Raw genomic sequence first — 55,741 nt, 5'->3', positions numbered from 1 at the left:
AAATGGGAGGTCACTTCAGCGGCCGGATAGTAACGTTTGTATTCACGCTGCAGGTAAACACCATGGATTTCCAGCGCTTTCACCGACTGGGCCAGTTCCGGTGTGACCCGCCGCTTAAGATAGGCAAACTCACGTGACGGATTCGCCTTGATCCTGTCCTGGATAAGGCTGAGCGGAATATCGAGTTTCTCTGCCAGTTGTCCCAGTTTGGGATGATTGGCAGGCACATCCTGCGGGTTGAGCCAGACCGAATTGACCGGTGTACTGATCGCCAGCGGTTCACCCTGGCGATCCAGCAGCATGCCGCGATGTGCCGCTACCGGCACCTGACGCAGATGACGCGCATCCCCCTCATTACGTAAAAACTCGGGGTTCAGGATCTGTAAATCAGCCAGCCGCCAGCACAACACGGCGACAAACAACACGAACAGAATCCGTACCAGTTCCAGACGCCAGCGTCCGACTTGATTGTGACTGACCCGAGCTGCGTTCATCGTTTGATCACCACGGTCATATCGGCCTTGGGCACGATCATGTCCAGACGGCTGCGAACCTGCTGTTCGACACGACTGGGACTACCCCAGGTACTCTCTTCCAGCAGCAGACGGCCCCACTCTTCGTTAAGCAGATCGCGCTGTTTTTCCAGTTGCTGTAATTGAATAAATTCATTGCGGTTAAGATGTTTGGCATAAATCACCGACACCGCTGAGATGATGACCAGCAAAGCCAGCAATAGCAGGGGCCAGTTAATATCGAATTGTTCCAGGTATTGCTTCAGCTTCATGCCAGCTTCTCCGCCACACGCAAAACAGCGCTGCGTGCTCTGGGGTTGGCAGCCAGTTCCTTATCACCGGCTTTAATAGCCTTGCCAATCAGCTTGAGGCGCGGGTTGAGTTGATCCACGGTGACCGGAAAGTGCGACGGCAAATCATCGCCGCGGGCCTGGTCGCGGAAATAACGTTTAACAATGCGGTCTTCCAGTGAGTGGAAGCTGATGACGACCAGTCTGCCGCCTACCGCCAATACATCCAGCGCCTGTTCCAGCGCGGCTTTGAGTTCGTCCAACTCATTATTAATATAGATACGTATCGCCTGGAAGGTGCGGGTCGCGGGATGCTTATGTTTTTCCCTTGACGGACTGGCCTTGTCCACCAGATCGGCCAGTTGCTTGGTGGTGGTAATCGGGTTCTCGTCGCGGGTTTCAACAATCGCGCGGGCAATACGTTTGCCATAGCGCTCTTCGCCCAGGGTTTTCAATACATGGGCGATATCTTGCATTTCTGCTGTGGCCAGCCATTCAGCGGCACTGATCCCGCTTTCAGGGTTCATGCGCATATCCAGCGGGCCATCCCTGAGAAAGCTGAAACCACGCTCGGCATCATCCAGTTGTGGAGAAGACACACCGATATCCATCAGAATGCCATCAATATTATTTTGCCAGAGACGCGCATGCACAGTTTTGGCAAGCTCGGAAAAGGCGCAATGTTCAATGGCGAAACGGGGATCTTCAGCAGCCAGTTGACGGCCGATCGCAACGGCCTGGGGATCCTGATCCAATCCCAGCAGGCGACCTTTATCTGAGAGTTGCGCCAGAATGGCACGGCTGTGTCCGCCACGACCAAAGGTGGCATCGAGGTAATGACCGTCAGCTTTCAGAGACAGGGCGGCGAGGGTCTCGTCTAGCAAGACTGGCAGATGTTGCGAATGGCTCTCTGTCATAATTCCGCCCTATATCGACAGGCTTTCTAATTCAGCCGGTAAAATCTCATCAAAATCTTCTTCCAGACAGTCATCCATGAGTTCGTTCCAAGTCTGCTCATTCCAGAGTTCAAACTTGTTGCCTTGCCCAATCATCACCATGCTTTTGTCGAGACCGGCAAACTCGCGCAGTTTGGCCGGCAGCAAAATCCGCCCGTTACCATCCATTTCGCATTCGGTGGCATAACCAAGCAGCATTCTTTTGAGGCGACGGACTTGAGGATTCAGGCTGGGAAGTGCAGTGAGCTTTTCTTCCACTTGCTCCCATTCAGGCAGCGGATACAACTGCAGACAGTGGTCTGAGTGATCAATGGTGATGACCAGGCGGCCTTCACAACAGACGTCAAGATGCTTGCGGAACTTGGCTGGTATCGCCATCCGCCCTTTGGCATCCAGATTGAATGTTGCCACGCCTCGAAACACTTGCCATCCTCAAAAAAACTGATCCACAAAGATCCACTTTTCCCCACTTAGCGACACTATAGGATTGCAAATGCATGAAGTCAAGCATCTGGATCAACAAATTCCTCTTTTTATGACAATGACTTAGCGACTTTTGGTGAAAGTGGGAGAAAAGTTTCGAGAGGGATATTCAAGGACATCTTCTTTATCAAAAAAGTGGCATAGAAAGTTAAAGTAAATTCTAGAAGGGTTATGGCTGAATAAAATCTTTTTGCTGGCTGACACCGGGGATTAACTAACTCAGATCGTTCAATTTAGCGTTTTTTCGTGTTCAACAGGACGGCGATTATACGTAATTTTCCAGTATTGTATGCCCCGCCATAACTTATCCCTGGCGCGACATAAAGCTGATTTAACCTATTGATATCAGTTCCTTAGCCACATTTTTTGTCAAATTCGCTGGTAAATCCCTAAAAAAGGCCTATACTGATTTCCTAAGAGCAAAATAAATTTTGCAGCGTGTCACCAACGATGGTGCACCGTTGATGCAAGGAGAGTGCTATGTGCCGACTACTGCATCTGTTTAGTCTCGCTCTTGTTCTGACGCCAGCCCCGCTACTGGCGCTGGAGTTTAATATGCCGTCTGGGGTGACAGACACCAGTCAGTCGGTATTCAACCTGCACATGACCATTTTCTATATTTGCCTCGCCATCGCGGTGGTGGTGTTCGGTGTCATGTTCTGGTCCATTTTCCATCACCGACGATCCCGAGGCGCAAAGGCAGCCCAGTTTCATGGCAGCGTGGTGGTTGAAATCATCTGGACCATCATTCCGTTTCTGATTCTGGTCGCGATTGCCATCCCCGCCACCACCACGCTCAGTGATATGTATGATGCCTCGGAGTCGGATGTTGATATCCAGGTCACTGGCCACCAGTGGAAGTGGCATTACAAATACATTGGTGAAGACGTCGATTTTTTCAGCATCCTGAACACCTCGCGGGAAGAAATCGAAAACCGCAAGAAGAAAAATCCCAACTACCTGCTGGAAGTCGATAACGCCCTGGTCGTGCCGACCAATAAGAAAATACGTTTTCTGTTCACCTCCAATGACGTGATCCATGCCTGGTGGGTGCCCGATCTGGCGATCAAAAAAGACGCGATTCCCGGCTTTATCAACGAATCATGGACCCGCATCAAAGAGCCGGGGCTGTACCGCGGTCAGTGTGCAGAGCTGTGCGGCAAACATCATGCCTTCATGCCCATTGAAGTCAAAGCGGTGCCGGAAGCCTCATACCTGGCCTGGCTGGAAGACCAGAAAGCCGCCAAGCTGGCTGAAGCTGCCTCGGCTGAACAGGACTGGAGTATGGATCAGTTGATGACTGCCGGTGCCACCGTTTATGAGAAAAACTGTGCGGTCTGTCACCAGGCAGATGGTTCCGGTGTCGCTGGTGCTTTCCCGGCACTGAACGGCAGTGCCATTGTGCAGGGCGACAAAGCCGGTCATCTCGATATCGTGGTGAATGGCAAGCTTGCCAAGGGTATGCCCGCCTTCGGTGAACAGTTATCCGCCGTTGATATCGCCGCCGTCATTACCTATGAGCGCAACAGTTGGGACAACCAGACCGGTGATCATGTATCACCGGCCGAAGTCCAGACTCTGATGGATAAACAGTGAGGTCTTTATGAGCGCACATGCCGAGACTGCCCACCACGGACCGGCCAGCGGGATCAGCCGCTGGATTCTGACCACTAACCATAAAGATATCGGCACCATGTATCTGGTGTTCAGCCTGCTGATGTTATTTGTCGGCGGGAGCATGGCCTTTGTTATCCGCGCCGAGTTGTTCCAGCCCGGCTTGCAGATGGTGATGCCCGAGTTCTTTAACCAGATGACCACCATGCATGGCCTGATTATGGTGTTCGGCGCAGTGATGCCGGCCTTTGTTGGCCTGGCCAACTGGCAGATACCACTGATGATCGGCGCCCCGGATATGGCCCTGCCCCGGCTCAATAACCTGAGCTTCTGGATCCTGCCGTTTGCCTTTGCCATGTTGCTGTCGACTTTGCTGATGCCGGGCGGTGCCCCCGATTTCGGCTGGACCTTTTACGCGCCGTTGTCGACCACCTATGCCCCACCCAGTGTGACCTTCTTTATCTTTGCCATTCATATGATGGGGATCTCTTCGATCCTGGGCGCGATTAATGTGGTGGTCACTATCTTCAATATGCGGGCACCGGGCATGAAACTGATGGATATGCCATTGTTTGTCTGGACCTGGCTAATCACCGCCTTCCTGCTGATCGCGGTGATGCCGGTACTGGCAGCTGTGGTCACCATGATGCTGATGGATGTGCATTTCGGCACCAGTTTCTTTAATGCTGCCGGTGGTGGCGACCCGGTCCTGTTCCAGCATGTGTTCTGGTTCTTTGCCCATCCCGAGGTTTACATCATGGTGTTGCCGGCCTTTGGCGTGATTTCCCAAATCGTGCCCACCTTCGCCCGCAAACCGCTGTTCGGCTACCACTCCATGGTGTATGCCACCGCGGCGATTGCGGTGATGTCTTTCATCGTCTGGGCTCACCATATGTTCACCGTGGGCATGCCATTGGCCGGCGAGTTGTTCTTTATGTATACGACCATGCTGATCGCGGTGCCCACCGGGGTCAAAGTGTTTAACTGGATATCGACCATGTTCCGGGGGTCGATGACCTTTGAGACGCCGATGCTGTTTGCCATCGCCTTTATTGTATTGTTCACCATCGGCGGTCTGTCGGGCCTGATGCTGGCGATCGCGCCGGCTGACTTCCAGTATCACGACACTTACTTCGTGGTCGCCCATTTCCACTATGTTCTGGTTCCCGGTTCGGTATTCGGCATTATTGCCGGGGTCTATTACTGGCTGCCCAAATGGTGCGGCAAGATGTATGACGAGAAACTGGGCCAATGGCATTTCTGGCTGTCGTTTATCGGCGTCAACCTGACCTTCTTCCCCATGCATTTTGTGGGACTGGCCGGCATGCCCCGACGTATTCCCGACTATGCGTTGCAGTTTGCGGACTTCAATATGATTACCAGCATCGGTGCATTCCTGTTCGGCACCACTCAGCTGTTGTTTGTTTACATTCTGATCAAAACCGTGCGTAGCGGTAAACCGGCGGAACAGCTTCCCTGGGACGGCGCGCAAGGACTGGAGTGGAGCGTGCCGACACCGGCCCCCTATCACACTTTCAGCACACCGCCAGTGGTCGGTGACAAATGAAACGCTGGCTGAATCCCACTACGCCGGGCGGACTGATTGCCATCGTGGTATTGATGTTCGGCTTCGGCTTTATGCTGGTGCCCCTCTATGACGTGTTCTGTGAGGTCACCGGCCTCAACGGCAAAACCGGTGGCCCCTACCAGGGGGCAGCCAGTCAAACTGAAGCAGTGGATGAACGCCAGGTTACTGTTCAGTTTGTAGCCAACCGCAATGCCAATCTGCCCTGGGAGTTTGCCCCCGAGCAGGAGGAGATCAAGCTGCAGATTGGTGAGCGCAAACAAACCGCCTTTTATGTCAGCAATACCTATGACCATGCCGTGGTCGCTCAGGCTATTCCCAGTGTGTCACCGGCACAGGCGGCGGACTATCTGAATAAAGTCGAATGCTTCTGCTTTCAGCAGCAGCCATTGCAGGCCGGCGAACAGAAAGGGTTTCCCCTGGTATTTTTTCTCGACCCGGATTTGCCCGAGGAAATCACCAAGCTGACGCTGTCCTACACCCTGTTTGATATTAGCGACAGGGCAGCAGCAGAAGGGTATTAACGCCCCAATTAAGGGAGGGAGCAGTTATGGCACAGTCGCAACCAGCCTACTACGTTCCACCGCAAAGTCACTGGCCGATCATTGCCGCGGCCGGGCTGTTTTTTACCCTGGGCGGCACGGCGGTGTTATTGCACGCTTTGCAGCAGGAGTCGGGCGGTTTATTCGGTCAGATTATGCTGTTATCCGGCTTGCTGATTCTGGCCGGCATGATGATCGGCTGGTTCGCCTCGGTCATTGCCGAGACCCGGCAGGGACTCTATTCGCCCAAGCTGGACAAATCATTCCGCTACGGCATGTCGTGGTTTATTTTTTCCGAAGTGATGTTCTTTTTCGCCTTCTTCGGCACCTTGTTTTATATCCGCGTGTTTGCCGTGCCCTGGCTGGGTGGAGAAGGCGACAAAGGGCTGGCCAGCATGCTCTGGCCCCAGTTCAATGCTGCCTGGCCCTTACTGCAAGCACCTAACCCTGAACAGTTCCCGCCCATCAGGGAAGTGATCAATCCCTGGCATGTGCCGCTCATCAATACCATTTTACTGGTGACTTCCAGTTTTACCCTGTGGCTGGCGCATAAGGCACTGAAACGCAGCGACCGCGACCGCCTCAAGCTGTGGCTGGGGATCACCATCATTCTGGGTCTGGGCTTTCTGGCCTTGCAGATCATGGAATATTTCGAGGCTTATAACGAGTTGGATCTGACGCTGGCATCGGGGATCTACGGGGCCACCTTCTTTATGCTGACCGGTTTTCACGGTGCCCACGTCACCATCGGCAGCATTATCCTGATTGTGCTGATGCTGAGGGTCATGCGTGGCCATTTCACGCCGGATAAGCACTTTGCTTTCGAGGCCGGTGCCTGGTACTGGCACTTTGTCGATGTGGTCTGGATATTCCTGTTCACTACGGTGTATCTGATTTAAACGAGGGCCAAGGCACAGAGGAGACAGCGTGATCGTAAAACGACTTTTGGGCAGCGATTCAGGCTGGCAGTTTGCGGCAAGACCGGGCTATCTGTCGTTTGCATTGTTTGCGGTCGGGCTGTGTCTGTGTTTGTCGTTCTGGCAATGGCAACGGGCTGGGAGCGCCGAAGCGCGCTATCAGCAATTTGTGCAGCAGCAGTCCCAGCCTGCCACACACTGGCATGGGGGCCAGCCGGCGCCCTATAAAGCGCTGAAAGCCAGCGGCCAGTTACAGCAGTTGTTTTTACTCGACAACCAGATTCGTCAGGGTATTGTCGGCTGGCATGTACTGGGGCTGTTAGCGACCGACTATGGCCCGCTGCTGCTCAACCTGGGGTGGCAATCGGCACGGGAGCCCCGCCCTTCGCTGAACAACTTCCCTTCTGTGATGACGGTATCGGGGCTGGCGGTCTATCCCGAAGTTGGCCTGATGCTGGCACCGGCGGAGGACGATCCGGCCTGGCCCGGCATCATGCAACAGATCGATATTCCCCTGCTCAGACAGCGGCTGGACGCCAAGCTGGCTGATTTTATGATTGTCGTGAACACCCCTGGTACCGGACTCGCCACCGTGCATGCAGCACCAGACAATAAAAGCGCGATGCATATCGGCTATGCCCTGCAATGGCTGTTGATAGCGGTGGCTTGCCTGACGGTGTTTTACTTTGCCTGCCGAGGAGAGAAAGATGACCCGTAATCCATGGCTGTTTCGTTCCATCTGGCTGATTGCCCTGCTGCCTCTGCTGATCGCGTGGAGTCTGGCCTTATTCGGCCAGGCCGACAGTTTTGCGGGCAAAAACCACGGTCAGTTACTCCCCGCCGGTATCCAGGTGCCGGACAGCCTCAAGTCAGAGCTGAATGGTAAATGGGGGCTGCTGTTATTAAGCCAGGATTGCCGGCAATCCTGTCAGCAACAGCTGTATCAGATGCAGCAGCTGCACACGGCCATGGGGCGGGATCTGGAACGGGTTCAGCCTTTGTGGCTGTCCACCGCCGGGATATCGCAACGCCCTGCCGATATTAATTTTCAGCAAATCAAAAGCCTGAGCCGGCCACAACTGCTCGACTGGTTTAACCAACAACAACTCGACTGGCAGGATCAGAGTCTGTGGCTGGTTGATCCCAAGGGCATGCTGGTTATGCGGTTTGCACCGGAGCTCAAGGGAAAGCACATCCTGGCTGATATTGACTGGTTATTGAAGGCCTCACATATCGGGTAATGCATGCAGATCAAAACCCTGACCAGACTTGCCTTGCTATTCGCCTTTGTGGTGGTGACGCTGGGCGCCCTGACCCGTCTGCTTGATGCCGGTCTGGGCTGTCCTGACTGGCCCGGCTGCTACGGCCAGATCCTGCCGCCCTCCTCCGCTGAGTTACAGGCTGCCGGCATCGCCCACAACGGCAAGGCGTGGATGGAAATGATTCACCGCTATGCGGCCGGTGGGCTTGGCTTGCTGATTTTAGTGATGATGATACGGCTGGAGACCGATCCCGCCAGCAAGCCGAAAAGCCGTTGGCTGGGGCGCAGTTTATTATTGCTGGTTATTGCCCAGGCGCTGTTCGGCATGTGGACGGTCACCCTCAAACTGCAACCGCAGGTGGTCACCATCCACTTGCTGGGCGGTGTGTTGCTGCTGGCATTGCTGTGGTTGTTATCCCAATCCGTCGCCGGTCACAGCCGGGTCCGTGTCGCAGCGGGTGTGCACAAAGCCGCCATGCTGGTGATGCTGTTACTGTTCGGGCAGATCGCATTGGGTGGCTGGACCAGCAGCCACTATGCCGGTCTTGCCTGCCCTGATTTTCCCACCTGCCAGGGACAATGGCTGCCAGATCTGCAACTCAATCAGGCATTCAAGCTGACTGAGTTTATTGATGCGAATCACGAGGGCGGATTATTGCCACTGGATGCCCGCGCGTCGATTCAGGTAGTGCATCGCTATACGGCATTGCTGTTAACGGTGGCTGTACTCAGCCTCAGCGTAGCGCTGTGGCGTTACCCGCTGTTACACAGCCGGGTTGCGCTGTTGCTGGCTTTCACCGGCCTGCAGCTTGGCATTGGCATAGCCAATGTGCTGCTGCAATTACCTTTGTTTTTGGCACTGGCCCACAATACCGGCGCGGCGTTACTGCTGTTGTGCCTGACTGATACCTTAATCCGCCTGCAGTCGCTGTCCACGATGGCTGCAAATTCCGATAAGCACGCTTTCAGACAATCAATGGGGTGAGTTATGCAAAATGACAGCGCGATCATGCCAACTCTGCATCGAACCAACTGGAAAGATTACCTGGCTCTGTGCAAACCCAAAGTCATTTTATTGATGCTGCTGACGGCTTTGGTGGGGGCTTTTATGGCACCACAGTGGCCTGATCCGGGTACCTTGCTGATTGCCATTGCCGGCATTGCCTTGTGCGCTGGCAGCGGCGCAGTGATTAATAATCTTATTGACCACAAACTGGATGCCAAGATGGCCCGCACCCGCCACCGTGCTGTGGCCAGTGGTCAGGTAACGCCATGGCAGGCCTTGTTCTTTGCATTGGCGCTGGCAGTTTTCGGGCTCAATCTACTGTGGTTTCTGGTCAACCCGGTCACCATGTGGCTGACCCTGTTTTCTTTGCTGGGTTATGCGGTGATTTACACCCTGTTTCTGAAACGGGCGACCCCGCAGAACATTACTATCGGCGGTCTGGCCGGTGCCATGCCGCCGCTGCTGGGCTGGACAGCAGTCACCGGACAGATCGATCCCAATGCCCTGCTGCTGGTGTTGATTATTTTCGCCTGGACTCCGCCTCACTTCTGGGCGCTGGCCTTGCATAAAAAAGAGGAATACGCCGAGGCCAATGTGCCGATGCTTCCGGTCACCCACGGCGTTGATTTCACCCGTATCCAGATTGTGCTTTACAGCCTGCTGTTATTTGCCTGCACGCTGCTGCCCTTTGTCACCGGCATGAGTAGCTGGCTGTATCTGGCCGGCATACTGGTGCTCAATGTCGGGCAGCTACGGCTGGTCAAACAGTTGTTTGCAGAACACGATCCGCAAGCTGCCTGGCGTTTATTTAAATTTTCAATTCAATACCTGATGTGGTTATTCCTGCTGCTTCTGGCCGACCACGTTTTGTTGAATTAGGCTGCTGGCGCTGATGCCCGTTAATCACTTGAAGATCCTGAACAATGGGCATAAAGTGAATTCAAAGCGGTCCTTGATGTTAACGTCCGATTAACGACCACAAGGAGGTCTGCTATGTATCATCACCACCGTAAGCACTTCTGGGGGCTTTTCTCAGTTCCACATGCCGAGTGGCAATCCATCAGCGATGAGAAACTGGATATCACTCAATTCGGCATATTGCGTATGCTCATACTGGCGCTGGTACCCGCCGTGGCTTTCCTGATAGGCATCAATCAAATTGGCTGGAGCCTGTCCGGCGCTGAATTCAACCAGGTGGCATTCAGCATGGCCCTGCCGATGGCGGGGGCATTTTATGCGCTGATCATCCTGTTCACCCTGCTGATGACCTACTTCACCTTTGCCATGGAACGCGCCTATGGCGATGAAGCCAGCTTTGGCCGTTGCCTGCTGTTTACGACCTACACGGCAACGCCGATGTTTATGGCAGGCCTGATAGGTTTTGTCCCCATAGTCTGGCTGTGCATGACGGTCTTGATGCTGGCGGTCTGCTACAGCGTGTATCTGCTCTATGTCGGTATCCCGATTTATATGAATATCGATGAAGGTAAGGGCTATGTGGTCTCTACCGGGGTAATTTCTGCCGGTCTGTGCCTGCTGGTCGTGTTTAATGTGCTGACCGTGATTGTCTGGCTCAATATGTTCTAAGCGACAAACATTCACTGCCCGGAAAAGAAAACAGCCGCTCCCTGAAGCTATCAGGTGAGCGGCTGTTTTTTTATAGCTTGAGACCACCGTAAGCCGGGTTCTGTCTGGGACAATCATTCATCTGGGACTGATGTCACCATCAGCCTCAAGCAACCTACCCAGGAACAGTACGGGTCGCACATCATGTTCCTCTATTTGGTCTTGCTCCAGGTGGGGTTTACCCTGCCACTTCTGTTACCAGAAGCGCGGTGCGCTCTTACCGCACCCTTTCACCCTTACCGGCTTGCCGAAGCAAGCTGGCGGTATACTCTCTGTTGCACTGGCCGTAGGCTTACGCCTCCCAGGTGTTACCTGGCACCTTACCCTGTGGAGCCCGGACTTTCCTCACCGACAGCAAACTGTGGCGCGATTGTCTGGTCGTCTCAAGCTGTCTATTTTACCTGACGGGCTTTATTTGTGCTGTAATTTCAGTGCCAGTTGGTAAGCCTCGTTCTTTTTACCGCCGGTAATCGCCGCTGCAATAGCCGCCGCTTTTTTCACCGGTAAATCTTCCAGCAACAAAGCCAGCACCCGTGACAGTTCCTGCTCATCGGCTTTGACTGCAGTCGCTGTCCCTTCTATTAACAAGACGCATTCTCCACGCTGCTGGTTCTGATCGGCCGCGACCCATTCCTGTAACTCCGCCAGCGGTAGAGTCTTAATAGTCTCGTGCAGTTTGGTCAATTCCCTGGCGAGGCAGGCCCGACGTCCGGCACCAAATATGGCCACTGCCTCAGTCAGCGTATCCTGCAGCCTTCTGGGACTCTCATAGAAAATCAGGCTGTGTTCACTGTGTTTGAGTGTTTCCAGGTGCTGGCGTCTTGCGGTCTGTTTCGACGGCAGAAAACCTTCAAAACTGAACTTGTCTGAAGCGATGCCCGACGCGGATAAGGCCGCAATCAATGCACAACTGCCCGGGATCGGCACCACCCGGATCTGATGATTCTGAACCAGTGATACCAGGCGATAGCCAGGGTCGCTGATAAGCGGTGTGCCGGCATCACTGATCAATGCCACTGACTCACCGGCCTGCAAACGTTGCAATAACAATTCACTGCGTTGCTGTTCGTTATGCTCATGCAGAGACAATAAGGGCGTGTGAATACCGAAGTGTTGCAATAGCGGTTTGCTGTGGCGGGTATCCTCAGCGGCCACCACATCGACGGCTTGCAGCGTTTCAACCGCGCGGCTGGAGAAATCCGCCAGGTTACCGATCGGTGTTGCCACGATATATAGCTGTCCGCTTTGTGATGCAGTCACGGTTTTTCCTCAAATCTCCGGCTAAATGTGGTCGTAATATACGCTAACGGGTAAGATGATGCCTTCAATGATAACAATACAGATATCCAATATGACCCTTACACGCTCGCTGCTGTTACCGGCCATCATGCTCCTGTTGCTCAGTGCCTGTCAGCCCATTCAGGGACCGACTGGCCGGGTTCAGCCTGCAGAGATCAAAACCCTGCCGGCTGAGAGCGAGGGCCAGTACCAACAAGCGGCGCAAGAATATCTGCAACTCGCCGGCGACTATCAGGGCGAGAAACAGGCCTTGTATCAGCTTCGTGCTGCGCAGTTGTTCTGGCAGGTCGGTGATGTCGAACAGGCAGCTCAGGCGCTGTCACAAGTAGATCAATCGCTGCTCAGTGACAACAAGCGTTTCAGCGCCGCCACACTGAAGGCGGAAATTGCCTTGTTCAACAGCGATGGTGAAGCCGCATCCCAGGCCCTGACTGACTTTGAAGCAGGCAGCCTGTCCGCAGAAGAACAGCAACAATTACTGCGACTGCGCAGTGATGCCTACACGCTCACAGAAAACTGGCTGGAAAAAGCCAACAGCCACCTGGCACTGGAAAAGCTGCTGACTGAACAGGATGCCCTCGCCGCTAACCGTGAAGCCCTGTGGCAGGCCCTGATGCAAATGACGCCACAGGCACTGGATTTATACAATCCGGGTTATCCACCGGCTGATGATAGTGGCTGGTTTGCGCTGGCTTATGCGATCAAGGCCTATCAGGACAACCCCGAAGCACAAGCTGTGGCGCTGGAGGACTGGCGTCGCAGTTACCCCAACCACCCCGCCGATCCGGATTTATTCCAGCAGGCGATACAAACCGGGGCCAGTCAGCTACCCCGGCAAGTGCAGGACATTGCCGTGCTGCTGCCCGCCAGCGGGCCTTTTGCCGAAGTGGCCGCCAGCATCAAACAGGGCATTATCGCCGCACATTACGCCAGCGGCTCCCCAGCACAGCTGCATTTTCTCGATGTTGATACCGACCCTGTCAGCGGCCTGGGCAATGTCACTCAGCAGTACCAGCAAGCACTGAGTCTGGGCGCAGATGTCGTGATCGGCCCCTTGCAGAAAGCCTCGGTGGAAAGCCTGGCCGCCCAATCAGAACTGCCGGTACCGGTACTGGCGCTGAACCGGGTGGATGAGCGCAACAGCCGTCCCAATCTGTTTCAGTTCGGGTTGGCACCGGAAGATGATGCCGCAGCGATTGCTGACTATGCGCGTCGTCAGGGCTACCAGCATGCCGTGGTGTTATCACCGCGCGGTGACTGGGGCGACCGGGTTGCCTCGGCCTTTAACAATGCCTGGCAGCAACAAGGCGGCAATGTGCTTTATCAGTCCAGCTACGATGAAAGCGTGAATGACTTTCGCGATACTTTGATCCCGCTGATGGGACTGGATGTCAGTGAAAGCCGCTACCAGACGCTGAAAAGCACACTGGGCCGCTCACTCGACTTTGAGCCGCGCCGACGTCAGGATATTGATTTCCTTTTCCTGGTGGCCCGTCCGCTCAAGGCGCGGCAACTGGTGCCACAACTCAAATTCCACCGCAGTGGCAAGCTGCCGCTGATGGCTACCTCCCACGCATACAGCGGTCAGCCGGATCCTCAGCAGGACATTGATCTGAATGATTTGATTGTGACCGATATTCCCTGGATGCTGGCAATGGATACCGTGAATGACCCGGCTTTTGAAACCTATCAACAACAGTCACAAAATCCTTCCGGTAGCCTGCTCAGGCTTTATGCCATGGGGGTCGATGCCTACCGGCTGCTGCAGGAATTGAACACGTTGAGCCAGGATCCCGAACAACGCTATCAGGGCGCCACCGGCAATCTCTCGGTCAATACCGAGGGCCAGGTGAAACGGGAAATGGGCTGGGGTCAATTCCAGCAGGGGTATCTCGAAGCGTTGCCTTGATATGTTGTTTTCCAGAGATCGGGGAACACAAGTTGAAGACGCCGTCAGCCGCTTTCTGAAAAAGCAGGGGCTGACCTTACTGACCCGTAATTACCATTGTCGGGGCGGGGAAATTGATCTGGTGATGCAGGACAAATCGGTGCTGGTGTTTGTTGAAGTTCGTTTTCGCAAGAACAGCCGTTTTGGCAGCGCGGTAGAGACCGTGAACAAGCGCAAACAATCACGTATTATTCTCACCGCCCGGCATTACCTGCAGCAACACCCGGGCAAACACGACAGTTGCCGTTTTGATGTGGTGGGTGTTGCCCCGGCGGATAAAGGCTACCAGTTCGAATGGATTCAGAATGCTTTTGAACAAAGCTGAAACAGGCTGGTCAATGACAAGCCATACCAGTCATAATAAACCTTAATTAATTTCGAGGATTGCACACATGCTTAAGTTGAAAAATCTTGCTTGGCTGATAGTCCCGGTAATGCTGATTCAGGGCTGTGCTCCTGCCGTCGTCGGTGGTGCGGCGACTGGTGCCGGTGTTGCCTATGATCGGCGCACAACCGGCACCGTGATTGATGACCAGGGCATAGAATTCAAAGGTGCTTATGCGCTGTTTAACAACAAGGAAATTCACGATCAGAGTCACATCAACGTCACCAGTTACAACGGCATCGTCCTGCTGACCGGTGAAACACCGAGCGAATCACTAAAACAGAAAGTGACCGCTGAAATTAAAGCGCTGCCCAAGGTTCGCCGCATTTATAACGAGCTGGCGATTGCAGCGCCCAGCGCCCTGCCGTCACGCAGCAGCGATGCCTGGATCACTTCCAAAATCAAAACCAAGATGACCACTGACAAGCAAATCGATCCCTTCCGCATCAAGGTGGTGACCGAAAGAGGCATTGTTTACCTGATGGGACTGGTCAGCCGTACTGAAGCCGATCAAGCGGTATCACTGGTGAAAAGCACGGCCGGTGTTCAGCGAGTGGTGAAGATTTTTGAATACACCGACTAATATCGGTTGAGCTTACACACAAAAAAGGCGCCCAAGGCGCCTTTTTTATTTGCATTCAGAAAGGTTTGACCACTGCCAGGATAATGACAGCGATAAGCAGCAGGACCGGGATCTCGTTGAATAGACGATAGAACTTGTGGCTGCGCTGGTTGTTGTCAGCAGCAAACTGCTTGAGCATGCGACCGCACATGCCATGATAGGCGAACAACAAAACGACCAGGGTGAGTTTGGCATGCAGCCAGCCCATTGCAGCCAGTTGTTCCAGCGAGTAAAAGCTGAGCAGCCAGATGCCGAATACCAGTGTCAGCAGCGCACTGGGGGTCATGATGCCCCGGTATAGCTTGCGCTCCATGATTTTAAAACGCTCATTGCCAGCTTCATCCTCACACATAGCATGGTAAACATACAGCCGCGGCAGGTAGAACATCGCTGAAAACCAGGTCACGATAAAAATCAGGTGAAAGGCCTTAACCCAAAGCATGCTGTACTCCTGCTGACAAAACAGTGATAGTATCAAATGACGCTTTCGGGGAGTGGAAATATGGCCGATTCATCCGCACAGCAAAAACGCCGCTTCAGCCGCATTCCGTTTAATGCCGTGGCACACATTAATACCGAAGACGGCGACGAATTTCTTAACTGCCAGGTGCTCGACGTCTCACTGCATGGCCTTTTGATCGAAAGGCCCGGACAGTGGCAGGCAGATCTGCACCAGCCCTGCCGGGTCGATCTGTTGCTGGAGGAAGGTCAGATAGTGATAGAAATGCAGGCGACGGTGGCCAATATTGATGCGGCTTATATCGGCTTTGAATGCCGGGAAATCGATCTGGACAGCATGACCCATCTCAAGCGCCTGGTTGAACTGAATCTGGGTGACGAAGCCCTGCTGCATCGAGAACTATCAACCCTGCTGGAGCAGGCCTGAGTCTGACTTAGCTGGCTTCCTGCAGGGCACTGATCACTTCTGATAAATGCCTGACCGGGGTGACTTTCATTTCTTTCATCGCTTTGCGCGGGGCATTGGCCGCCGGCACGATGGCATGGGAAAAACCATGCTTGCTGGCATCGCGGATACGCTCTTCACCCGCCTGAACTGGCCGGATTTCCCCAGTCAGTCCCACTTCACCGAACAACACCCAGTCGCGGGGCAAAGCGCGGTTTCTGAGGCTGGAAATGATGGCAGCCAATACCGCCAGATCCGCGCCGGTCTCACTCAGTTTGACGCCACCGACTACATTGATAAACACATCCTGATCATGACAGGTAATCCCGCCGTGACGATGTAAGATTGCCAGCAACATTGCCAGCCGATTCTGTTCCAGCCCGACGGTCACCCGCCGCGGATTCCCCAGTGGACTGCTGTCCACCAAAGCCTGCACTTCCACCAGCATCGGCCGACTGCCTTCCCGGATGACGGTCACCACGCTGCCGGGTACTGCATCCTCGCTACGGGACAGGAATATCGCTGAAGGGTTACTGACTTCTTTCAGCCCCAGCTCGGTCATGCCGAACACGCCCAGCTCATTGACCGCACCAAAGCGATTTTTCACCGCCCGCAGAATACGAAACCGGGTCGAGGTATCCCCCTCAAAATAAAGCACGGTATCGACCATATGCTCCAGCACCCGCGGCCCGGCCAGAGACCCCTGCTTGGTGACATGGCCGACCAGGATCATGGTAGTGCCGCTGGCCTTGGCATAACGTACCAGTTGCGCGGCGCTCTCACGCACCTGGGCCACGGTGCCGGGTGCTGACTGCAGTTGCTCGGTAAACACGGTCTGAATCGAATCGATCACCATCACCTGGGGTTTTCTCTGCTCAGCCGTTGTGACCATCTGCTCGGCATGGGTCTCAGCCAAGAGTTCCAGTGGTGCCTGCTCCAGTTGCAGTCGCTCCGCCCTCAGCCGGATTTGCTGCAGTGATTCCTCACCGCTGATGTAGAGTGGCTTGATTTGACTGCTATCGGCCATGGTGGCCATGGCCTGCAACAGCAAGGTGGATTTGCCGATACCGGGATCGCCGCCAATCAGCACCACTGAGCCGGTGACCAGGCCGCCGCCCAAAACCCGATCCAGTTCCGGCAGGCCGGTGGTCCAGCGTACTGCCTGCTCAGCCTTGACTTCGGACAGGGCGTGGACTTCCCTTTTCTGTTCGGCGGCATAACCACTGTGGCGGTTGATGGTCGCCTGCGCCGTTGATGAAGCCCCGGCCTGCACCTCTTCCTGCAGGCTGTTCCAGGCGCCGCAATCATTACAACGGCCTGCCCACTGCGGTGTCTGTGCACCGCATTCCTTGCAGACATAAACCCGCTTGGCTTTAGCCATCAGACAACTCCCTTGCCACACGCTGACAGATCACGGTCACCAGTTCATAGGGAATCGTGCCGGCCAGCGTCGCCAGTTGCTCTACCGGTAAGTCCGGCTGTCCCCATAAAACCACCTCATCGCCGACCTGCGCGTGTTCCATATCATTGAGATTCAAACAGATAGTATCCATCGATACCCGGCCGATCACCGCTACTTTCTGATCGCGCAATAACACTTCGGCCTTGTTGGATAGGTGACGGCTATAGCCATCACCATAACCGATACTGGCCACGCCCACCCGGGTAGGCTTGTCAGCCGTCCAGTCACCGCCGTAACCGACCTGGCCGCCGGCTTCAATATCATAAACCGCAATCAGCCGGGTTTTGAGTTGCATCGCCGGCTGCAAATCAAATGCGCCCCCAGACTTATCATCAAATGGCGCGATCCCATACAGCATCAGTCCCGGACGTACCCAGTCTTTATGCGATTGTGGATAAGACAGCACGGCAGCCGAATTCGCCATACACAGCGGCACATCGGTCTGTTGCTTTAATGCCAGCATGGTTTCAAGCTGGGCCTCATTACGCGGATCGCCCACCAAATCAGAATTGGCAAAATGACTCATCAGGCCGATTTCACCGTGGATATTCTGGCAGGCCTGCAGCAGGGATAAAGCAGACGTTGCCTGTTCGGGGCTGATCCCCAAACGATGCATGCCACTGTCTACCATCAGCCAGTTAAACTGCAGCGGCTTGGGCAACTTGATGCGCTGCAGCAGTTGTATCTGGGTATGTAAATGAATCAGCGGCGATAAATCATAGCGGGCGGCGGTGATGAAATCTGCTTCGCTGTTGACGCCTTCCAGCAGCACAATCGGTTTTTCTATGCCATGTTCTCTGAGAAATACCCCTTCGTTGAGGCGGGCAACGGCAAAAGCGTCACTGTCACGCAAAGATTCTGCTACGGTCAAAACACCATGCCCGTAGGCATCGGCTTTGATCACCGACATCACCCGGCTGTCGGGGGCCAATTGCCTGACGCGGGAAAGATTATGACGCAGTGCGGCCGGATTGATCGTGGCAACGGGAAACTGCTTCACGGGCCGTCATCACCGTAATCATCGTAGTAGGCAGGCGCAAAATTTTCGAAACGGGTGTATTTACCCTGGAAAGTCAGCGCTACAGTGCCAATCGGACCATTACGCTGTTTGCCGATAATGATCTCGGCTTTGCCTTTATCCGGTGAGTCTTCGTTATAGACTTCATCACGGTAGATAAACACAATCAAATCGGCATCCTGCTCGATCGCGCCCGACTCACGCAGATCCGACATCACCGGCCGTTTATTGGGCCGTTGTTCCAGACTGCGGTTCAGCTGGGACAGTGCGATTAATGGCACTTCCAGCTCCTTGGCCAGCGCTTTCAGCGAGCGGGAAATTTCGGAGATCTCGGTGGCACGATTTTCACTGGCGCGGCCAGCATTGCCCTGCATCAACTGCAGATAATCGATAACGATCATGCTGAGGCCATGTTCACGCTTGAGACGGCGTGCCCGCGCCCGTAATTCGGTCGGCGTTAAAGCCGGCGTGTCATCGATAAACAACGGCGCTTCGTTGAGCAGCGCAATCGCCGACGTCAGACGCGGCCAGTCATCATCATTGAGTTTACCGGTACGCAGGCGGTGCTGATCAATCCGCCCCAGCGAAGACAGCATCCGCATCGCCAGCGCATCGGCGGGCATTTCCATACTGAATACCGCGACCGGTTTTTTGCTGTGAATCGCACCATTTTCGGCCAGGTTCATGGCGAATGTGGTTTTACCCATCGAAGGCCGGCCGGCGACGATAATCAAATCCGCAGGCTGCAGACCCGAGGTCTGCTCATCGAAATCCATAAAGCCGGTAGGCAGGCCGGTGATTGAACTGTCCTGCTCAAACAGGGTATCAATGCGATCCACAACCTTGCTCAGCACATCTTTGACTTGAACAAAGCCACCACCGCGATTGGCGCCCTTTTCGGCAATCTCGAATACATAGCGCTCGGCCATGTCGAGCATTTCTTCTTTGGTCATGCCTTCCGGTTTGAAGGCCATATTGGAAATGCTGTTACCGACCTGGATTAACTGCCGCAAAATCGCCCGTTCACGGACGATTTCCGCATAGGCGCTGATGTTGGCAGCACTGGGAGTATTACGTGCCAGCATGCCCAGATAGGCGAGTTCACCGACCTGATCCAGTTCGCCGCGCTTGTCATGCCATTCCGCCAGGGTAATGACATCAACCGGCTGCGATTGCTCCATGAGTTGGGCAATAGCACGAAAAATCAGCTGGTGATCGTGGCGATAGAAATCCTGCTCGACCAGAACATCAGCGACCTGTTCCCAGGCGCCGTTGTCGAGCATCAGCCCACCCAACACGGACTGCTCGGCTTCCACCGAGTGGGGCGGGACTTTCAGAGCCTCTGTGGCGGTATCCGTAAACGATTCTGGATAACTGATTTCTTCCACAGGTCCACCTATTCAGACAGAGACAATGTTTCACTCACAATGAGAATGTGAGTTTAGCAGAAAAAGGGAACAAGCGAAGGCCTCTCCCTAAAGCATATTGCGAATAAAAAACGCCGATGTGTGCCGGGTTATCGCCCGGCACACACTGGCATCAAAGACGATGTGTTACGCGTCTTCTTCCTGTGCTTTAGCAATCGCTTCGGCTTCTTCACGCGCCGCATCACGGGCTTTTTTAGCTTCTTCTGCTTCGGCACGCGCCTGCAGTTCCGCTTCGGAAGACACGTTCACCTTAACGGTGACCAGCACGTCAGCATGCAGTTGAATATCGATGTTGTATTCACCTGTGTGACGCAGTGGGCCGGTTGGCAGACGCACTTCGTTGCGATCGACATCAGCACCGGCAGCGTTCAACGCATCAGCGATATCCGCAGCTGTGATGGAGCCAAACAGTTTACCTTCAACACCGGCGTTAGCCATGATGTCGAGGTCACCGGCGGCAACCAGTTTCGCCTTACGGCTTTCAGCTTCAGCCAGCACTTTGGCGGCAGCGGCTTCCAGCTCAGCACGGCGTGCTTCAAACTTTTCTCTGTTAAGCTTGGTGGCAGGCAAAGCTTTACCTGTTGGCACCAGGAAGTTACGACCGTAACCGGATTTAACAGTTACTTCGTCGCCCAGGCTACCAAGCTTTTGAACTTTTTCTAGCAAAATAACTTGCATCGTTCTACCCTCATTCGCAGTGTCTTACTGCTTAATCAAAACCTCGCATCACTCCACCTGGGAGCGTTTGCGAAAATCAAACCACTGATCCAAAACACCTAACGTCGCCAGCATCATCACCATTTGCGGCATCATCAGCACCAGCAACACATACATCGTCACCAGCCAGCCTTTGCCTTTCTGCCTGAGATTGACGATGGCATGCACTATCGCCAAGCCCTGAATGCCAAAGGCCACCAGCATTACCGGCAGACAATCCGCCAGCAGACGCAATGCATCCGCCATCGGTGTCAAAGCCACGACCATCAAAATGGCCGTCAGCATTGCAGCCGGTTTACCCAAACGCAGTTGGCGAAACTCTTCACCAAAGGCGCCGGGGTTGAACAACTGCGCCTGCCAGGCTCGGCCAATAAGCAGCCCCACCACAGCATTAAAGCTGACGCCGGCAGCAATCAGGCCGGTCATCATTGCTGCCAGGTTGTCTGTCAGTCGCGCCGTTTCATCGACGCCCAACTGCCAGCCAGGCTGCTCACTTAGTGAGGCCATAAACGGTTCGATCATGCCTCGCCACCAGCCGGTCAGCTCAGGCACCAGCAGGTGCATTAACAGCACGACCACCAGGCCCAGTCCACTTGCTGCCAGCAGGGCAGTCGCCAGTGAACGGCTATACCCCAGAGCCAGCGTTGCCACAAAGACCGGCAACCAGCTGGATAAAAGCACCAGGCCTGCAATCCACATCTGCCCCAGCAGCAACCAGGCCACCAGCACAAAAACGATCAGGGTGGCAGTCACCACTCTGGCGCCTTCTCTGGGCCCCATTCTCAGGGTTGCCAGGGCAATCACACCGCTGGCCAGATAGTTCAGCGGCGGTAACATCATGGCTGCTGCAGACAGAAGCGCTGTTGCGACGGCTGCCTGCCACCGGCCCTGCATGGCAAAATCTGCAATTCCTCGCAGCATGATGACTAACTAACGTTGTTTCGGTGTTTTAATCAAAAATTACTTGTGCATGTCGCAGTAAGGCAACAGCGCCAGGAAACGTGCACGCTTCACACAGGTAGACAGCTGACGCTGGTAGCGTGCTTTAGTGCCTGTGATACGGCTGGGGACGATTTTCCCGGTTTCGGTGATGTAATTTTTCAGCAAGTTCACATCTTTATAATCGATGTGTTTGATGCCTTCAGCGGTAAAGCGACAAAATTTTCTACGTCTAAAAAAACGAGCCATTGTGATTCTCCTAAATTCTCAAGCAGCCTTAAGCTGATTTCTTGTCTTCATCTTTTTGCATCATGGGTGACGGTTCGGTGACCGCTTCGTCCATGGTGACAACCAAATGACGGATAACAGCGTCGTTAAAACGGAATGCAGTGGTGACTTCGTTGAGTTGTTCAACGTCACATTCAGCATTCATCAGGACGTAGTGCGCTTTGTGCACTTTGTTGATGGGATAAGCCAGTTGACGGCGACCCCAGTCTTCCTGACGGTGAATTTTACCGCCCTGGCTGGTCAGCGTTTGTGCATAACGCTCGATCATGCCCGGCACTTGCTCGCTCTGGTCAGGGTGGACCAGAAACACGATTTCGTAATGTCTCATTAGAGCTCCTCACGGTTTAAACAGCTTTATGACTCATGCCATAAAGCAAGGAGTTTTTGCCTGAAAAATTCAAAGGCAATCTAGTATTTTATAAGATTTTAGTTACGCCTCACAAGTGGCGTTGACGATAGGCTTCAAACAGGCAGACACCGGCGGCGACCGAGACGTTGAGACTTTCGGTTTCGCCCTGCATCGGGATCAGCATAACCTGATCGCAATTATCACGGGTCAAGCGCCGTATTCCCTTGCCTTCGGCCCCGAGAATAATCGCCAGCGGCCCCTTCAGATCAGCCTCGAACAAAGTCGTGTCTGCTTCGCCTGAAGTGCCAACCAGCCACACGCCCATTTGCTGCAGGTCTTTCATTAGCCGGGCAATATTGGTCACTTGCGCAAAGGGCACCCGTTCAGCAGCACCGCTGGAAATCTTGACTGCTGTCGCAGTTAAGCCTGATGCCCGGTCCTTGGGCGCGACCACAGCATGCACACCGGCCGCTTCCGCTGTTCGCAGGCAGGCGCCCAGATTATGCGGATCCTGCACGCCATCAAGCATGAGCAGAAAAGCCGGTTCATTCAGATTCTCGATCAGATTAAGCAGGCCTTTCTCATCCAGGCTTTCCAGTGGCTTACAGCGTGCTGCGCACCCTTGATGCTGCACGCCCGGAGCGAATTTATCCACGGTATCGCGCTCAACCTGATGCACAACAACGCCCTGTGCACGAGCGGCAGCCAACACTTGTTCGACTCGCTGATCCTGGCGCTCAGCGCTCAGCCAGATTTCTTTGACCCGGCTGACCGGCACATCCAAAGCGGCCTGCACAGCATGCAGGCCGAAAATGATATCGGGCGCAATCGCTGCCCGCGAGTCGGATCGGTTTTGTTTACGGTGCTTGGTAGGCTTCAGCTTCCTGTCCTTCTACAATCGGTTTCACAAACAGTTCGACCCGACGGTTCAATTGTCGACCGGCCTCGGTTTCGTTGGTAGCACGCGGTTCCAGTTCACCACGACCAAAAGCATAAAGACGGTTGGGATCAATACCACGTGAGCCGAAGAAGTCCACCACCGATTGTGCACGCTGTTCTGACAGGCGTTGGTTATAGATTTCTGAACCTACGCTGTCGGTGTGACCGACCACGTGGATGACCGTTTTCGGATAACGCTGCAAGACATCGGCCACTTTATTCAGGGTCGGTGTGAAAGCTGATTTCAGCGAAGCACTGTCAAAGTCAAAGGACACTTCACTGGCGATATCAATTTTCAGCGTTTCATTTTCCAGTTGCTGAATCTTGAGTTCATTTCGGGCCTGTTCATCCGCCAGTGCCTGTTCAAACTCGCGTTGCTGATTATCCATGTAACGCCCGACACCGGCACCGGCCAGTGCACCGACAGCAGCCCCCGCAACCACACCACCGGTGCCGTCATCAACTGCGTAGCCCAGCAGGGCACCAGCAGCAGCACCAATCGCCGCACCGCTTTTGGTTTTTTTGTTGGGATCGTCTGCAGCGCAACCACTGAGCGCGGTTGCCAGCAAAGTGACTAATACCAGTTTCTTCATTAAGTGACTCCTCCTTAAAGTGAGCATTCTAGACCCTTGTCCGGATGCTGACTATACTGGCCTTGCCAGAAAAAAACTGAGACGCAGACAGATGAATCCGGAATTTATCCCTATTAATATTGCAGTACTGACAATATCCGATAGCCGTCAATTCGACAACGATACCTCGGGTAAAGTGCTTGAAGACAAGGCGAATGCCGATGGGCATCAGGTGATTGATCGTCAGATTGTGGCTGATGATATTTACCAGATCCGGGCTATTGTATCGGCGTGGATTGCTGACCCGGCGGTGAATGCCATTGTGACCACCGGCGGCACTGGCCTGACCGGCCGTGATGGGACCCCGGAAGCAGTCAAGGTACTGTTCGATAAGGAAATTGAAGGCTTTGGCGAACTGTTCCGCTCATTGTCTTACCAGGTCATTAAAACCTCGACCGTACAATCGCGCGCCGTAGCCGGCGTCGCCAACGGCACTTTTATTTTCTCACTGCCAGGCTCCTCCGGCGCCTGCAGAACCGGCTGGGATGAAATTTTGCACGAGCAACTGGATAACCGTCACAAGCCCTGCAACTTTGTCGAACTCATGCCACGACTGAAGGAGACTTAATGCGTCTGACACTGTTCACAACAGAAGGCTGCCACCTGTGTGAGGAGGCGCATGAGTTGCTGCTGAACGTTGCAGATGCTTATCCACTTCAGGTTTGTCTGCAAGAAATCGGCGATGATGAACAACTGGTGGCACGCTATGGTATCCGCATTCCGGTGGTCCAATTCCCCGATGACCAGGAACTGGACTGGCCATTCAGTGAAACGGATATTGAACGGATAATTACCAGCTAAATCAATCATTAAGGGCTATTCACAGGAACTTCACTCGCCGCCGTAGACTCTTACCAGAGTAACTGTTCTGGAGTGTCCGAATGCCCGTTAAAACCCTGCGTTTTTTACCCTTTTTATTGCTACTGACAATAGCCAGTGCTCATGCGGGCAAGTTCCCGCCGGTTCCCGGCAAACGCTATGATGTGGGCGGTTACAGCATACATATGTTGTGCAAGGGTCAGGGCACTCCTACCGTGATTATCGATGCCGGCCTGGGGGATGATTCCAGCGACTGGTTCAATATCCAGAACCGCAGTGCCGCCCAGACTCAGGTCTGTGTTTTTGATCGGCCCGGTTATGGCTGGAGCGATGCAGGTCCCCAGCCAAGAAACAGCCTGCGAATTTCCAACGAAATAGAAAAGCTGGTACACAAAGCCGGTATTGACGGACCCTTTGTATTGGTTGGTCATTCTTTTGGTGGCTATAACATCCGCGTGTTTGCCTCCCAGCACCCGCAAAAAATCGCAGGTATGGTGCTGGTCGACGCCTCTCATGAGGATCAGTACGAACGGCTGAATATCAAGCTGCCCCGACACTACGAGCGTCAACGCAACATCCTGGTTTTACCCAAGGCCAGTGGCACGGTCAGTAACAAAAACAGCCTGTTGCGGGAACGTGCTTTTAACGCCGCCCGTGCCGAAATTTCCTCGCTGCATCAGAGCGCACTGCAGGTACAGCGTTATAACGACCTGCCCAGAGTACCGCTCATCGTGATTAGCCGCGGCCTGGCCGAATGGCGTGGCAACCGAGATGGAGAATCCCGCGAGCGGATCTGGCATCAGCTGCAACAGGATTTATGGCGACTGTCTCCCATTAGCCAGCAGATCTTTGCCAAGCGCAGTGGTCATGATATCCACCTGCACCAGCCGGACTTGGTTGTCAGTGCTATCAACGACATTGTCAGCATGAGCCGGGTTATGCATTAAGCCGCAAACTGGCTATACTGTGTCCCTTTTGCAGAGCACAGTAGATGAGCATCCAGTACGTAGACAGCGCTCAGGACCTTGCAGATTTGTGTCGGCAACTGGCCGGCAGTAAATGGCTGGCGATTGACACCGAATTCCATCGCGAAAAGACCTATTACCCTGAACTGTGCCTGATTCAAATCGCCAACGATGATGTCATTGCATGCGTGGATCCGCTTGCCATTGATGATCTGACGCCTTTGCTGGACTTGTTCTACCGTGATGACACGACGCTGGTGTTTCATGCCGCGCGTCAGGATCTGGAATTATTTTTCCTGCTCCGCGACAGCCTCCCGCCCCATGTATTCGATACCCAGCTGGCCGCCACCGTGCTCGGCTACGGTGATCAGATAGGCTATGGCAACCTGGTCCGTCAGTGCCTCAGCGTCGAACTGGATAAAGCCCATGCACGCACCGACTGGCGCCAGCGACCATTGTCACCGGAACAGATCGATTATGCCGCCGATGACGTGCGCTATCTGCGCCAGCTTTATCATTTACTCACCGACAAACTGCAACAAAGCGGCCGCAGCGACTGGCTTAAGGAAGACTTTGCCGCCCTTTCTTCACCGGCTACCTATCAGGAAGCGCCCGACAGCAGCTGGCAGCGGATCAAAGGTTCGGGCCGCCTCAAGGGCAAGCAACTGGCTATTCTGCAAAAGCTGGGTGCCTGGCGTGAACAACGCGCCATCAGCCACAACCTGCCCAGACGCTGGGTGCTGAAAGACGATGTCATGCTGGATCTGGCCAAACTGGCTCCGACCTCGCCCCAGGCTTTAAAGAAAATCCGTGGCCTCGATCAGCGTGATGTTGACCGCCATGGCAAAGCGCTTTTGCAGGCGATTGAAGCCGGTAAGGCCACCGATAAGAACGACTGGCCGGTTATCAAGCGTCCGACCCCGTTATCCAATCAACAGGAAGCGGTGACCGATGCCTTAATGGCGCTGCTGCGTAAAAGCTGTGATGAGCAGAATATCACCCCGGCAGCCGTTGCCACCCGCAAGGATATTGAAGCCCTGATCCGCGGCGAGTCCTCCAGCGTGCTGCAGGGCTGGCGTCATGAAATCATCGGTCATCAACTGGAAAAGTTTTTAGACGGCGAGCTGAGTCTTAGTGCCAGCCCCGACAAACTGGAAGTTCAACAAAGGTAATTTTATGTCAGCTCTGATTTGCGGCTCATTCGCCTACGACAGCATTATGGTTTTTCCCGACCACTTCAAAAACCATATTCTGCCCGACAAGGTACACATGCTGAATGTCGCCTTCCTGGTGCCGGAATTGCGTAAGGAATTCGGTGGTTGTGCCGGCAATATTGCCTACAACCTCAAGTTGCTGGGGGATGACCCCGTACCCATGGGCACGGTCGGTACTGACTTTGGCCCTTATGCCGACTGGATGGATCAGCAAGGCATCAGTCGTAAGCACGTTCATGAAAAAGCAGGCCATTACACCGCCCAGGCCTTTATCACCACCGATATGGATGATAACCAGATCACTGCATTCCACCCCGGTGCCATGAACCTGGCCCATGAAACGTCTATCAGTGAGGCTGAAGATATCTCTTTAGCTATCGTCGCGCCTGATGGTCGTGACGGCATGGTGCAGCATGCCCGGGAGCTGAAACAGGCAGGGATTCCATTTATTTTCGATCCGGGCCAGGGTCTGCCGATGTTTAACGGTGACGAGTTAATGCAGTTTGCTCAGCAGGCTTCCTACATCGCTTTGAACGACTATGAAGCACAGCTGTTCATGGACCGCACCGGCCTGCCAGAAGAAGAAATTGCGCGCCATGTTGAGGCGCTGATTATTACCCGTGGCTCGCAGGGCTCACATATTTATACCGAAGGCAGGAAAATTGACATCCCCTGTGAACAGGCAGCCGCGGTGGTGGACCCCACCGGTTGTGGCGATGCTTACCGGGCCGGCCTGCTGCACGGCATCATGCATGGTAAAGACTGGGAAGAAACCGGTCGCATTGCAGCGCGTCTGGGCGCAATCAAAATTGCCCAGCACGGCACGCAGAACCACAAGCTCTAACTTGGAACCCCGTCGCCGGTCAGGGCCAGTAAAACTGAATCAAACCCAGACTGGCGGCGGCCATCAGCCCGGCAATGACATCGTCGAGCATCACCCCGAAGCCACCGTGGACTTTTTTATCCGCCACACTCACCGGCCAGGGCTTGGCAATATCAAACACTCTGAATAACACAAAGCCAGCCAGCATCCATTGCCAGCCTCCGGGCGCAAACATCATCGCAACCAGATAGCCGACCACTTCATCCCAGACCACGCCAGAAGGATCATCCTGCTGTAGCCAGTCAACCGTGCGCTGACAGAGCCAGATCCCGGCGATAAAGGCGACCAGCACAAAGCTCAGATAGGCCAGTAAAGACCAGTCCTGGATCAGCCAGTAAATCGGCAAGGCCACCAACGTGCCAAAGGTGCCCGGCGCTTTTGGTGCCAGACCACTGCCAAAGCCATAAGCAATAAAGCAGTCGGGCCGCCGGATGAGCGTTTTCAAGTTCACTTCAGGCGCTGAAGTGGTCGTAGCCTTGTTTTGCATTTAATGTAATATCTTTTCCAGACTGATCCTTGAGGATCAGTGAGTTAGTGTCAGTAATTTCACCAATACAGGTGACAAGCTTACAATCCTGTTCCAACGCCGGAGCCAAACCGGCCGGCACGGTAAAACATAATTCGTAATCATCGCCTGCCGTTAAAGCCAGTTCTCTCGCCAGTTCGGCTGGCAGTTTTTTGAGACTGGGCGATAATGGTAGAAGCGCGGTCTGAATCTCAGCGCCCTTGCCACTTCGCTCGAGAATATGCCCCAGATCTGCCAGCAGCCCGTCGGAGATATCAATGGCCGCATTAACATACTGGCCGATGATATTGATCAGATGATTTCGCGGTGCGGGGTATTCCAACCTTTCTTGTAAATACTGCCTGTCCTGTGCGTTCAGCTCCGGCGGCGTCCAGTTCTCCAGCCGCTGTTTCAGGGCCGCGCCGGCATCACCGAGGCTGCCAGTGACATAAATCTTATCGCCGACTTTTGCTGCATCACGGCGTAAGGCATGGCCCTGTTCGACCAGACCATGCACCTGAATGCTGATAGTGCGCGGGCCTCGGGTGGTGTCGCCTCCAACCAGCTGAATATTGTGTTCTGCCGCGGCCCTGGCAAGACCGCTCGCAAAGCCCTGCAACCAGTTATCGTCGCTGTCCGGCAAGGTCAGGGCCAGCGTGAACCAGGCCGGTTCGGCGCCCATCGACGCCAGATCGCTGAGGTTGACCGCCAGGCTCTTAAAGCCCAGCGCTTCAGGACTGACATCGGCAAAGAAATGCACGCCCTCCACCAGTGTGTCCATCGACACCGCGATCTCCTTGCCCGGGGGACACTGCAGCAAGGCGCAGTCATCACCGATGCCCAGCGTGACATCATCACGATGCCCGGTCAGACGGGAAAAATAGCGTTCAATCAGGGAAAATTCAGATAACGCCACAGACTTATCCTGTTGCCAGCGGTAAGAAGGACATCAGCCCGGGGCGAACAAGCAGGGAAATTACTTCCTGGACCGCGCCGCCTTGGCGGCCTGGTGCTCGTGCGGACGCAGGCTGGCACCGATTTTATCCAGCACGCCATTGACGTACTTATGGCCCTGCTCACCGCCAAAGGATTTGGCCAGTTCCACCGCTTCATTCAGCACGACCCGGTAAGGAATTTCCGGCAACTGCATAAACTCGAATGTCGCCATCCGCAGTACCGAGATTTCCACCGGATCCACGGCGCTGAGATCACGATCGACTGCCTGAGACAATTCAGCATCAATCGCCTGCTGATGTTTAATCGTGCCTTCGATCAGGGTAGTGAAATATTTGCTGTCGATTTTGTCGGCATACTCGGCGGTGACAAAATCCAGGGTCGCTTTCTGTGGTGCCTCATTGTTCACCAGCGCCTGATACAAGGCCTGAACCGCGGCCCGACGAGCTTTACTACGGGGTAATCCGGCTGCCATTTATTTGCCGGCCTCGATCTGACGCAACACGTTGACGGTTTCAATCACACCCATCGCCGCTTCGGCGCCTTTATTACCGGCCTTGGTGCCGGCACGCTCAATGGCCTGTTCGATGGTATCGACAGTCAGTACGCCAAAAGACACCGGCATATCCAGTTGCAAAGCCAGTTGGCCCAGCCCTTTTGAGCATTCACCGGCGACATATTCAAAATGCGGTGTGCCGCCACGAATCACGGCGCCCAGTGCGATAATAGCGTCATATTTGCCCGTGCGGCCCATGCGCTGCACTGCCAGAGGAATCTCCACTGCGCCCGGCACCCGGGCCAGTTCGATATCTTTCTCGCTGGCGCCATGACGCACCAGGCAATCGATCGCACCGGCGATCAGATTATCGACCACAAAGTCATTAAAACGGCCGGCAACAATACCGATCCGCAAATCTTTGGCTGAAAAATCACCGGAATATGTCGTGACGTTGCTCATTTTGAAAGATCCAAGAATTGAAAAATAACGTTTATTGTACTCATTTTAAGCAGACCCTGCCCAAACCAGACTAAAGCCAGCGGCGGGCTCTGGGCTTGGTTTTATTTCTGGCATGGGGCAGACCGTTGGGATCAGCCTGAACGGTAATCCATTCATATGGCATCGCATCAATCCGAACCGCAGTCAGCGTCTCACCCCACACGGCGCCACTGTCAAGCGAGAACACATTGCCATACTGGCCGACACCCAGCGTTGACCAGTGGCCAAACACAATCTTATCGTCCTGACTGGCGCGGCCAGCGATTTCAAACCAGGGCTTTTGATGCAGCGGTTTATCTTCCGGTGCGCCCTTGTATTTCAACGCCAGCCGGCCATCTTCGTGAAAATAGCGCAGCCGGGTAAAACAATTGACGATAAAACGAAGTCGATCCCAGCCCTGCAGTTCCGGCGACCAGCGCTTGGGCTTGTTGCCATACATATTGGCAAAAAAGTCGCGCCAGTTATCACTCTGCAATACGGCATGCACCTCTTCAGCCCTTTCACAGGCCTCGGCTATGGTCCACTCCGGCGGTAAGCCCGCATGAACCATACTGAAACTCAGTGAGACATCGTGATGGAACAGGGGCTGATGACGCAGCCAATGCATCAATTCACCGCTGTCTGGTGCATCCAACACGGGCTGAATAGTGTCCATATGATGCTGGTATTCGACAACACCGGCAGCGTTGGCAAGCAGGTGCAGGTCGTGGTTACCCAGCACGCTAATGCAATTGTCACCGAGACTTTGCGCCAGCCTCAGCACTTCCAGTGATCTGGGGCCCCGGTTGACCAGATCACCGGCCAGCCAGATTTGATCGGATGCCGGATCAAAATGAATTTGATCCAGCATTTTGATCAACTCGTCATAACATCCCTGGACGTCGCCAATCGCGTAGACAGCCATGACAGCGAAAACTCAGCGGCGGCGGTACAAAGGTTCAGGTCTGAGTACGGTCGACTGGTAACTCTCGGTGAAGTCATCAAATGCCGACAAAGCACTGGTCAGCCGGTTAGGGTTGGCCAGTTCAAAACTGTTGATGCCGCACTGCGACATATAAAACAGCTGATCCTGCAGCACATCACCCTGGGCACGGATTTCGCCTTTAAAGTCATAGCGGTCACGCAGCAGACGGGCGAAGGAATAACAACGGCCATCAGTAAACTGCGGGAAAATCAGCACAATCAAAGAGAAACGCGCCAGATCCGGCACCACTTCTTCCAGCGGATCATCACCACTCAGACGCAGGCCCAAACCACCTTGATGCTGTTCAAGGATTTCATGCTGTTCCTGCCAGCGTGTCAATGAGACAGTGACATTGCCCGCAACCAGTTCAGCGTCATCATCGAGATGCTGCCAGTTATCTTCGACAATCTCACGATCTTTAATGATCTGCATAAACACGCTCCTTGAAGGGATCCACACCAAGACGGCGAACAGTCGCCAGGAAAGACTCGTCTTCATGACGCAGTTCGACATAGGCATCAATCAGATGCGAAACGGTATCCACGACCTCATCTTTGGGTATCGCTTTACCCAGACGCTGACCGATGGAGGCATCCGCTTCCGAACTGCCGCCCAAAGTGAACTGGTACCACTCCTCGCCTTTCTTATCGACGCCGAGAATGCCGATATGACCCACACTCTGGTGAGCACAGCCATTCATGCAGCCGGAGAACTTGATCTTGATATCGCCCAGGTCATAGAGATAATCCATATCATCGAAACGCTCGGTAATCTGCTTGGACAGCGGAATCGAGGTGGCATTGGCCAGACCGCAATAGTCCAGGCCCGGACAGCAGATAATGTCGGTCAGGGTATTGACGTTAGCTGTCGCCAGATCATGGTCGCGCAGACGCTGCCACAGGGCATACAGTTCTGCCTGTTTAACGTCGGCCAATACCAGGTTCTGAGTATGCGTGGCGCGGATTTCGCCCAGGCTGAACTCATCGGCCAGATCGGCGACGATTTCCAGTTGCTCGGAGGTGATATCACCCGGCGGTTGACCATGTTTTTTCAATGACACATAGGCGGCGCGATAACCCGACACCTTGTGGTCAAAGGTGTTTTGTCTGACCCAATGTGCAAACTGCTCATCGTCGGCCAGTTGCTGCTCGAAGCTTTTATCCTGTGCCGCTGACGCATCATAATCCGGCTCGGTAAAGAAGGCTTTAACCCGATCAATTTCTTTCTCATCCAGACGCAGCTGCTCACGGATCTGAACCCACTCGGCTTCTACCAGCTCGCGGATATGATTGATGCCATGCTCGCGTACGGTGATCTTGATGCGGGCTTTGTATTTATTATCACGGCGACCCAAACGGTTATAGACGCGCAGAATCGCTTCCAGGTACGACAGCAGATCTTCTTTTTCCAAAAATGGACGGATCTGCTCACCAATAATCGGGGTACGGCCCAGACCGCCGCCGACCATGACTTCAAAACCAACATCACCATCATGATTTTTAACCAGCTTCAGGCCGATATCATGCAGTTTAGTCGCAGCCCGGTCAGTCTCGCTGCCGATAATGGCAATCTTGAATTTCCGTGGCAGGTAGGCAAATTCCGGGTGGAAAGTGGACCACTGACGAATGATCTCGGCCCAAGGGCGCGGATCTTCAATTTCTTCAGCATTGATGCCGGCAAACTGGTCGGTGGTGGTGTTACGGATATCATTACCACTGGTCTGAATCGCGTGCATCTGGACGGTCGCCAGTTCCGCCAGGATTTCCGGCACATCTTCCAGCTTGGGCCAGTTCATCTGGAAATTGGTACGGGTAGTGAAGTGCACAAAGCCCTTGTCATAGCGACGGGCAATGTCAGCAATTTTGCGTACCTGGGTGGAAGACATCATGCCGTAAGGCACGGCGATGCGCAGCATCGGCGCATGGATCTGAATATACAGACCGTTAGCCAGCCGCAGCGGGCGGAATTGATCTTCAGTCAGTTCACCTGCCAGGTAGCGGCGGGTTTGATCGCGGAATTGGGCGACCCGCTGATCAACCATCATCTGATCATACTTGTCGTATTGATACATCTAAGCTCTCTAAAAACGCTAAATACCGGACCCGCTATTATAAACCGGCTGGTATATAACAGGAAATTATAAATAGCTATATCGATATAGGAAGAAGCGCTATATTAGGCGCCAGCACTGGGCTTAGCCACAAAAACCGCAAGCATCTAAAATCTGCTTATCCGTCTGTTACAACAGTCGCTGTGCGGTGCTAAGCGAGGGTTTTTTGCAGCAAAATCATCGTCCCAGCACACAGCCAATATTGTTCAATTCGTGCCACGGGGCATAAACTGCAAAGCATAAGTCGTTCAACTCATCTGAAGTCGAGACAGTAAATCATGGCCCTGAACAAACGTCAGCAACATCGCCTCTGGTTGATTATCGCTTTTATCATTCTGATTTACGGTGCCAGTCAGTATCAGCCTCAGCAAACAGGTCCGCTGCAACCGGCCGAAACCCAGATTGCTGCTTTATTCCAGCAGCAAAAAAGCGATGTGCAGGTTGAACTTGAAGCGACCGTCACTCGCCTGCTCAACGATGATAATGAAGGCAGCCGTCATCAACGATTTATTGTGGAAATGGCTGATGGTCATACGCTGTTGGTCGCACACAATATTGACCTTGCCCCGCGCATTGACGGTCTGGCCGTGGGTGATGAGGTCGGCCTATACGGTGAATATGAATGGAATGCCAAGGGCGGCGTCATACACTGGACCCATCATGATCCGGATAATCGTCACCCGCATGGCTGGGTTCGTCATCAGGGCCAGCTTTACCAGTAATGAGCCAGGTCAAACCGCTCAGCTACAGCTTTCCGCCGATTGTCGGTAATGAACCTAAAATTCTGATTCTGGGCTCCATGCCCGGGGTTGCCTCACTGCAGGCGCAGCAATATTACGCCCACCCGCGCAATGCTTTCTGGCCAATCATGGCCGGGCTGTTTGAGTTTGACCTTGCGCTTGCCTACCCACAGCGCTGTGAGGCACTGGCTATAGCCGGGGTCGCTGTCTGGGATGTATTAAAAGCCTGCCACCGACCGGGCAGCCTGGATCAGCATATCGATCCGGACACGATTGAGGCCAATGATTTTGCCGGCTTTTTAGCCAGGCATCAGCAGGTTGAAGCGATATTTTTCAACGGTGCAAAAGCCGAGCACGTTTTCCGCCGACATGTGCTGCCGGATTTAACGGCCAGTCTTACCCTGAAGAAGCTGCCCTCCACCAGCCCTGCCCATGCGTCACTACGACTGGCGCAAAAACAGGCTGCCTGGCAAATCATCAGAGATTTTTGCTGAGTCTGCGACACCATCGCGCTATGTTGCTGGGCAGTATGTGTTTAGCACATAAAGAAAAAAGGCAGAGGAAAATCCTCTGCCTTTATTTCTGACTTTCACCCGGCGGTGCTATCTCGCCGGGTGAAAACAGGTGCCGTTATGAAGCCAAATCAAATCGATCGGCATTCATCACCTTGGTCCAGGCCTTAACGAAGTCTTTAACAAACTTCTCTTTGGCATCATCCTGGGCATAAACCTCGGCGTAGGAACGCAGAATCGAGTTGGAGCCGAACACCAAGTCAAAACGGGTGGCTGTCCACTTCACCGCGTCAGTCTTGCGATCACGGATCTCGTACAGATTCTCGCCCGCCGGTTTCCAGCTATTGGCCATATCGGTCAGATTGACGAAAAAGTCATTGCTCAATTGACCTTCATGCTCAGTGAACACGCCATGCTTAGTGCCACCAAAGTTGGTGCCCAGCATGCGCATACCACCGATTAACACGGTCATTTCCGGTGCGGTCAGACCCAGCAACTGGGCATGATCCAGCAGCAACTCTTCCGGTTTGACCACATAGCTCTGTTTCTGCCAGTTACGGAAACCATCAGCGACCGGCTCCAACGGCTCAAATGACTCGGCATCGGTCATATCCTCGCTGGCATCACCGCGGCCTTTATCGAATGGCACCAGCACTTCATGACCAGCGGCTTTCGCGGCCTTTTCAATACCAACGCCACCCGCCAATACAATAATGTCAGCGATGCTGGCACCGGTTTCTGCCGAGATGGTTTTGTAGGTTTCCAGTACTTTAGTCAGACGAACCGGTTCATTACCTTCCCAGTCTTTCTGCGGGGCCAGACGGATATGGGCACCATTGGCACCACCACGCATATCAGAGCCCCGGAAAGTGCGGGCACTGTTCCAGGCCGTGCTCACCATATCACCGATACTCAGATTGCTTTCCGTGATTTTCTTTTTCACGGTTTCAACGCAGTAATCAGTGTTGCCCGCTGGCACCGGATCCTGCCAGATCAAATCTTCGTCCGGCACTTCCGGACCGATATAACGGGTTTTCGGGCCCAGATCACGGTGCGTCAGTTTGAACCAGGCGCGGGCAAAGGTATCCCTGAAGTATTCAGGGTCAGCCATAAACTTTTCGCAGATCTCACGATAAGTCGGATCCATTTTCATCGCCATATCGGCATCGGTCATGATGGGGTTGTGACGAACTAATGGATCATCAGTGTCTACCGGTTTTTCATCATCGGCAATATCGACCGGCTCCCACTGCCAGGCACCGGCAGGGCTTTTCTTCGCTTCCCATTCATGGCCGAACAACATGTCAAAATAGCCCATATCGAATTGTGTGGGCTGCGTTGTCCAGGCGCCTTCCAGACCAGAGGTGACCGCCTTACTCGACTTACCTTCCTGGTTCGGGTTGCTCCAGCCAAAACCCTGTGCTTCCACGTCTGCCGCTTCCGGTTCAGGTCCAATCGCATCAGCGTCGCCGTTACCATGACATTTACCCACGGTATGGCCACCAGCGGTCAATGCGACGGTTTCCTCGTCGTTCATCGCCATACGCTTGAAGGTGACGCGAACCTGCTCAGCGGTTTTCAATGGATCAGGGTTGCCATTAACGCCTTCCGGGTTGACGTAAATCAGGCCCATTTGCACGGCAGCCAGTGGGTTTTCCATCGTATCCGGCTTATCAACGTTGCCGTAACGTTCATCTGAAGGTGCCAGCCATTCTTTCTCTGCACCCCAGTAAATGTCTTTTTCCGGGTGCCAGATATCCTCACGACCGAATGAGAAGCCGTATGCTGGCAGCCCCATGGATTCATAAGCTGTTGTACCGGCCAGAATCATCAGGTCAGCCCAGGAAATTTTATTGCCGTATTTCTTCTTGATGGGCCACAACAGACGTCGCGCCTTATCCAAGTTGCCGTTATCCGGCCAGGAGTTCAGTGGTGCAAACCGCTGGTTACCGGTACCACCGCCACCACGGCCATCAGCAATCCGGTAAGTACCGGCCGCGTGCCAGGCCAGACGAATCATCAGGCCACCATAATGGCCCCAGTCAGCCGGCCACCACTCCTGACTTTCAGTCATCAGGGCGTGCATGTCTTTTTTGAGTTCATCAAAATCCAGCTTGCGGACTTCTGTGCGGTAGTCAAAATCCGCATACATCGGATTGGTCTTGCTATCGTGCTGGTGAAGAATGTCCAGGTTCAGAGATTCCGGCCACCAGTCAGTGACAGTGGTGCCGGTTTCCGTCATGCCGCCATGCATGACCGGACATTTACCAGCGGGTGCTTGAGTTTCTTTACCCATTGTTCCTCTCCTGTGTTGATGAAGCACCATAGCTAAGGTGCTTTATGAATATTCCTCGTTACAAATGTAAAGTTAACACAGGCTAATAATCGCATTGACGCTAAATTCCACTTCGATCAATCGTTTTAAACGATTTATGAAGATCTTAGCCAAGTTGCCTTATGAATGCTTTTCTGGGGGAAGTTATCAGGAGAAGATGAAGCTTGGGTGAAAACGGCGGGGAGCCGCTTGTAAAGGATGGTCGGAAACAAGCTCACCAGCCCTGAAAACAGGGCTGGTAAGACAGTCTCGATTACTTGAGCAGTTGGCTCAGATCCTTAGCGTCCCAGTGTGGGAAATGCTTGCGGATGAGCGCGTTGAGCTCCAGTTCGAAGGCCGAGAAATCGCTTTGCGATTCGACATGATGGCTGCCAGAGACAGCATCGGTGATCATACCGGCGCCAATGGTGACATTGGTCAGGCGGTCGATAATGATAAACGAACCGGTAATACGGTTACGCTTGTAGGTATCAAACACCACCGGTTTGTTGAGCGAGAATTCGCACAGACCGATCTCATTGAGTTTCAACTCGCTGGCGTCACTCTGCTGCAGCGTGTTGACATCCACCTGGTGATCGAGGTTTGTCATCGCGCCGGTGCTCTCATTCACACCCACCTTGATGCTGTACTGCTTGCCGGCCACCAGTGGCTCTTCGGTCATCCACACCACCATTGCCTTGAACTGGCTGGAGACATGCGGCTGATGATGATTGCTGTGCACGATCATATCGCCGCGGCTGACATCGATTTCATCTTGCAGCGTCACGGTAATGGCTTCACCGGGCACGGCATGGTCCAGATCACCATCGTAAGTGACCAGCGCTTTGATCTTGCTTTCTTTGCCTGATGGCAGAACAGTAATGTCATCACCCGGCTTGAGAATGCCGGAAGCCAAGGTGCCACAGTAACCACGGAAGTTCAGGTTAGGACGATTGACGAACTGAACCGGGAAGCGTGCATCTTCAAAGTTGGGATCGTCAGCGATATCGACATTTTCCAGAATGTCGATCATGGTCTCGCCCTCATACCAGGGCATGTTTTCACTTCTGTTGACGACGTTATCGCCCACCAGCGCCGACATCGGCACAAAGTGAATGTCTTCGATTTCCAGTTCGCGGGCGAACTCGCTGTAGTCCTTGCGAATGTTGTCGTAGACTTCCTGGCTGTAGTCCATCAGATCCATCTTGTTGATGGCCACCACCACATGTTTGATGCCCAGCAATGAGGCGATAAAGCTGTGGCGACGGGTCTGGGTCTGAACGCCGTGACGGGCATCAATCAGGATCACCGCCAGCTGACAGGTCGACGCACCGGTCGCCATGTTGCGGGTGTACTGTTCGTGACCCGGCGTGTCGGCAATAATGAACTTGCGCTTGGTAGTCGAGAAGTAGCGGTAAGCAACATCAATCGTGATGCCCTGCTCACGCTCGGCCTGCAGGCCATCTACCAGAAGCGCCAGATCGACCTGGTCACCGGTAGTGCCGGACTTGGCACTGTCACGGGTGACGGCTTCCAGCTGATCTTCGTAGATCATTTTGGAGTCGTGCAAGAGACGGCCAATCAGGGTACTTTTACCGTCATCCACATTACCGCAGGTCAGAAAACGCAGCAGTTCCTTGTTTTCGTGCTGCTTCAGGTAAGCCTCAATATCGGTGGCGATGAGACTATCTGTTTGATATGAACTTTCAGTAGACACTAGAAATAGCCCTCTTGTTTTTTCTTCTCCATTGAACCGGCTTCGTCGTGGTCAATGGCACGGCCCTGACGTTCCGAGGTCGTGGTTAATAACATTTCCTGAATGATTTCCGGCAGCGTATCGGCGTCGGATTTGACGGCGCCGGTCAGCGGGTAGCAGCCCAGCGTTCTGAAGCGGACTTTTTCCATTCTGACTTCTTCGCCTTCGGGGATACGCATACGATCGTCGTCGACCATAATGGTCAGTCCGTTGTAGTTCACCACCGGACGCTCCGCCGCATAGTACAGCGGGACAATCGGGATCTGTTCCAGGTAGATGTACTGCCAGATATCCAGTTCGGTCCAGTTGGACAGCGGAAATACGCGGATGCTTTCACCCTTGTTGACCTTGCTGTTATAGATATTCCACAGTTCCGGGCGCTGAGCTTTCGGATCCCAGCGATGATTCTTGTCGCGGAAGGAGTAGACCCGTTCCTTGGCGCGGGATTTTTCCTCGTCGCGACGGGCACCACCGAAAGCCGCATCAAAGCCGTATTTGCTCAAGGCTTCTTTCAGCGCATCGGTTTTCATGATGTCGGTGTAACGTGGATGATCAAACGGGTTGATGCCCGCTTCCTTGCCTTCCTGGTTGGTGTGAACAATCAGCTCCAGGCCATGTTCTTTGGCCATATTGTCGCGGAACTTGATCATGTCCTTGAACTTCCAGGTGGTGTCGATATGCATCAGCGGGAATGGCAGTTTGCCCGGCGCAAACGCTTTCATCGCCAGGTGCAGCATCACCGCCGAGTCCTTACCGATGGAGTACAGCATCACTGGATTTTCGAACTCGGCAGCCACTTCACGAATGATGTGGATGCTCTCCGCCTCCAGCTGTTTCAGGTGTGTTAGTTGTTTTTCAGTCATTATCGTTTCTCTGTTATTTCGATTTGACGTGTAAGCCACATTCTTTGCTTTCAGGATCTTCCCACCACCAGCGGCCGGCACGGATGTCTTCCCCAGCGGTGATCGCCCGGGTACATGGCGCGCAGCCAATGCTGGCATAACCTTCATCGTGCAGCTTGTTGTAAGGCACTTCAAAGGCGCGGATATAAGCCCAGACATTGCCGTTTGACCAGTCGGTCAACGGGCTGAATTTCTGCAGGCCATGATCGTCATCCCATTCCGATACAGGCAGTTCGGCGCGGGTCACTGACTGTGAACGGCGCATGCCGGTGAGCCAGGCTTTTTTGCCTGCTAATGCACGGTTAAGCGGTTCGACCTTGCGGATGCCACAGCATTGTTTACGCATGTCCACGCTGTCGTAAAAGGCGTTGGGGCCATTACTGGTCACAAATTTCTGAATGCTACCGGCATCCGGGAAAAACACCTGCACATCCTTATCATAGTGGGTCTTGAGCTCTTGCATCAGCTCATAAGTCTCTTTGGGCAGACGGCCGGTATCCAGCGTGAAAATCTCAATACCGGGCGCGTGCTTGCAGATCAGGTCCATTAACACCATATCCTCGGCCCCGAAACTTGAAGCCAGGATGGCCGGACTATAGTCCTGTTCAATTTCTTTGAGCACCGCAATCACGGCGTCAATTTTGGCAGCGAGTGCTGGTTTGATATCAGTCATTTTTGTCTTCTCACACGGATGGTTGTGGTCAGCCCGTCTTCGGCTGTCATCTCACAATGCTGGCCGTCCAGGCGCAGACTTTTTAATACTTCGGTGACCGCCTCTCCCTGGTTCACCAGTAATTCAATTTCCTGCTCGAGCGCGATCTTCTTTATCGCCTCGCGGGCTTTGAGGTAATGCATGGGGCAACCATACAGGGTCAAGTCTATTGGACTACTTAAATCAGACATTTTATGCCTACCAGTACCAGAATGACCGCCAGTAGCGGACGCATGATCTGATCTGAAATCCGCACACCCAGATGGCTGCCGATGAGGATGCCCGGCAAAGAGCCAGCCAGCAGATATAATAACAACGACCAGTCCACCGTGCCCACGGCAGAGTGCCCCAGCCCCGCAACAAAGGTCAGCGGCACCGCATGGGCAATATCGGTAGCGACAATCTCGACACCTTTCATACGGGGGTACAAAAACAGCAGGATCACCGCTCCCAATGCGCCAGCGCCAACCGATGACATGGTCACCATCACGCCCAGCCCTGCCCCGGTCACCACGGTAAAGACCGCTTTATGCCGCTCATCAGTGCGCAGTGTATACAGGGCATTCACCACCGGGTGGCCTTCCTGTGCCCGTAGCAGGCGCCCAAGCCAGCCTTTTAATAACAGCGCACTGGAGGTCAGAATCAATGCCACTCCCAGCACCCTGGTGATGATGTCGCTGTGCTCGCCTTCATGCATGCCGGTGACATTCATCATCCACAGCGTCAATAATGTTGCCGGCACACTGCCCGCCGCCAGAGTCCAGACCACCCGCCACTTGACCACACCATGACGCCAGTAGGCCCAGATACCGCCAGCCTTGGTAATGGCCGCGAACAGCAGATCAGTACCAACGGCAATAGCAGGCTGGATCGAAAAGCCGAAGATCAGGATCGGTGTCATCAGTGAACCACCGCCCACACCGGTCATGCCGACCATAATGCCGACAAATAATCCAGCCAGTAAAAAGCCCCATTCCATGCAGGTGTAACGCCTTGCTTGTCTTAGAAAGCTGACAAGTTTACCAAAGCGTAATATTCTATCAATGAATATTATCTACTATCGTTATAACGAAAAGATATAAACCATGAAGATACAACAACTCAAATATGTGCGTGAGATAGCGCGCCGCGGCTTGAGTATTTCCGCTGCCGCCAATGCGCTGCATGCTTCCCAGCCAGGGGTCAGTAATCAGGTGCAGCAACTGGAGGAAGAACTCGGTCTGCAGATTTTCGAGCGTCACGGTAAACGGCTGACTGCGATTACCGCTGTTGGCGAGTCAGTCCTGGCCATGGCTGAACGGGTCTTGCAGGATGTGGATAACATCCGCCAGCTTGCCGCCGACAGCCGCAGTGATCAGACCGGTACCTTATCTATCGGTACCACCCACACCCAGGCCCGTTACGCGCTGCCACCGGCGATAAAAAAATTCTCTGAGCAATATCCCAATGTGCATCTGAATATGGTGCAGGGCACCCCGCCGGAAGTCGCTGAGATGGCGGCTACAGGTAAGGTGGATATTGCCATTGCCACCGAGGGATTGTCGCGCTTTGACCAACTGGCGATTCTGCCCTGTTACCATTGGAACCGGAGCATCGTCGTGCCGCCCGGCCATCCGCTGCTGTCACAGCAGACATTAACCCTGGAAGCTGTCGCTGACTATCCGATTTTAACCTATGTGATGGGTTTTACCGGCCGTGCTCAACAGGACCAATCTTTTATAGAACGGGGACTGCATCCAAATGTCGTGTTCACCGCCACTGATGCCGACGTGATTAAAACTTATGTCGAATTGGAGCTGGGTATCGGCATTATCGCCAGCATGGCTTTTGATGCCGACAAAGATGCGCCGCTCAAAGCGATTGATGCCAGCCATCTTTTTAACCCCAGCACCACCCATATGGGGATCCGTAAAGGCAGCTATTTACGCGGCTATATGTATGCCTTTATCGAGTTTTTTGCCTCACACCTGGATAAGGCCACAGTAGAGGAGGCGATCAAGCTATAGGACATATTCACATTGTGGCGTGGGCAAAAAGCTGCTAATTTTTTGGGCTGCTGTGTTGCAGCAACATAATAAAATTTTGAAATATTAGGACTTACCATGAAGCAATTATTCAAAGGGCTGATCCTCGGCCTCGCCTTCCTGCCTGCGCTGGTACTAGCCCATGGCGCTCCCCGTATCACGCTTGAAGAAAGCATTGTGATCAATGCCGACCCTGCCACTGTCTGGAATGCCGTTAAAAACTTTGACAGCGCCCACAGCTGGATCCCGGTAGTCAGCGCGACTGAAGCCGAAGGCGGCAATGAAAAAGGCGCAACCCGTACCCTGACCCTGGAAAACGGTGCCACCATCTCTGAAGAACTGGACAAGTTCGACGAAGAGAGAATGACTTACAAGTATGAAATCACCGAGATCAGCAAAGCCGGTGAAGTGGATGATCACGGTGAAATGCATGAAGTCCCTGCCTTCCCGGTCAGCAACTATAAGTCATGGGTCAGCGTGAAAGCCGTTGATGGCGGCAGTAAAGTGAGCTGGAAAGGTAAGTTCTTCCGCGCTTACCACGGTAGCCATCACCCACCCAAAGAGCTGGATGACGATGCGGCTAAGAATGCCGTCAGCGGTCTTTACACCAGCACACTGGAAAGCCTGAAAGCCAGCCTGGAAAAATAAACCCGGCGCTATTCAGAAAAAAGGCACCTGCGGGTGCCTTTTTTATTGCCGCTTTATATAATTAAGAACTAGACCCAAAGGGTTTCATCGCCATGTCTCAAGATCAAACTTCATTGAATACCCTTATTGACCAGATTGCTTCACGACTGGCCACAGAAGACCAGCACCTGATCACCGCACTGAGAGAAGCCCTGGCCTCGCAACATGCTGCCCACTCCGAAACAGCTAAAGGCCCACTCACTGCCAGGCTGGATACCGAATCAGGCTGTTATCTATTTGGCGATGATCCCAGCTATTATTGCCCTCACTGTTTTGACCAGCTACAACAAAAAATCACTACCCAGCGCCTTAATCGCAAATTGCGCGTCTGCCCGCAATGTCGCTCCAGCCTCAGGCCGCTGTAAGTGCCCAGCCACTGGTAAAAAAATCAGTGATAAATTAGAATTACCCACACTACACACGGATTTGTCTTCATTTTTCCCAATGGAATTTTGCCTCGGGGTGGCCAAGCGCCTGAGATACCTCTGCCAAGAGAGAACCCGATGAACCTGATCCAGATAACACTGGCGTAGGGACAGGCTGAATCACGCTTCCAGATAAATTTATTGTTGATGCGTCACTGTCCTTTTGCGCTGCATGCTCAGTAAGGATAGTTATGAAACACGCTTATCTCACCACCGCCGTATTAACGGCGATCATTGCGCCGCCGCTCAACGCTGAAGTGACCCCGGCCGATCTGCCATCTATGATCGTTAGCGCCGACTTTCGTCCCGGGGAAGCGCAGGATACACCTGTGAGTCTGACCAGCCTTGATGAAGAAAAGATCGAATCCAGGGGCGCGCAGCATATCGAAGAGCTGTTAAACCTCACCCCTAACGTTAATCTCTCCAGCGGCGCTTCGCGCGGCCAGTTTTTCCAGATTCGGGGGATTGGTGAACGCAGTCAGTTCGCTGCCCCCCTCAATCCCTCAGTCGGCCTTATTATTGATGGTATAGACTTCAGTCGCAGCGCCGGTGCAGCCACTTTGTTTGATATTGAGCAGGTTGAAGTGCTTCGCGGCCCGCAGGGTACGCGTTTCGGCACCAACGGCCTGGCAGGCACCATCAGCCTGCAGAGCAAACAGGCAACAGAAGAGCTCGACATCAACTTCGAGTCGACCCTCGCAGACTACAACACCCGAGCTGTCGGTCTTGCTGTAGGTGGCCCGATCATTGAGGACAAGTTGCTGGGCCGGATTGCTGTTCATCAGCATCTCTCTGATGGCTACATGGACAATGATTTTGTGGGGCGCGACAACACGCAAAACCACGATGAGCTGACAACCCGTGGCCATTTAAAATGGCTGGTGAGTAATGATCTGACTGTTGATCTGAACCTACTCCACCTGAACATTGATAACGGCTACGATGCCTTCACCTTTGATAACAGCCGCAATAGTCTGGCTGACAACCCTGGCGAAGATAAACAGCATACCAATGCCTTTGCTCTTAAGACCGACTGGCGCGTCAGTGATGCCTTGCAGCTGCAATCAAAGCTGACTTACAGCAATTCCAACCTGGTCTATGGTTACGATGCCGACTGGGGTTTTACCGGGCAATTCGATCCGGCTCTTGATCCATATATCGGTTATGAAGAGTTCAAACGTCAGCGGGAAAATTATTCTGTAGAGATGCGCGCTTTATCCAATGAAGACGGTCGAATCTTTAACGGCTCTACGGACTGGACAATCGGTTTCTATCACCTGGATCAGCGTGAAGGTTTTGAGCAGGACTCTGACTTTGGCATTTTCGGTGCCACCTATCTTGAAGGTGATTACGACACCCAGAATACCGCTGTTTTCGGGCAACTGGACACCTACCTGACAGATAAACTGACCCTGATAAGCGGTCTGAGGGTGGAATACTTTGATGGAGACTATAATGACTCCAACAATCTGGAAATCAATCCGGATGAGTGGTTATTCGGTGGTAAGCTGGGCCTGAATTACCAGATTAATGAGGATCAATTGGCCTACACCTCTTTCTCACGCGGCTACAAATCGGGGGGTGTTAACAACAACGCCTCACTGTCGCCCAACCAGCGTGAGATTGAAACAGAATATGTCTGGAGTCTTGAGGCCGGTTTGAAGTCGACCTGGTTGCAGGGCGATCTGGTGACTAATGTGTCTGCCTTTTACATGAAGCGCAAGGACGCACAGGTTAAGAATTCAACTGCCGTCGGCGTACAGTTTATTGACTTCAATGATAACGCCGCGGAAGCGACTCACCTGGGGCTTGAGGCGGATATGGACTGGTTGCTGAATGAACAAGTGCGCTTGCTCGGCTCTGTCGGTCTGCTCGATGCCGAGTTCGATGATTACAGCAATCCACCAGTGGGCAGTGGTCGTCGAGTCGCTCACTCCCCGGCTTATCAGTTCAGTCTGGGTGGTGAGGTGTATCTCAACAGAGACTGGACATTCAAGGCTAATATGGAAGGCAAGGATGACTTTTACTTTTCCAACAGCCACAACGCCAAATCAGGTTCTTATGTGATTTACAACGCCAGCCTGGAATACCGCCAGGACAACTGGAAGTTCACCTTATGGGGGCGCAACCTGTTTGATAAAGACTATTACACCCGTGGCTTCTTCTTTGGTAATGACCCGGCTATTACTTATGCTGAGCGGAGCTATAAGCAATTCGGGGAACCCCGTGTCGTCGGCCTCACCGTCAGCTACGATTATTGATTTCACGGCTTGAGGGCGCATGCGCCCTCTTTTTTAAGCAAAAGGTTTGTTATGAGAATTTCTGTAGATATCAGCTTGTATCCTTTAACTGAGCAATATGTGGAGCCAATCCTGGCCTTTATCGACAAGCTGGAGACTAACCCCAAACTCAATGTCTCCCGAAATAACCTCAGCACCCAGATATTTGGTGAATACCGGGATGTGATGCACGCCATGGACAGCGAAATCGAGGCGGTATTTGAACAGCTGCCGCACAGCGTGTTTGTGCTGAAAATGATTGGCACTGACCGCTATCAGGTCGAAGACTAGACTGTTATGTGGGATGCGATATTACAGGGCCTGATGGCCTTATCAGGCTGGGAGGTGTTTGCCGCCCTGCTAGGGGTGGGCTATATCGTTTTCGCGGCCCGAGAGTCTCAGTGGTGCTGGCCGATGGCGTTTGTCAGTACGCTGATTTACACCCTGCTGTTCTGGGACGGGCAATTGCCGATGCAGGCGCTGCTGAATTTCTATTACATGGGCATGGCGGTGTATGGCTTTATGTTATGGCGTCAGCACCAGCAGGCTGACAACAATATTGCCATTCACAACTGGCCACTGAGTTATAACCTGGCATTTCTGCTTACTGGTGGCGTGTTGACTGCCATCATCGGTTTTTATCTGGCGACAAGTCAAACCTCTCAAATGCCCTATCTGGATGCCGGGATCACGGTGTTTTCTGTGCTCAACACCTGGCTGATGGCCCGGAAAGTCCTGCAAAACTGGCTGTACTGGGTATTTATTGATGCCGCTGCCATAGTGCTTTATCTGGAAACCGGCTTTTACGCGACGGTAGCCCTGTTCTCGCTTTACACAGTGCTGGCACTGGCCGGCTTTCTCAACTGGACACGACTGCACCGCCTGCAGTCTGCCTGAAATGCGCTCAACTAGGCACTGACCTGCAATGAAAGGCGTGATTTTTGATATGGATGGCCTGCTGATTGACAGTGAGCCAATGTGGCAGGCTGCGGAAAAGCAGGTATTCAGCGAACTGGGCGTTGATGTTAATGATGAGCTCAGTGCATTGACCGCGGCGATGACGACCCGGGAAGTCACCGAGTTCTGGTTTAAGCAATCGCCCTGGGAAGGCCAGGATCCACTGCAGGCAGAAAACGCAGTGATTGATACCGTCGCCAAGATCATACAGGCACAAGGTCAGCCCATGCCGGGCGTTCGGCAGGTGCTGGAGTTATTCCGTCGACAGGATTGCAGAATTGGTCTGGCGACCAACTCACCCTATCGCTTGATCCCGGTGGTGCTGAAACAGCTGGATATCGAATCCTATTTTGACCTGCTCGTCTCTGCCGATCAGGTAGATCATGGTAAGCCCAGCCCCGACATCTACCTGCACAGCTTGGCTCAATTAGAGATCACAGCGACTGAGGCCATTGTGTTTGAAGATTCCATGACCGGGGTGACGGCGGCTCATCAAGCAGGCATCAAAACCGTAGCGGTGCCCTCGGCATTGAAACTCTCTGACCCGTGTCAACAGGCCAGCTTGTGCCTTGATAGCCTGACAGAATTCACTGAATCACACTTTTATTCGCTGTGCAGCGCCTGAGCGAGTTCTTCAAGTTTTCACTGTCACCACTTGGTCGCTGATCGCATCCATTTATCCAGATCAGTTTCTCCCAGCGCATTCATTAAAAACAGCAACAAACGGTAACTGCTTCTGACTGCGCTCAGTTCGGGCATAGGCTGATACTGTTGATAGACCTGGGCGAAGCAGGCAGCCTGCGCCTCGCTCAGTTGATACTCGAGTAGCACCAGTTCCAACTCAGGCGGCGCCATCACAAAAGCATCAATATCAACCAGAGTGGTGAGTCTGCCGGATGAGTGCAGATACTGATCCCAGCGGTTATCCAGCATGACAGGACAAAACCATGAGGGCGTGATTTGTTCAATATCTGACATCACCCTGTATAACCAGGGCTCACCAATTTTTAACTGGCTGCTGAAACGCAAAAAAGTTTTTATCAGCTGTTCCGGCCACTGCTGCGCGGACTTGTCAGCAACAGTCAAAAGCCCCCAGTCTGCTTTGGCTTGCTGATGCAACTTGGCGATATGACGGGCAAAATCCTCCACCATCGACATCGACAGAACCTCTGCGTTAAGGCTCTCACCATCAGCAAAGCGGCTGAGAATAAAGCCCGGCGCTTCCCCGCTCGGTGCTGCAGCATCAATCACATCTGGAATAGCCAGCAGACCATGCTGGTTAATGAGGTGACGAACCTGTTGTGTGCTGCCCAGTTCATCGGCCAGGGAAAAATCAAACAGACTCTGCATTACCTGCCAAGTCGCTGACGACATCAGCCTGTCCGACTCACAGACTTTCAGGATGAATGACCCGTCCGCTGTCTGACAGTGCCATAACTCATGGGTACTGTCGTCAAACATGGCAGGCATCAATGCTGCATCAATAAGCGCGGGCCAGTGCCTGTTGGCGGCAAACAGATACTCTGGCACAGCCGCATCCCTGCTGCTGTTTTGAACGGCGGGCGTTACCAAGGTAGACGTTCACCGTTGGTATGCCAGAAGCCACCACTGTTATCCAGGCTGAGCTCTTCCATGCGCTGGATCAGTCCAGAGGCGGATTCGTCCGGGTCAATCAGGCCACCATGCCCGGTCATATCGGTACGGACCCAGCCCGGGTGCAAAATAGCAACAGCGATACCACGGGGTTTGAGATCAATGGACAGCGATTTACCCGCTGCATTGACCGCGGCTTTGGACATCCGGTAGGCGTAACTGCCACCGGAATCATTATCATCAATGGAGCCCATGCGGCTGGTGATGATGCCGACTTTGCTACCCTCATGCAGGTTGGGCAACAATGCCTGGGTGACCAGCAATGGTCCCAGACTATTCACTTCATACATGCGTTTGAAACTGTCGATCGCTGATTGATCAATATCGCCCAGACCAATACCGCCGGCAATGCCTGCGTTATTAATCAACCAGTCAATTTCACGGCCGTTCAACTTGTCAGCGAGCTTTGCCAGGCTGTCCGGGTTACTGACCTCAACGTCTTCGATAATATCGACGTTCAGTGACTTCAGCCCGCTTGAAGCTTTGCGGCAGGCGGCAATCACATGCATGCCTTTTGCCGAAAGCTGTCGGCATAATTCCAGACCGATGCCACGGTTGGCGCCGGTTATCAGTGCAGTTTCAGTCATAACTCCTCCTGTGTCTGAGCATTTTTTCAGTCGTCGGCGACAGGATAACACCCGACTCGGTGACAATGCCGTCAATTAACCCTGCCGGTGTCACATCAAAAGCCGGATTAACAGCATTGACACCGGCCGGTGCCACCGGTTCGCCGTTAAAGTGCGTAACCTCACTGCTGTCGCGCTGTTCTATCGGTATCAGACTGCCATCGGGCAAGTCCCAGTCAATGGTCGCTGTCGGTGCTACCACCATCATTTTCACCTGATGATACTTAGCCAGCACTGCCAGTGCATAGGTACCGATTTTATTCGCTGCATCTCCGTTTGCGGCAATACGGTCAGCCCCGACAATAATCCAGTCAAGCTCACCCGAGGCCATCAGTAAACCGGCAGCGACGTCTGCCTGCAAAGTGGTTGGAATACCCTCCTGAATCAGCTCCCAGGCAGTGAGCCGGCTGCCCTGCAGCCAGGGGCGGGTTTCATCAACATAAACCTGTTTGATCCTGCCATCACGATAGCCCTGACGAATAACGCCCAGCGCGGTACCAAAGCCGGCTGTGGCCAGCGCACCGGCATTACAGTGGGTCAGCACCGTGCTGTTTTTGTCCAGCAAGGCGGCACCCAGTCTGCCCATTGCCTGATTCGCTGCTACATCCTGTTGATGCAGTTTTCTGGCTTCTGTGAGCAGCGCCGCTTCAGGATCTTCATCATCAGGAAGGCTATGATAGAACTTTGTCATACGTTCAACCGCCCAGGCCAGGTTAACGGCTGTAGGCCGGGCTTGATCCAGAGTTGCGAGGGGCGCAGTCATCGCCTGTTTCCAAGTCACGCCTGCCAGCTGCCAGGCCTGACGCCCTGCCAGCACTACCGCATAGGCTGCGCAGACGCCGATGGCCGGCGCACCACGCACCACCATTTGCTGAATCGCCAGCGCGACTTCATCCGGATGCTGATAATCCAGCCACTTTTGTTGATGCGGCAATTGTCGCTGATCCAGCAGATAAAGGCGGTCATCACGCCAGCTTATCGGTTCGATAGTGTCCGCTGCGGTGGTCAAATTTAGCTCCTTCATAGTGCGGACAGCTTCTGAAAACATGACGCTTGCAGTTGTCCGTTGCTAGGTTTTTCGTCAACGCCAACGGTATAATCAGCGGCATGCAAACCGTCGATCTGATTATTAATGCTCGCTGGCTGGTGCCGGTCATGCCCTCGCAGCAGGTGCTGGAAGACCATGCCATTGTTATCAAAGATAGTCGTATTGTAGCGCTTATGCCGCGTCTGGAGGCAAAGCAGCAGTACCAGGCCGACACGGTTCATGATCTGAACCAGCATTGCCTGCTACCGGGGCTCATCAACAACCACGCCCACTCTGCCATGAGCCTGTTTCGTGGTCTGGCAGATGATTTACCGTTGATGACCTGGCTCAATGAACATATCTGGCCAGCGGAAGGACGTTTCGTCGGTGACCGTTTTGTCGAGGCGGGCAGTGCACTGGCTGTCGCGGAAATGCTTCGCGGCGGCACTACCTGTGTCAATGATATGTATTTCTTCCCGGAAGCCACGGCGCGCGTTATTGATAAAAGCGGTATGCGTGCCAGCCTGGGCATGCTGGTGATTGAGTTTCCCAGCAACTGGGCCGCTAGTGTTGATGAGTACCTGCACAAAGGGCATCAGCTTCACGATCACTACCGGCATCACCCCCGCATCAGTACCAGCTACGCCCCCCACGCCCCGTATACCGTGGCCGATAAGACCTTTGAGCGACTGGCCGTCAATGCCGAGGAAATGGATGTCTCCATCCACATGCATATCCACGAGACTGCGGCTGAGGTATCACAAAGTGTTGAGGAGTTCGGGGTCAGACCACTGGAAAGATTGAAGCAACTGGGCCTACTCTCACCCCGCCTGCAGGCAGTGCATATGACACAGTTAACGCCAGAAGAAATCGGATGGTGCAGCGAAGCGGGTACTCACATCATTCACTGTCCCGAGTCTAACCTGAAACTCGCCAGCGGCTTTTGCCCGGTTGCCGAACTGAGCCGCCACGATATCAACGTCAGCATCGGTACTGATGGCGCGGCTTCCAATAATGATTTGGATATGTTTGCCGAAATGCGCCAGACGGCGTTGCTGGCCAAAGCTGTGGCACAAGATCCAGGCAGCGTCCCCGCTCATCAAGCACTGGAGATGGCGACCATCAATGCTGCCCGCTCACTGGGGCTGGAGAAAGATATCGGCTCGCTGGAAGTGGGGAAATATGCCGATCTTATCGCAGTCAGCATGGACTCGGTCGAGACTCAGCCTTTTTATGATGTGGTTTCCCAACTGGTGTATGCCACTGGCCGTGATAAAGTAACTGATGTCTGGGTAAGCGGTAAGCAGTTACTCAAGCAACGCCAGTTAACCACCCTCGATGAACGTAAAGTTATTGCCGACAGTCAGCAATGGAGTCGGAAAATACAACAGGCTGAGAAATGAGTGAAATCCATCAGAATGTCGACCCTAATGAGGTCGCTAAGTTTGAAGCCCTGGCCGCCAGTTGGTGGGATCTGGAGGGCGACTCCAAACCATTGCATGAAATTAATCCGCTAAGGCTGGGCTATATTGCCGAGCGATGCCAGTTGGACCAGGCCGCTGTTATCGATGTCGGTTGTGGTGGCGGTATTTTATCTGAAGCGCTGGCGAAGAGCGGTGCCCATGTGACGGGTATTGATATGGGTGAAATGCCTCTGGATATAGCCAAGCTGCATGCTATGGAAGGCGGGCTTGATATTCATTATCAACAAAGCACCGCTGAAGCCATGGCGCAGCAGCATGCTGCCGAATTTGATGTGGTGACTTGTCTGGAAATGCTGGAGCACGTGCCCGACCCGGCCGCTATCATTCAGGCCTGCGCGGATCTGGTCAAACCCGGTGGCGATGTGTTTTTCTCCACCCTCAACCGTCACCCCAAAGCCTATCTGCTGGCAGTGCTGGGCGCTGAATATGTGATGAATATGCTGCCAAAAGGCACGCATGACTATCAACGCTTTATCCGACCTGCCGAACTGGCCAGCTGGTGTCGCCAGGCCGGGCTTGGCGTCAAAAATATCAGTGGCATGACGTATAACCCGCTGAGCCGCCAGTTCAGCCTGGGCAAAGACGTCAAGGTGAACTACCTCGTTCACTGCCGTAAGGACTGATATGGCTGATTTTGATGTTGTCTTTTTCGACCTTGATGGCACGCTGGTCGACACCGCTCCGGATCTGGCCTATGCGCTGAACCAGGTATTAGAGGAACAGGGTAAGCACCCACTTCCCTACCAAACCATACGTCCTGTCGCCAGTCATGGCAGTGCTGGCCTGCTGGGACTGGGCTTTGACCACGCGCCTGACAGTGATGCTTTCAAAGCGCTGCAGCAACGCTTTGTAGAGATTTATCAGGACAACCTGACTCGCCAGTCCGGTTTGTTCGATGGTATGGCCAGTATCATTGATCATCTCGATGACATCGGTAAAAAGTGGGGAGTGATTACTAACAAACCGGCCTTTTTGACCAAGCCGCTAATGCAGGCGCTGAGCCTGAGTTCACGGGCAGCCTGCATTGTCAGCGGCGATACCACCGCCAACAGCAAGCCGCACCCTGAACCGATGCTGCATGCCTGCAAACTGACCGCTGCCGAGCCAGCGAGATGCCTCTACATTGGTGACGCAGAGCGAGATATTGAGGCTGGCCGCAATGCCAATATGCACACCATCGTAGCCTGCTATGGCTATATCGGAGATGACGATGAACCTGAAAACTGGCAGGCTGATGCCATGATCCAACACCCGGAAGAACTGCAACAATGGCTGTAAGCTCAACGGCAACCCTGATCCTGTTATTACTGGCTGCTGCTTTGCTGGGAGCGATAAGCGTGTATTTCCTGCGCGAAAAACGTATCCGGACGCTGGAGTCAAAAAACACCGAGTTACAGCTGTCGCTGGACATGGAACAGAAAAATCAGAACAAGCTCAATGAAATGCTTGAGCAAACCCAGGCCCAGCTCGCCAATACTTTTAATCAACTTTCCAATGAAGCCCTTAGCCGTAATAACAACAGCTTCCTGAAACTGGCCGAGGAAAACCTGAAACGCTTTCAGAGCGAGGCCAAAGCTGATCTGAGCAGCAGAGAAAAAGCGATAGAGCAACTGGTCAAACCTATTGATGAAGCGCTGAAACAGACCACCAAGCAAATCCACGACATTGAAAAAGAGCGTAAAGAAAGCTACGGCAGTCTGCGCACTACCATCGACCAGATGACCAAAAGCCAGCAGCAACTGCAACTGGAAACACAGAATCTGGTGCAGGCCCTGCGTCGCCCTGAAGTTCGTGGCCAATGGGGTGAGATGACGCTTCGGCGACTGGCAGAGCTCAGCGGCATGGTGGCGCATTGTGACTTCTTTGAGCAGACTCACACCAATACTGAAACTGGAAGCATCCGTCCCGATATGATTGTGCGCCTGCCGGAAAAGCGGGAAATCATTGTCGATGCCAAAACCCCGCTTGATGCCTATCTGTCAGCCGTGCAGGCCAAGGAAGATAAAGACCGGCAACGGGAGCTCAAACGTCACGCCCAGGTCATCCGCAGCCGGGTCCGGGAATTATCACGCAAAAACTACTGGGCCGAATACAGCAACTCACCGGAGTTTGTCGTGCTGTTTATTCCCGGCGAGCAGTTTCTGGCATCAGCACTGGAAGTCGATCCGGCGCTGCTCGAAGACAGCATGAGTCAGAATATCATTCTAGCTACACCCACCAATTTTATTGCCCTGCTCCGCGCCGTCTCTTATGGCTGGAAACAACAAGCCCTCGCCGAAAACGCCGAACAGATTCGCGAACTGGGCGAGACCCTATACAAGCGCCTGTCGACATTCGGCAATCACCTCAGCAAACTGGGCAACAGCCTGGGCAGTACCGTGAATCATTTCAACAGCGCAGTGGGCTCGCTGGAACGTCAGGTCATTCCCGGTGCCCGCAAGTTCACTGAGATGGGGATCAGCAGCAAGAATGAAATCACTGAACTGCCACCGGTCGAACAACAACCCCGGCAGGTACAGCAAACCAGTGACGATGACTGAACCGTCGCTGGATCAGGCTTATGCCTACTGTCGGCAACTGGCAAAGTCACACTACGAAAATTTCCCGGTTGCCTCGCTGTTGCTACCAAAACGCCTGCGTCAGCCAATCAGCGTCATCTATGCCTTTGCCCGCAATGCCGATGACTTTGCCGATGAAGGCAATGCCCCGCCAGCGCAACGGCTTGATCAGCTAAACCACTACAGCGCAGCACTGCGGCAGGTCGGACAACACCTTTATACCGGTCAGAATCCGGTTTTCATCGCCCTGGCCGATGTGATCGATCGCTTCAATCTACCCATCCAGCTCTTTGAGGACTTGCTCATCGCATTCAGACAGGATGTCTTGAAGTCTCGATACACTGACTTTGATGAAGTGCTTGATTACTGCCGCTTTTCAGCCAATCCTGTCGGCCGTTTGTTGCTGCACCTGGACGGTGTCCCCACGGCACAACAATTAGCGCAATCTGACGCCATTTGCAGTGCCTTGCAGTTGATTAACTTCTATCAGGATATCGAGCAGGATTTCTGTGAGCAGGACAGAGTTTATATTCCTCTGGATATGCTGGCTGAAAACGGATTAGACCCGGCGTCTCTTACCAAACCTGACAGCAGTCAGTTAGCCCCCGTTTTGCGCAGGCTGTATCAACGAACAGCTGAATTGATGTATCGGGGCCATGAACTGGGCACGACACTACACGGCCGACTGGGCTGGGAAATCAGAGCGATGACATTGGGCGGCGTGGTCACCCTGGGTCGCTTAATGCAGCAGCGTGATGACCAGTTACTGACGCGCCCGAGGCTGACCAAAACCACGCTCAGCAGAATTATGCTTGCCTCTTTCAATAAAGAGCACTATCTCGCCAGCTGCCAACGCTGGTTAACAGGTCAATAACCCAGCACTTTACTACCAAAGAAGTACACAGTTACCTCCTTTAGCCAATTGCCATTGATGTCAGAGACTGACAAAGTCCAGTTCTTATCAATCTAACTGGAGAACCGAGATGAAAACTGTCTCTTTCGGACAATTCACAGCACCTAATGTTGAGCCTGTCACATCAGATCTCGATGGCTGGACGCCGATAGAAGGTAAACCGAGCATGAAAACCTGGCTGGAGCATGTGCCTGAAGACGGAAAATTCCTCACCGGATACTGGGAAGCGACACCAGGCACCTACAAGGTCAGCTACAACGCGGACGAGCTGGTGCATATGTTTGAAGGTAAAGCGACGCTGACTGACAGCGATGGTAACAGTGTCACCTATCAAGGCGGTGATAGCTTTATGGTCGAAGCCGGATTCTCCGGTACATGGAAGACGGAAGAAACTGTACGCAAGATCTTTGCGATTCGTATGGGGGAAGGCGTTGAGGCACCGTTTGCGGCTTAATACTTTTTAGCTTGCTTACATAGAGGACTAACTAAGCCTGTCTGTGTGTATTACAGGCGGGCTTTTTTTATTTGGCTTTTTCTTTGAGCTGGTCTGACTGGGGAATGCGAAACCTCAAGACAAAAAAATACCCGGGCCTCTATGAGGACCGGGTGCGTATCAAGTCTTGGGTTAACATTTAAGGTGACCTACTTTGACTGGGCACTTCCTGTGCCCAGCCCTCCGGGCGCCTATCGGCGTCCAAAAAAGTTCCTGACGTTTTTGTCACATGAGTTGTTGCCATGCTCAGGTGAGGTCACAGCAAAACATTGAGACAATAAAAAGGCCAACCTCACTAAGCTTGGCTTATTCTCCGACCTACTTTGACTGGGCACTTCCTGTGCCCAGCCCTTCGGGCGCCTACCGGCGTCCATTATCGCTCCCGGCGATAATGTCACATGGGTATCTTCCCGACTCAAGACAGGACTATCCCAAACCTTGAGACAAAAAAATACCCGGGCCTCTATGAGGACCGGGTACGTATCAAGTCTTGGTTCAGCATTTAAGGTGACCTACTTTATCAGCCACATCCCTGTGGCTGACCCTT

At 53.5% G+C, this 55,741-nt stretch carries 63 protein-coding genes, 1 other RNA gene, 1 pseudogene and 1 riboswitch (1 of these 66 cut by a window edge); of the genes and pseudogenes, 33 read left to right on the top strand and 32 right to left on the bottom strand.

Going from position 1 to position 55,741, the window contains the following annotated elements; genetic code table 11:
* The 4 genes in view from Q0X64_RS10275 to mraZ are tightly spaced (at most 9 nt apart) and all read right to left on the bottom strand, a layout consistent with a single transcriptional unit that may run on beyond the window.
* Window positions 1–494, bottom strand: the start of a protein-coding gene (locus Q0X64_RS10275; RefSeq protein ID WP_297812377.1) for a penicillin-binding transpeptidase domain-containing protein. The gene continues 1,213 nt to the left of window position 1, outside the view; only the first 494 of its 1,707 coding nucleotides appear in the window; its start codon is at window positions 492–494; its stop codon lies off the left edge, out of view.
* Entirely contained in the window at window positions 491–784 is a 294-nt protein-coding gene (gene ftsL / locus Q0X64_RS10270) for a cell division protein FtsL (protein WP_297812374.1), read from the bottom strand. Before ftsL ends, Q0X64_RS10275 begins: the two co-directional genes overlap by 4 nt.
* A complete protein-coding gene (rsmH, locus tag Q0X64_RS10265; protein ID WP_297812372.1) occupies window positions 781–1,719 on the bottom strand; it encodes a 16S rRNA (cytosine(1402)-N(4))-methyltransferase RsmH in 939 nt (312 codons plus the stop codon). The genes ftsL and rsmH overlap by 4 nt, the downstream gene beginning before the upstream one ends.
* A 9-nt stretch (window positions 1,720–1,728) precedes the next feature.
* Entirely contained in the window at window positions 1,729–2,169 is a 441-nt protein-coding gene (gene mraZ / locus Q0X64_RS10260) for a division/cell wall cluster transcriptional repressor MraZ (RefSeq protein WP_297812369.1), read from the bottom strand.
* 552 nt (window positions 2,170–2,721) lie between these two features.
* Here mraZ and coxB point away from each other — a divergent pair.
* From coxB to Q0X64_RS10215, 9 genes are all read left to right on the top strand, one after another.
* The gene (gene coxB / locus Q0X64_RS10255) at window positions 2,722–3,837 is read left to right on the top strand and encodes a cytochrome c oxidase subunit II (RefSeq protein WP_297812366.1); all 1,116 of its coding nucleotides are present in this window, start codon (window positions 2,722–2,724) and stop codon (window positions 3,835–3,837) included.
* A gap of 7 nt (window positions 3,838–3,844) precedes the next feature.
* Complete coding sequence (gene ctaD, locus Q0X64_RS10250; RefSeq protein WP_297812363.1) at window positions 3,845–5,422, top strand: cytochrome c oxidase subunit I; 1,578 nt, start codon at window positions 3,845–3,847, stop codon at window positions 5,420–5,422.
* Window positions 5,419–5,964: a cytochrome c oxidase assembly protein gene (locus Q0X64_RS10245; RefSeq protein WP_297812360.1), complete on the top strand. Its 546-nt coding sequence runs from the start codon at window positions 5,419–5,421 to the stop codon at window positions 5,962–5,964. Before ctaD ends, Q0X64_RS10245 begins: the two co-directional genes overlap by 4 nt.
* 26 nt (window positions 5,965–5,990) lie before the next feature.
* Entirely contained in the window at window positions 5,991–6,881 is an 891-nt protein-coding gene (locus Q0X64_RS10240) for a cytochrome c oxidase subunit 3 (protein ID WP_297812357.1), read from the top strand.
* Window positions 6,882–6,909: 28 nt separating this feature from the next.
* Window positions 6,910–7,617 (top strand): SURF1 family protein, encoded by a 708-nt coding sequence (locus Q0X64_RS10235; protein WP_297812354.1) that lies wholly within the window; start codon window positions 6,910–6,912, stop codon window positions 7,615–7,617.
* On the top strand, window positions 7,607–8,140 hold the full coding sequence (locus tag Q0X64_RS10230) for a hypothetical protein (protein ID WP_297812352.1): 534 nt from the start codon (window positions 7,607–7,609) through the stop codon (window positions 8,138–8,140). The genes Q0X64_RS10235 and Q0X64_RS10230 overlap by 11 nt, the downstream gene beginning before the upstream one ends.
* Window positions 8,141–8,143: 3 nt before the next feature.
* Entirely contained in the window at window positions 8,144–9,145 is a 1,002-nt protein-coding gene (locus Q0X64_RS10225) for a COX15/CtaA family protein (RefSeq protein ID WP_297812349.1), read from the top strand.
* 24 nt (window positions 9,146–9,169) lie between these two features.
* Window positions 9,170–10,045, top strand: a complete 876-nt coding sequence (gene cyoE, locus Q0X64_RS10220) for a heme o synthase (RefSeq protein ID WP_297812347.1) — start codon at window positions 9,170–9,172, stop codon at window positions 10,043–10,045.
* A 114-nt stretch (window positions 10,046–10,159) separates the two neighbouring features.
* Window positions 10,160–10,753 (top strand): Yip1 family protein, encoded by a 594-nt coding sequence (locus Q0X64_RS10215; RefSeq protein ID WP_297812345.1) that lies wholly within the window; start codon window positions 10,160–10,162, stop codon window positions 10,751–10,753.
* Window positions 10,754–10,827: 74 nt separating this feature from the next.
* Here Q0X64_RS10215 and rnpB read toward each other — a convergent pair.
* Together rnpB and rsmI are read right to left on the bottom strand one after the other, a co-directional pair.
* Window positions 10,828–11,178: RNase P RNA component class A (gene rnpB, locus Q0X64_RS10210), an RNA gene on the bottom strand.
* Between the two features lie 25 nt (window positions 11,179–11,203).
* Window positions 11,204–12,052, bottom strand: coding sequence for a 16S rRNA (cytidine(1402)-2'-O)-methyltransferase (gene rsmI, locus Q0X64_RS10205; protein WP_297812342.1), 849 nt, complete (start codon window positions 12,050–12,052; stop codon window positions 11,204–11,206).
* Between the two features lie 91 nt (window positions 12,053–12,143).
* On the opposite strand from rsmI, the gene Q0X64_RS10200 reads away from it, so the two are divergent.
* From Q0X64_RS10200 to Q0X64_RS10190, 3 genes are all read left to right on the top strand, one after another.
* Window positions 12,144–14,000, top strand: a complete 1,857-nt coding sequence (locus Q0X64_RS10200; RefSeq protein ID WP_297812339.1) for a penicillin-binding protein activator — start codon at window positions 12,144–12,146, stop codon at window positions 13,998–14,000.
* Window position 14,001: 1 nt separating this feature from the next.
* The gene (locus Q0X64_RS10195; RefSeq protein WP_297812336.1) at window positions 14,002–14,364 is read left to right on the top strand and encodes a YraN family protein; all 363 of its coding nucleotides are present in this window, start codon (window positions 14,002–14,004) and stop codon (window positions 14,362–14,364) included.
* Between the two features lie 67 nt (window positions 14,365–14,431).
* Window positions 14,432–15,007, top strand: coding sequence for a BON domain-containing protein (locus Q0X64_RS10190; RefSeq protein WP_297812333.1), 576 nt, complete (start codon window positions 14,432–14,434; stop codon window positions 15,005–15,007).
* Between the two features lie 55 nt (window positions 15,008–15,062).
* Here the strand turns inward: Q0X64_RS10190 and hemJ are convergent, their stop codons facing one another.
* On the bottom strand, window positions 15,063–15,488 hold the full coding sequence (gene hemJ / locus Q0X64_RS10185; RefSeq protein ID WP_297812330.1) for a protoporphyrinogen oxidase HemJ: 426 nt from the start codon (window positions 15,486–15,488) through the stop codon (window positions 15,063–15,065).
* A gap of 60 nt (window positions 15,489–15,548) precedes the next feature.
* Here hemJ and Q0X64_RS10180 point away from each other — a divergent pair, with 60 nt between their 5' ends.
* Window positions 15,549–15,932: a PilZ domain-containing protein gene (locus Q0X64_RS10180; protein WP_297812326.1), complete on the top strand. Its 384-nt coding sequence runs from the start codon at window positions 15,549–15,551 to the stop codon at window positions 15,930–15,932.
* A 7-nt stretch (window positions 15,933–15,939) separates the two neighbouring features.
* On the opposite strand, the gene radA is transcribed toward Q0X64_RS10180, so the two are convergent.
* The 9 genes and pseudogenes from radA to Q0X64_RS10135 all read right to left on the bottom strand — a co-directional run bounded on the left by radA (window position 15,940) and on the right by Q0X64_RS10135 (window position 23,682).
* Window positions 15,940–17,331, bottom strand: coding sequence for a DNA repair protein RadA (gene radA / locus Q0X64_RS10175; RefSeq protein WP_297812323.1), 1,392 nt, complete (start codon window positions 17,329–17,331; stop codon window positions 15,940–15,942).
* A complete protein-coding gene (gene alr / locus Q0X64_RS10170) occupies window positions 17,324–18,412 on the bottom strand; it encodes an alanine racemase (RefSeq protein ID WP_297812319.1) in 1,089 nt (362 codons plus the stop codon). Before alr ends, radA begins: the two co-directional genes overlap by 8 nt.
* The gene (gene dnaB, locus Q0X64_RS10165) at window positions 18,409–19,818 is read right to left on the bottom strand and encodes a replicative DNA helicase (protein ID WP_297812316.1); all 1,410 of its coding nucleotides are present in this window, start codon (window positions 19,816–19,818) and stop codon (window positions 18,409–18,411) included. Before dnaB ends, alr begins: the two co-directional genes overlap by 4 nt.
* A 279-nt stretch (window positions 19,819–20,097) precedes the next feature.
* Window positions 20,098–20,535 (bottom strand): annotated as a pseudogene (rplI, locus tag Q0X64_RS10160) (50S ribosomal protein L9); the annotation flags it as partial.
* Between the two features lie 48 nt (window positions 20,536–20,583).
* Window positions 20,584–21,414: a DUF2232 domain-containing protein gene (locus tag Q0X64_RS10155; RefSeq protein WP_297812313.1), complete on the bottom strand. Its 831-nt coding sequence runs from the start codon at window positions 21,412–21,414 to the stop codon at window positions 20,584–20,586.
* A 120-nt stretch (window positions 21,415–21,534) separates the two neighbouring features.
* Entirely contained in the window at window positions 21,535–21,762 is a 228-nt protein-coding gene (rpsR, locus tag Q0X64_RS10150; RefSeq protein ID WP_297812310.1) for a 30S ribosomal protein S18, read from the bottom strand.
* A gap of 28 nt (window positions 21,763–21,790) precedes the next feature.
* Entirely contained in the window at window positions 21,791–22,129 is a 339-nt protein-coding gene (rpsF, locus tag Q0X64_RS10145) for a 30S ribosomal protein S6 (protein WP_297812308.1), read from the bottom strand.
* A gap of 109 nt (window positions 22,130–22,238) precedes the next feature.
* Window positions 22,239–22,979, bottom strand: coding sequence for a 23S rRNA (guanosine(2251)-2'-O)-methyltransferase RlmB (rlmB, locus tag Q0X64_RS10140; RefSeq protein WP_297813271.1), 741 nt, complete (start codon window positions 22,977–22,979; stop codon window positions 22,239–22,241).
* 28 nt (window positions 22,980–23,007) lie between these two features.
* Window positions 23,008–23,682 (bottom strand): OmpA family protein, encoded by a 675-nt coding sequence (locus tag Q0X64_RS10135; protein ID WP_297812304.1) that lies wholly within the window; start codon window positions 23,680–23,682, stop codon window positions 23,008–23,010.
* 91 nt (window positions 23,683–23,773) lie between these two features.
* On the opposite strand from Q0X64_RS10135, the gene moaB reads away from it, so the two are divergent.
* The 5 genes from moaB (at window position 23,774) to Q0X64_RS10110 (ending at window position 27,563) form a co-directional block, all read left to right on the top strand.
* Window positions 23,774–24,289, top strand: a complete 516-nt coding sequence (gene moaB / locus Q0X64_RS10130; protein ID WP_297812301.1) for a molybdenum cofactor biosynthesis protein B — start codon at window positions 23,774–23,776, stop codon at window positions 24,287–24,289.
* Window positions 24,289–24,522: a glutaredoxin family protein gene (locus tag Q0X64_RS10125; RefSeq protein ID WP_297812298.1), complete on the top strand. Its 234-nt coding sequence runs from the start codon at window positions 24,289–24,291 to the stop codon at window positions 24,520–24,522. The genes moaB and Q0X64_RS10125 overlap by 1 nt, the downstream gene beginning before the upstream one ends.
* Before the next feature lie 80 nt (window positions 24,523–24,602).
* Window positions 24,603–25,487 (top strand): alpha/beta hydrolase, encoded by an 885-nt coding sequence (locus Q0X64_RS10120; protein ID WP_297812296.1) that lies wholly within the window; start codon window positions 24,603–24,605, stop codon window positions 25,485–25,487.
* A gap of 44 nt (window positions 25,488–25,531) precedes the next feature.
* Window positions 25,532–26,677, top strand: coding sequence for a ribonuclease D (rnd, locus tag Q0X64_RS10115; RefSeq protein ID WP_297812293.1), 1,146 nt, complete (start codon window positions 25,532–25,534; stop codon window positions 26,675–26,677).
* 4 nt (window positions 26,678–26,681) lie between these two features.
* A complete protein-coding gene (locus tag Q0X64_RS10110) occupies window positions 26,682–27,563 on the top strand; it encodes a carbohydrate kinase family protein (RefSeq protein ID WP_297812290.1) in 882 nt (293 codons plus the stop codon).
* 19 nt (window positions 27,564–27,582) lie between these two features.
* On the opposite strand, the gene Q0X64_RS10105 is transcribed toward Q0X64_RS10110, so the two are convergent.
* From Q0X64_RS10105 to Q0X64_RS10075, 7 genes are all read right to left on the bottom strand, one after another.
* Window positions 27,583–28,053, bottom strand: coding sequence for a phosphatidylglycerophosphatase A (locus Q0X64_RS10105; RefSeq protein ID WP_366517518.1), 471 nt, complete (start codon window positions 28,051–28,053; stop codon window positions 27,583–27,585).
* A 1-nt stretch (window position 28,054) separates the two neighbouring features.
* Window positions 28,055–29,023 carry a thiamine-phosphate kinase gene (gene thiL / locus Q0X64_RS10100; RefSeq protein WP_297812286.1) on the bottom strand — a complete coding sequence of 323 codons (969 nt, stop codon included), beginning with the start codon at window positions 29,021–29,023 and terminating at the stop codon, window positions 28,055–28,057.
* Between the two features lie 60 nt (window positions 29,024–29,083).
* Window positions 29,084–29,536: a transcription antitermination factor NusB gene (nusB, locus tag Q0X64_RS10095; protein ID WP_297812283.1), complete on the bottom strand. Its 453-nt coding sequence runs from the start codon at window positions 29,534–29,536 to the stop codon at window positions 29,084–29,086.
* Complete coding sequence (gene ribE / locus Q0X64_RS10090) at window positions 29,537–30,019, bottom strand: 6,7-dimethyl-8-ribityllumazine synthase (RefSeq protein ID WP_297812281.1); 483 nt, start codon at window positions 30,017–30,019, stop codon at window positions 29,537–29,539.
* Between the two features lie 70 nt (window positions 30,020–30,089).
* Window positions 30,090–30,962, bottom strand: a complete 873-nt coding sequence (locus Q0X64_RS10085) for a symmetrical bis(5'-nucleosyl)-tetraphosphatase (RefSeq protein ID WP_297812279.1) — start codon at window positions 30,960–30,962, stop codon at window positions 30,090–30,092.
* 12 nt (window positions 30,963–30,974) lie between these two features.
* Window positions 30,975–31,454 carry a DUF934 domain-containing protein gene (locus Q0X64_RS10080; RefSeq protein ID WP_297812276.1) on the bottom strand — a complete coding sequence of 160 codons (480 nt, stop codon included), beginning with the start codon at window positions 31,452–31,454 and terminating at the stop codon, window positions 30,975–30,977.
* Window positions 31,441–33,093 (bottom strand): nitrite/sulfite reductase, encoded by a 1,653-nt coding sequence (locus tag Q0X64_RS10075; protein WP_297812274.1) that lies wholly within the window; start codon window positions 33,091–33,093, stop codon window positions 31,441–31,443. Before Q0X64_RS10075 ends, Q0X64_RS10080 begins: the two co-directional genes overlap by 14 nt.
* A gap of 317 nt (window positions 33,094–33,410) precedes the next feature.
* On the opposite strand from Q0X64_RS10075, the gene Q0X64_RS10070 reads away from it, so the two are divergent.
* Together Q0X64_RS10070 and Q0X64_RS10065 are read left to right on the top strand one after the other, a co-directional pair.
* On the top strand, window positions 33,411–33,854 hold the full coding sequence (locus Q0X64_RS10070) for a DUF3465 domain-containing protein (RefSeq protein WP_297812271.1): 444 nt from the start codon (window positions 33,411–33,413) through the stop codon (window positions 33,852–33,854).
* Complete coding sequence (locus Q0X64_RS10065; RefSeq protein ID WP_297812268.1) at window positions 33,854–34,366, top strand: DNA-deoxyinosine glycosylase; 513 nt, start codon at window positions 33,854–33,856, stop codon at window positions 34,364–34,366. The genes Q0X64_RS10070 and Q0X64_RS10065 overlap by 1 nt, the downstream gene beginning before the upstream one ends.
* Before the next feature lie 136 nt (window positions 34,367–34,502).
* On the opposite strand, the gene katG is transcribed toward Q0X64_RS10065, so the two are convergent.
* The 6 genes from katG to Q0X64_RS10035 form a co-directional block, all read right to left on the bottom strand.
* A complete protein-coding gene (gene katG / locus Q0X64_RS10060) occupies window positions 34,503–36,680 on the bottom strand; it encodes a catalase/peroxidase HPI (protein WP_297812265.1) in 2,178 nt (725 codons plus the stop codon).
* A gap of 292 nt (window positions 36,681–36,972) precedes the next feature.
* Entirely contained in the window at window positions 36,973–38,415 is a 1,443-nt protein-coding gene (gene cysN / locus Q0X64_RS10055; RefSeq protein ID WP_297812262.1) for a sulfate adenylyltransferase subunit CysN, read from the bottom strand.
* Window positions 38,415–39,317 (bottom strand): sulfate adenylyltransferase subunit CysD, encoded by a 903-nt coding sequence (gene cysD, locus Q0X64_RS10050; protein WP_297812259.1) that lies wholly within the window; start codon window positions 39,315–39,317, stop codon window positions 38,415–38,417. Before cysD ends, cysN begins: the two co-directional genes overlap by 1 nt.
* Window positions 39,318–39,330: 13 nt before the next feature.
* On the bottom strand, window positions 39,331–40,029 hold the full coding sequence (locus Q0X64_RS10045) for a phosphoadenylyl-sulfate reductase (RefSeq protein WP_297812257.1): 699 nt from the start codon (window positions 40,027–40,029) through the stop codon (window positions 39,331–39,333).
* Window positions 40,026–40,259 carry a sulfurtransferase TusA family protein gene (locus Q0X64_RS10040; RefSeq protein WP_297812254.1) on the bottom strand — a complete coding sequence of 78 codons (234 nt, stop codon included), beginning with the start codon at window positions 40,257–40,259 and terminating at the stop codon, window positions 40,026–40,028. The genes Q0X64_RS10045 and Q0X64_RS10040 overlap by 4 nt, the downstream gene beginning before the upstream one ends.
* On the bottom strand, window positions 40,247–41,047 hold the full coding sequence (locus Q0X64_RS10035; RefSeq protein ID WP_297812251.1) for a sulfite exporter TauE/SafE family protein: 801 nt from the start codon (window positions 41,045–41,047) through the stop codon (window positions 40,247–40,249). The genes Q0X64_RS10040 and Q0X64_RS10035 overlap by 13 nt, the downstream gene beginning before the upstream one ends.
* 106 nt (window positions 41,048–41,153) lie before the next feature.
* Between Q0X64_RS10035 and cysB the strand changes: the two genes are divergently transcribed.
* The 7 genes from cysB to hxpB all read left to right on the top strand — a co-directional run bounded on the left by cysB (window position 41,154) and on the right by hxpB (window position 47,065).
* Entirely contained in the window at window positions 41,154–42,074 is a 921-nt protein-coding gene (gene cysB, locus Q0X64_RS10030; protein WP_297812248.1) for an HTH-type transcriptional regulator CysB, read from the top strand.
* A gap of 96 nt (window positions 42,075–42,170) precedes the next feature.
* Window positions 42,171–42,740 (top strand): SRPBCC family protein, encoded by a 570-nt coding sequence (locus Q0X64_RS10025; RefSeq protein WP_297812245.1) that lies wholly within the window; start codon window positions 42,171–42,173, stop codon window positions 42,738–42,740.
* Between the two features lie 92 nt (window positions 42,741–42,832).
* Complete coding sequence (locus Q0X64_RS10020) at window positions 42,833–43,144, top strand: hypothetical protein (protein WP_297812242.1); 312 nt, start codon at window positions 42,833–42,835, stop codon at window positions 43,142–43,144.
* Between the two features lie 83 nt (window positions 43,145–43,227).
* A riboswitch (TPP riboswitch) is annotated at window positions 43,228–43,333 on the top strand.
* Between the two features lie 62 nt (window positions 43,334–43,395).
* A complete protein-coding gene (locus Q0X64_RS10015) occupies window positions 43,396–45,465 on the top strand; it encodes a TonB-dependent receptor (RefSeq protein WP_297812239.1) in 2,070 nt (689 codons plus the stop codon).
* 51 nt (window positions 45,466–45,516) lie between these two features.
* Complete coding sequence (locus Q0X64_RS10010) at window positions 45,517–45,774, top strand: YkoF family thiamine/hydroxymethylpyrimidine-binding protein (RefSeq protein WP_297812236.1); 258 nt, start codon at window positions 45,517–45,519, stop codon at window positions 45,772–45,774.
* 6 nt (window positions 45,775–45,780) lie between these two features.
* Window positions 45,781–46,380 carry a nicotinamide riboside transporter PnuC gene (gene pnuC / locus Q0X64_RS10005; protein ID WP_297812233.1) on the top strand — a complete coding sequence of 200 codons (600 nt, stop codon included), beginning with the start codon at window positions 45,781–45,783 and terminating at the stop codon, window positions 46,378–46,380.
* Between the two features lie 28 nt (window positions 46,381–46,408).
* The gene (gene hxpB, locus Q0X64_RS10000; RefSeq protein WP_297812230.1) at window positions 46,409–47,065 is read left to right on the top strand and encodes a hexitol phosphatase HxpB; all 657 of its coding nucleotides are present in this window, start codon (window positions 46,409–46,411) and stop codon (window positions 47,063–47,065) included.
* Between the two features lie 23 nt (window positions 47,066–47,088).
* Here hxpB and Q0X64_RS09995 read toward each other — a convergent pair whose 3' ends face one another.
* From Q0X64_RS09995 to mtnA, 3 genes are read right to left on the bottom strand one after another with little or no spacing between them, the layout of a single operon-like run.
* The gene (locus Q0X64_RS09995; protein ID WP_297812227.1) at window positions 47,089–47,970 is read right to left on the bottom strand and encodes a hypothetical protein; all 882 of its coding nucleotides are present in this window, start codon (window positions 47,968–47,970) and stop codon (window positions 47,089–47,091) included.
* 35 nt (window positions 47,971–48,005) lie between these two features.
* Window positions 48,006–48,680, bottom strand: coding sequence for an SDR family oxidoreductase (locus tag Q0X64_RS09990; protein ID WP_297812225.1), 675 nt, complete (start codon window positions 48,678–48,680; stop codon window positions 48,006–48,008).
* Window positions 48,673–49,728 carry an S-methyl-5-thioribose-1-phosphate isomerase gene (mtnA, locus tag Q0X64_RS09985; RefSeq protein WP_297812222.1) on the bottom strand — a complete coding sequence of 352 codons (1,056 nt, stop codon included), beginning with the start codon at window positions 49,726–49,728 and terminating at the stop codon, window positions 48,673–48,675. The genes Q0X64_RS09990 and mtnA overlap by 8 nt, the downstream gene beginning before the upstream one ends.
* 98 nt (window positions 49,729–49,826) lie before the next feature.
* Here mtnA and Q0X64_RS09980 point away from each other — a divergent pair, with 98 nt between their 5' ends.
* The 6 genes from Q0X64_RS09980 (at window position 49,827) to Q0X64_RS09955 (ending at window position 55,155) form a co-directional block, all read left to right on the top strand.
* Window positions 49,827–51,149, top strand: coding sequence for a TRZ/ATZ family hydrolase (locus tag Q0X64_RS09980; protein WP_297812219.1), 1,323 nt, complete (start codon window positions 49,827–49,829; stop codon window positions 51,147–51,149).
* Complete coding sequence (gene ubiG, locus Q0X64_RS09975; protein WP_297812216.1) at window positions 51,146–51,853, top strand: bifunctional 2-polyprenyl-6-hydroxyphenol methylase/3-demethylubiquinol 3-O-methyltransferase UbiG; 708 nt, start codon at window positions 51,146–51,148, stop codon at window positions 51,851–51,853. The genes Q0X64_RS09980 and ubiG overlap by 4 nt, the downstream gene beginning before the upstream one ends.
* 1 nt (window position 51,854) lies before the next feature.
* Window positions 51,855–52,508, top strand: a complete 654-nt coding sequence (locus Q0X64_RS09970) for an HAD-IA family hydrolase (protein ID WP_297812211.1) — start codon at window positions 51,855–51,857, stop codon at window positions 52,506–52,508.
* Entirely contained in the window at window positions 52,499–53,770 is a 1,272-nt protein-coding gene (rmuC, locus tag Q0X64_RS09965) for a DNA recombination protein RmuC (RefSeq protein WP_297812208.1), read from the top strand. Before Q0X64_RS09970 ends, rmuC begins: the two co-directional genes overlap by 10 nt.
* Window positions 53,763–54,662, top strand: a complete 900-nt coding sequence (gene hpnC, locus Q0X64_RS09960) for a squalene synthase HpnC (protein ID WP_297812205.1) — start codon at window positions 53,763–53,765, stop codon at window positions 54,660–54,662. Before rmuC ends, hpnC begins: the two co-directional genes overlap by 8 nt.
* Before the next feature lie 109 nt (window positions 54,663–54,771).
* Complete coding sequence (locus tag Q0X64_RS09955; RefSeq protein ID WP_297812202.1) at window positions 54,772–55,155, top strand: cupin domain-containing protein; 384 nt, start codon at window positions 54,772–54,774, stop codon at window positions 55,153–55,155.
* Window positions 55,156–55,741: the final 586 nt, after the last annotated feature.

Source organism: uncultured Methylophaga sp. (assembly GCF_947259025.1).
Lineage (GTDB): Bacteria > Pseudomonadota > Gammaproteobacteria > Nitrosococcales > Methylophagaceae > Methylophaga.
This window is presented reverse-complemented; position numbering and strand designations above follow the sequence as displayed.

Excerpts from the sequence above, each read along its gene's own strand:
- ftsL (WP_297812374.1), bottom strand. The coding sequence starts at position 784 with ATGAAGCTGAAGCAATACCTGGAACAATTCGATATTAACTGGCCCCTG.
- rsmH (WP_297812372.1), bottom strand. The coding sequence starts at position 1,719 with ATGACAGAGAGCCATTCGCAACATCTGCCAGTCTTGCTAGACGAGACC.
- coxB (WP_297812366.1), top strand. The coding sequence starts at position 2,722 with ATGTGCCGACTACTGCATCTGTTTAGTCTCGCTCTTGTTCTGACGCCA.
- ctaD (WP_297812363.1), top strand. The coding sequence starts at position 3,845 with ATGAGCGCACATGCCGAGACTGCCCACCACGGACCGGCCAGCGGGATC.
- Q0X64_RS10245 (WP_297812360.1), top strand. The coding sequence starts at position 5,419 with ATGAAACGCTGGCTGAATCCCACTACGCCGGGCGGACTGATTGCCATC.
- Q0X64_RS10240 (WP_297812357.1), top strand. The coding sequence starts at position 5,991 with ATGGCACAGTCGCAACCAGCCTACTACGTTCCACCGCAAAGTCACTGG.
- Q0X64_RS10230 (WP_297812352.1), top strand. The coding sequence starts at position 7,607 with ATGACCCGTAATCCATGGCTGTTTCGTTCCATCTGGCTGATTGCCCTG.
- Q0X64_RS10225 (WP_297812349.1), top strand. The coding sequence starts at position 8,144 with ATGCAGATCAAAACCCTGACCAGACTTGCCTTGCTATTCGCCTTTGTG.
- cyoE (WP_297812347.1), top strand. The coding sequence starts at position 9,170 with ATGCCAACTCTGCATCGAACCAACTGGAAAGATTACCTGGCTCTGTGC.
- Q0X64_RS10215 (WP_297812345.1), top strand. The coding sequence starts at position 10,160 with ATGTATCATCACCACCGTAAGCACTTCTGGGGGCTTTTCTCAGTTCCA.
- Q0X64_RS10200 (WP_297812339.1), top strand. The coding sequence starts at position 12,144 with ATGACCCTTACACGCTCGCTGCTGTTACCGGCCATCATGCTCCTGTTG.
- Q0X64_RS10195 (WP_297812336.1), top strand. The coding sequence starts at position 14,002 with ATGTTGTTTTCCAGAGATCGGGGAACACAAGTTGAAGACGCCGTCAGC.
- Q0X64_RS10190 (WP_297812333.1), top strand. The coding sequence starts at position 14,432 with ATGCTTAAGTTGAAAAATCTTGCTTGGCTGATAGTCCCGGTAATGCTG.
- hemJ (WP_297812330.1), bottom strand. The coding sequence starts at position 15,488 with ATGCTTTGGGTTAAGGCCTTTCACCTGATTTTTATCGTGACCTGGTTT.
- Q0X64_RS10180 (WP_297812326.1), top strand. The coding sequence starts at position 15,549 with ATGGCCGATTCATCCGCACAGCAAAAACGCCGCTTCAGCCGCATTCCG.
- radA (WP_297812323.1), bottom strand. The coding sequence starts at position 17,331 with ATGGCTAAAGCCAAGCGGGTTTATGTCTGCAAGGAATGCGGTGCACAG.
- Q0X64_RS10155 (WP_297812313.1), bottom strand. The coding sequence starts at position 21,414 with ATGATGTTACCGCCGCTGAACTATCTGGCCAGCGGTGTGATTGCCCTG.
- rpsR (WP_297812310.1), bottom strand. The coding sequence starts at position 21,762 with ATGGCTCGTTTTTTTAGACGTAGAAAATTTTGTCGCTTTACCGCTGAA.
- rpsF (WP_297812308.1), bottom strand. The coding sequence starts at position 22,129 with ATGAGACATTACGAAATCGTGTTTCTGGTCCACCCTGACCAGAGCGAG.
- Q0X64_RS10135 (WP_297812304.1), bottom strand. The coding sequence starts at position 23,682 with ATGAAGAAACTGGTATTAGTCACTTTGCTGGCAACCGCGCTCAGTGGT.
- moaB (WP_297812301.1), top strand. The coding sequence starts at position 23,774 with ATGAATCCGGAATTTATCCCTATTAATATTGCAGTACTGACAATATCC.
- Q0X64_RS10125 (WP_297812298.1), top strand. The coding sequence starts at position 24,289 with ATGCGTCTGACACTGTTCACAACAGAAGGCTGCCACCTGTGTGAGGAG.
- Q0X64_RS10120 (WP_297812296.1), top strand. The coding sequence starts at position 24,603 with ATGCCCGTTAAAACCCTGCGTTTTTTACCCTTTTTATTGCTACTGACA.
- rnd (WP_297812293.1), top strand. The coding sequence starts at position 25,532 with ATGAGCATCCAGTACGTAGACAGCGCTCAGGACCTTGCAGATTTGTGT.
- Q0X64_RS10110 (WP_297812290.1), top strand. The coding sequence starts at position 26,682 with ATGTCAGCTCTGATTTGCGGCTCATTCGCCTACGACAGCATTATGGTT.
- nusB (WP_297812283.1), bottom strand. The coding sequence starts at position 29,536 with ATGGCAGCCGGATTACCCCGTAGTAAAGCTCGTCGGGCCGCGGTTCAG.
- ribE (WP_297812281.1), bottom strand. The coding sequence starts at position 30,019 with ATGAGCAACGTCACGACATATTCCGGTGATTTTTCAGCCAAAGATTTG.
- Q0X64_RS10085 (WP_297812279.1), bottom strand. The coding sequence starts at position 30,962 with ATGGCTGTCTACGCGATTGGCGACGTCCAGGGATGTTATGACGAGTTG.
- Q0X64_RS10080 (WP_297812276.1), bottom strand. The coding sequence starts at position 31,454 with ATGCAGATCATTAAAGATCGTGAGATTGTCGAAGATAACTGGCAGCAT.
- Q0X64_RS10075 (WP_297812274.1), bottom strand. The coding sequence starts at position 33,093 with ATGTATCAATACGACAAGTATGATCAGATGATGGTTGATCAGCGGGTC.
- Q0X64_RS10070 (WP_297812271.1), top strand. The coding sequence starts at position 33,411 with ATGGCCCTGAACAAACGTCAGCAACATCGCCTCTGGTTGATTATCGCT.
- Q0X64_RS10065 (WP_297812268.1), top strand. The coding sequence starts at position 33,854 with ATGAGCCAGGTCAAACCGCTCAGCTACAGCTTTCCGCCGATTGTCGGT.
- katG (WP_297812265.1), bottom strand. The coding sequence starts at position 36,680 with ATGGGTAAAGAAACTCAAGCACCCGCTGGTAAATGTCCGGTCATGCAT.
- cysD (WP_297812259.1), bottom strand. The coding sequence starts at position 39,317 with ATGACTGAAAAACAACTAACACACCTGAAACAGCTGGAGGCGGAGAGC.
- Q0X64_RS10045 (WP_297812257.1), bottom strand. The coding sequence starts at position 40,029 with ATGACTGATATCAAACCAGCACTCGCTGCCAAAATTGACGCCGTGATT.
- Q0X64_RS10040 (WP_297812254.1), bottom strand. The coding sequence starts at position 40,259 with ATGTCTGATTTAAGTAGTCCAATAGACTTGACCCTGTATGGTTGCCCC.
- Q0X64_RS10035 (WP_297812251.1), bottom strand. The coding sequence starts at position 41,047 with ATGGAATGGGGCTTTTTACTGGCTGGATTATTTGTCGGCATTATGGTC.
- cysB (WP_297812248.1), top strand. The coding sequence starts at position 41,154 with ATGAAGATACAACAACTCAAATATGTGCGTGAGATAGCGCGCCGCGGC.
- Q0X64_RS10025 (WP_297812245.1), top strand. The coding sequence starts at position 42,171 with ATGAAGCAATTATTCAAAGGGCTGATCCTCGGCCTCGCCTTCCTGCCT.
- Q0X64_RS10020 (WP_297812242.1), top strand. The coding sequence starts at position 42,833 with ATGTCTCAAGATCAAACTTCATTGAATACCCTTATTGACCAGATTGCT.
- Q0X64_RS10015 (WP_297812239.1), top strand. The coding sequence starts at position 43,396 with ATGAAACACGCTTATCTCACCACCGCCGTATTAACGGCGATCATTGCG.
- Q0X64_RS10010 (WP_297812236.1), top strand. The coding sequence starts at position 45,517 with ATGAGAATTTCTGTAGATATCAGCTTGTATCCTTTAACTGAGCAATAT.
- pnuC (WP_297812233.1), top strand. The coding sequence starts at position 45,781 with ATGTGGGATGCGATATTACAGGGCCTGATGGCCTTATCAGGCTGGGAG.
- hxpB (WP_297812230.1), top strand. The coding sequence starts at position 46,409 with ATGAAAGGCGTGATTTTTGATATGGATGGCCTGCTGATTGACAGTGAG.
- Q0X64_RS09990 (WP_297812225.1), bottom strand. The coding sequence starts at position 48,680 with ATGACTGAAACTGCACTGATAACCGGCGCCAACCGTGGCATCGGTCTG.
- Q0X64_RS09980 (WP_297812219.1), top strand. The coding sequence starts at position 49,827 with ATGCAAACCGTCGATCTGATTATTAATGCTCGCTGGCTGGTGCCGGTC.
- ubiG (WP_297812216.1), top strand. The coding sequence starts at position 51,146 with ATGAGTGAAATCCATCAGAATGTCGACCCTAATGAGGTCGCTAAGTTT.
- Q0X64_RS09970 (WP_297812211.1), top strand. The coding sequence starts at position 51,855 with ATGGCTGATTTTGATGTTGTCTTTTTCGACCTTGATGGCACGCTGGTC.
- rmuC (WP_297812208.1), top strand. The coding sequence starts at position 52,499 with ATGGCTGTAAGCTCAACGGCAACCCTGATCCTGTTATTACTGGCTGCT.
- hpnC (WP_297812205.1), top strand. The coding sequence starts at position 53,763 with ATGACTGAACCGTCGCTGGATCAGGCTTATGCCTACTGTCGGCAACTG.
- Q0X64_RS09955 (WP_297812202.1), top strand. The coding sequence starts at position 54,772 with ATGAAAACTGTCTCTTTCGGACAATTCACAGCACCTAATGTTGAGCCT.